General features: G+C 56.5%; 54 protein-coding genes, 4 tRNA genes, 1 rRNA gene and 2 pseudogenes (1 of these 61 running past the window's edge). 53 read left to right on the top strand and 8 right to left on the bottom strand.

Annotated features, from left to right (window positions below; genetic code table 11):
• From rpsA to rlmD, 10 genes are all read left to right on the top strand, one after another.
• On the top strand, nt 1–1,085 hold the 3' portion of the coding sequence (gene rpsA / locus VHE58_00305) for a 30S ribosomal protein S1 (protein HVS25750.1). Its footprint begins 631 nt before the window's first position; only the last 1,085 of its 1,716 coding nucleotides appear in the window; the start codon falls outside the window, past its left edge; it ends in the stop codon at nt 1,083–1,085.
• A gap of 9 nt (nt 1,086–1,094) precedes the next feature.
• On the top strand, nt 1,095–1,379 hold the full coding sequence (locus VHE58_00300; GenBank protein ID HVS25749.1) for an integration host factor subunit beta: 285 nt from the start codon (nt 1,095–1,097) through the stop codon (nt 1,377–1,379).
• 83 nt (nt 1,380–1,462) lie between these two features.
• Complete coding sequence (locus tag VHE58_00295; protein ID HVS25748.1) at nt 1,463–1,735, top strand: LapA family protein; 273 nt, start codon at nt 1,463–1,465, stop codon at nt 1,733–1,735.
• 12 nt (nt 1,736–1,747) lie between these two features.
• Nucleotides 1,748–2,923, top strand: coding sequence for a lipopolysaccharide assembly protein LapB (lapB, locus tag VHE58_00290; protein ID HVS25747.1), 1,176 nt, complete (start codon nt 1,748–1,750; stop codon nt 2,921–2,923).
• Nucleotides 2,920–3,630: an orotidine-5'-phosphate decarboxylase gene (gene pyrF / locus VHE58_00285; GenBank protein ID HVS25746.1), complete on the top strand. Its 711-nt coding sequence runs from the start codon at nt 2,920–2,922 to the stop codon at nt 3,628–3,630. The genes lapB and pyrF overlap by 4 nt, the downstream gene beginning before the upstream one ends.
• A complete protein-coding gene (rfaE1, locus tag VHE58_00280) occupies nt 3,627–4,580 on the top strand; it encodes a D-glycero-beta-D-manno-heptose-7-phosphate kinase (GenBank protein HVS25745.1) in 954 nt (317 codons plus the stop codon). The genes pyrF and rfaE1 overlap by 4 nt, the downstream gene beginning before the upstream one ends.
• Before the next feature lie 8 nt (nt 4,581–4,588).
• Nucleotides 4,589–5,578 (top strand): ADP-glyceromanno-heptose 6-epimerase, encoded by a 990-nt coding sequence (gene rfaD / locus VHE58_00275; GenBank protein HVS25744.1) that lies wholly within the window; start codon nt 4,589–4,591, stop codon nt 5,576–5,578.
• Nucleotides 5,579–5,655: 77 nt separating this feature from the next.
• Complete coding sequence (cysM, locus tag VHE58_00270; protein ID HVS25743.1) at nt 5,656–6,543, top strand: cysteine synthase CysM; 888 nt, start codon at nt 5,656–5,658, stop codon at nt 6,541–6,543.
• Entirely contained in the window at nt 6,540–7,319 is a 780-nt protein-coding gene (locus tag VHE58_00265) for a 3'-5' exonuclease (GenBank protein ID HVS25742.1), read from the top strand. Before cysM ends, VHE58_00265 begins: the two co-directional genes overlap by 4 nt.
• Before the next feature lie 14 nt (nt 7,320–7,333).
• The gene (rlmD, locus tag VHE58_00260) at nt 7,334–8,635 is read left to right on the top strand and encodes a 23S rRNA (uracil(1939)-C(5))-methyltransferase RlmD (protein ID HVS25741.1); all 1,302 of its coding nucleotides are present in this window, start codon (nt 7,334–7,336) and stop codon (nt 8,633–8,635) included.
• A 42-nt stretch (nt 8,636–8,677) separates the two neighbouring features.
• Here rlmD and VHE58_00255 read toward each other — a convergent pair whose 3' ends face one another.
• Complete coding sequence (locus VHE58_00255; GenBank protein ID HVS25740.1) at nt 8,678–9,367, bottom strand: Bax inhibitor-1/YccA family protein; 690 nt, start codon at nt 9,365–9,367, stop codon at nt 8,678–8,680.
• Between the two features lie 463 nt (nt 9,368–9,830).
• On the opposite strand from VHE58_00255, the gene VHE58_00250 reads away from it, so the two are divergent.
• From VHE58_00250 to VHE58_00235, 4 genes are all read left to right on the top strand, one after another.
• Nucleotides 9,831–9,918: transfer RNA gene (locus tag VHE58_00250), tRNA-Ser, on the top strand.
• Nucleotides 9,919–9,996: 78 nt separating this feature from the next.
• On the top strand, nt 9,997–10,410 hold the full coding sequence (locus VHE58_00245) for a hypothetical protein (GenBank protein HVS25739.1): 414 nt from the start codon (nt 9,997–9,999) through the stop codon (nt 10,408–10,410).
• The gene (locus tag VHE58_00240) at nt 10,383–10,775 is read left to right on the top strand and encodes a thermonuclease family protein (protein ID HVS25738.1); all 393 of its coding nucleotides are present in this window, start codon (nt 10,383–10,385) and stop codon (nt 10,773–10,775) included. Before VHE58_00245 ends, VHE58_00240 begins: the two co-directional genes overlap by 28 nt.
• Nucleotides 10,776–10,975: 200 nt before the next feature.
• The gene (locus VHE58_00235) at nt 10,976–12,937 is read left to right on the top strand and encodes an ATP-dependent helicase (GenBank protein ID HVS25737.1); all 1,962 of its coding nucleotides are present in this window, start codon (nt 10,976–10,978) and stop codon (nt 12,935–12,937) included.
• Here VHE58_00235 and panE read toward each other — a convergent pair whose 3' ends face one another.
• Both panE and queD read right to left on the bottom strand, forming a co-directional pair.
• Nucleotides 12,938–13,861: a 2-dehydropantoate 2-reductase gene (panE, locus tag VHE58_00230; GenBank protein ID HVS25736.1), complete on the bottom strand. Its 924-nt coding sequence runs from the start codon at nt 13,859–13,861 to the stop codon at nt 12,938–12,940.
• Nucleotides 13,858–14,388, bottom strand: a complete 531-nt coding sequence (queD, locus tag VHE58_00225; GenBank protein ID HVS25735.1) for a 6-carboxytetrahydropterin synthase QueD — start codon at nt 14,386–14,388, stop codon at nt 13,858–13,860. The genes panE and queD overlap by 4 nt, the downstream gene beginning before the upstream one ends.
• Nucleotides 14,389–14,783: 395 nt before the next feature.
• Here queD and VHE58_00220 point away from each other — a divergent pair, with 395 nt between their 5' ends.
• Nucleotides 14,784–15,641 (top strand): radical SAM protein, encoded by an 858-nt coding sequence (locus VHE58_00220; GenBank protein ID HVS25734.1) that lies wholly within the window; start codon nt 14,784–14,786, stop codon nt 15,639–15,641.
• Between the two features lie 6 nt (nt 15,642–15,647).
• Here VHE58_00220 and VHE58_00215 read toward each other — a convergent pair whose 3' ends face one another.
• A complete protein-coding gene (locus VHE58_00215; protein ID HVS25733.1) occupies nt 15,648–15,944 on the bottom strand; it encodes a helix-turn-helix transcriptional regulator in 297 nt (98 codons plus the stop codon).
• 180 nt (nt 15,945–16,124) lie between these two features.
• On the opposite strand from VHE58_00215, the gene VHE58_00210 reads away from it, so the two are divergent.
• The 12 genes from VHE58_00210 (at nt 16,125) to VHE58_00155 (ending at nt 27,228) form a co-directional block, all read left to right on the top strand.
• Nucleotides 16,125–17,354, top strand: coding sequence for an aspartate kinase (locus VHE58_00210; protein ID HVS25732.1), 1,230 nt, complete (start codon nt 16,125–16,127; stop codon nt 17,352–17,354).
• A 320-nt stretch (nt 17,355–17,674) separates the two neighbouring features.
• Nucleotides 17,675–17,768, top strand: a tRNA-Ser gene (locus VHE58_00205).
• Nucleotides 17,769–18,100: 332 nt separating this feature from the next.
• A complete protein-coding gene (locus VHE58_00200) occupies nt 18,101–19,750 on the top strand; it encodes a malonyl-CoA synthase (protein ID HVS25731.1) in 1,650 nt (549 codons plus the stop codon).
• Between the two features lie 521 nt (nt 19,751–20,271).
• Nucleotides 20,272–21,273 carry a TRAP transporter substrate-binding protein DctP gene (dctP, locus tag VHE58_00195; protein HVS25730.1) on the top strand — a complete coding sequence of 334 codons (1,002 nt, stop codon included), beginning with the start codon at nt 20,272–20,274 and terminating at the stop codon, nt 21,271–21,273.
• An 84-nt stretch (nt 21,274–21,357) separates the two neighbouring features.
• Nucleotides 21,358–21,876, top strand: a complete 519-nt coding sequence (locus VHE58_00190) for a TRAP transporter small permease (GenBank protein HVS25729.1) — start codon at nt 21,358–21,360, stop codon at nt 21,874–21,876.
• The gene (locus VHE58_00185) at nt 21,873–23,189 is read left to right on the top strand and encodes a TRAP transporter large permease (GenBank protein ID HVS25728.1); all 1,317 of its coding nucleotides are present in this window, start codon (nt 21,873–21,875) and stop codon (nt 23,187–23,189) included. The genes VHE58_00190 and VHE58_00185 overlap by 4 nt, the downstream gene beginning before the upstream one ends.
• A 186-nt stretch (nt 23,190–23,375) precedes the next feature.
• Complete coding sequence (locus VHE58_00180) at nt 23,376–23,816, top strand: hypothetical protein (GenBank protein ID HVS25727.1); 441 nt, start codon at nt 23,376–23,378, stop codon at nt 23,814–23,816.
• A gap of 266 nt (nt 23,817–24,082) precedes the next feature.
• Nucleotides 24,083–24,159: transfer RNA gene (locus VHE58_00175), tRNA-Arg, on the top strand.
• 66 nt (nt 24,160–24,225) lie between these two features.
• A complete protein-coding gene (locus tag VHE58_00170) occupies nt 24,226–24,651 on the top strand; it encodes an SUF system NifU family Fe-S cluster assembly protein (GenBank protein ID HVS25726.1) in 426 nt (141 codons plus the stop codon).
• Nucleotides 24,652–24,919: 268 nt separating this feature from the next.
• Nucleotides 24,920–25,363, top strand: coding sequence for a universal stress protein (locus VHE58_00165; GenBank protein HVS25725.1), 444 nt, complete (start codon nt 24,920–24,922; stop codon nt 25,361–25,363).
• Between the two features lie 57 nt (nt 25,364–25,420).
• Complete coding sequence (locus VHE58_00160; GenBank protein HVS25724.1) at nt 25,421–26,845, top strand: multicopper oxidase domain-containing protein; 1,425 nt, start codon at nt 25,421–25,423, stop codon at nt 26,843–26,845.
• The gene (locus VHE58_00155) at nt 26,842–27,228 is read left to right on the top strand and encodes a hypothetical protein (GenBank protein HVS25723.1); all 387 of its coding nucleotides are present in this window, start codon (nt 26,842–26,844) and stop codon (nt 27,226–27,228) included. Before VHE58_00160 ends, VHE58_00155 begins: the two co-directional genes overlap by 4 nt.
• 6 nt (nt 27,229–27,234) lie before the next feature.
• Here VHE58_00155 and fnr read toward each other — a convergent pair whose 3' ends face one another.
• A complete protein-coding gene (gene fnr, locus VHE58_00150) occupies nt 27,235–27,960 on the bottom strand; it encodes a fumarate/nitrate reduction transcriptional regulator Fnr (protein HVS25722.1) in 726 nt (241 codons plus the stop codon).
• A gap of 212 nt (nt 27,961–28,172) precedes the next feature.
• Between fnr and VHE58_00145 the strand changes: the two genes are divergently transcribed.
• Both VHE58_00145 and VHE58_00140 read left to right on the top strand, forming a co-directional pair.
• Complete coding sequence (locus VHE58_00145) at nt 28,173–29,240, top strand: 3-deoxy-7-phosphoheptulonate synthase (GenBank protein HVS25721.1); 1,068 nt, start codon at nt 28,173–28,175, stop codon at nt 29,238–29,240.
• A gap of 124 nt (nt 29,241–29,364) precedes the next feature.
• Nucleotides 29,365–29,517: a hypothetical protein gene (locus VHE58_00140; GenBank protein HVS25720.1), complete on the top strand. Its 153-nt coding sequence runs from the start codon at nt 29,365–29,367 to the stop codon at nt 29,515–29,517.
• 67 nt (nt 29,518–29,584) lie between these two features.
• Here VHE58_00140 and VHE58_00135 read toward each other — a convergent pair whose 3' ends face one another.
• Both VHE58_00135 and VHE58_00130 read right to left on the bottom strand, forming a co-directional pair.
• Entirely contained in the window at nt 29,585–29,746 is a 162-nt protein-coding gene (locus VHE58_00135) for a hypothetical protein (protein ID HVS25719.1), read from the bottom strand.
• Between the two features lie 18 nt (nt 29,747–29,764).
• Nucleotides 29,765–31,213, bottom strand: coding sequence for a putative sulfate exporter family transporter (locus tag VHE58_00130; GenBank protein ID HVS25718.1), 1,449 nt, complete (start codon nt 31,211–31,213; stop codon nt 29,765–29,767).
• Nucleotides 31,214–31,893: 680 nt separating this feature from the next.
• On the opposite strand from VHE58_00130, the gene VHE58_00125 reads away from it, so the two are divergent.
• The 16 genes and pseudogenes from VHE58_00125 to VHE58_00050 all read left to right on the top strand — a co-directional run bounded on the left by VHE58_00125 (nt 31,894) and on the right by VHE58_00050 (nt 49,599).
• The gene (locus tag VHE58_00125; GenBank protein ID HVS25717.1) at nt 31,894–32,502 is read left to right on the top strand and encodes a hypothetical protein; all 609 of its coding nucleotides are present in this window, start codon (nt 31,894–31,896) and stop codon (nt 32,500–32,502) included.
• Between the two features lie 8 nt (nt 32,503–32,510).
• Nucleotides 32,511–32,912 carry a PA2779 family protein gene (locus VHE58_00120; protein ID HVS25716.1) on the top strand — a complete coding sequence of 134 codons (402 nt, stop codon included), beginning with the start codon at nt 32,511–32,513 and terminating at the stop codon, nt 32,910–32,912.
• Nucleotides 32,909–33,859 (top strand): PA2778 family cysteine peptidase, encoded by a 951-nt coding sequence (locus VHE58_00115; GenBank protein HVS25715.1) that lies wholly within the window; start codon nt 32,909–32,911, stop codon nt 33,857–33,859. Before VHE58_00120 ends, VHE58_00115 begins: the two co-directional genes overlap by 4 nt.
• 159 nt (nt 33,860–34,018) lie before the next feature.
• Nucleotides 34,019–34,684: a TetR/AcrR family transcriptional regulator gene (locus VHE58_00110; protein ID HVS25714.1), complete on the top strand. Its 666-nt coding sequence runs from the start codon at nt 34,019–34,021 to the stop codon at nt 34,682–34,684.
• A gap of 24 nt (nt 34,685–34,708) precedes the next feature.
• On the top strand, nt 34,709–36,046 hold the full coding sequence (locus VHE58_00105) for a TolC family outer membrane protein (protein HVS25713.1): 1,338 nt from the start codon (nt 34,709–34,711) through the stop codon (nt 36,044–36,046).
• Between the two features lie 250 nt (nt 36,047–36,296).
• The gene (locus VHE58_00100) at nt 36,297–37,853 is read left to right on the top strand and encodes a mechanosensitive ion channel family protein (protein HVS25712.1); all 1,557 of its coding nucleotides are present in this window, start codon (nt 36,297–36,299) and stop codon (nt 37,851–37,853) included.
• Nucleotides 37,837–39,546, top strand: a complete 1,710-nt coding sequence (ggt, locus tag VHE58_00095; protein HVS25711.1) for a gamma-glutamyltransferase — start codon at nt 37,837–37,839, stop codon at nt 39,544–39,546. Before VHE58_00100 ends, ggt begins: the two co-directional genes overlap by 17 nt.
• 60 nt (nt 39,547–39,606) lie before the next feature.
• A complete protein-coding gene (locus VHE58_00090; GenBank protein HVS25710.1) occupies nt 39,607–40,575 on the top strand; it encodes an acetyl-CoA carboxylase carboxyltransferase subunit alpha in 969 nt (322 codons plus the stop codon).
• Nucleotides 40,544–41,944, top strand: coding sequence for a tRNA lysidine(34) synthetase TilS (gene tilS / locus VHE58_00085; GenBank protein HVS25709.1), 1,401 nt, complete (start codon nt 40,544–40,546; stop codon nt 41,942–41,944). Before VHE58_00090 ends, tilS begins: the two co-directional genes overlap by 32 nt.
• 145 nt (nt 41,945–42,089) lie before the next feature.
• Nucleotides 42,090–42,971 carry a tripartite tricarboxylate transporter substrate binding protein BugD gene (locus VHE58_00080; protein HVS25708.1) on the top strand — a complete coding sequence of 294 codons (882 nt, stop codon included), beginning with the start codon at nt 42,090–42,092 and terminating at the stop codon, nt 42,969–42,971.
• 107 nt (nt 42,972–43,078) lie between these two features.
• A complete protein-coding gene (locus tag VHE58_00075) occupies nt 43,079–43,531 on the top strand; it encodes a tripartite tricarboxylate transporter TctB family protein (protein HVS25707.1) in 453 nt (150 codons plus the stop codon).
• A 12-nt stretch (nt 43,532–43,543) separates the two neighbouring features.
• Nucleotides 43,544–45,049 (top strand): tripartite tricarboxylate transporter permease, encoded by a 1,506-nt coding sequence (locus VHE58_00070; GenBank protein ID HVS25706.1) that lies wholly within the window; start codon nt 43,544–43,546, stop codon nt 45,047–45,049.
• A 33-nt stretch (nt 45,050–45,082) separates the two neighbouring features.
• A pseudogene (gene dctP, locus VHE58_00065) lies at nt 45,083–45,576 on the top strand (TRAP transporter substrate-binding protein DctP).
• Between the two features lie 100 nt (nt 45,577–45,676).
• The gene (locus VHE58_00060) at nt 45,677–46,237 is read left to right on the top strand and encodes a TRAP transporter small permease (protein HVS25705.1); all 561 of its coding nucleotides are present in this window, start codon (nt 45,677–45,679) and stop codon (nt 46,235–46,237) included.
• A pseudogene (locus VHE58_00055) lies at nt 46,234–47,514 on the top strand (TRAP transporter large permease subunit). The gene VHE58_00060 and the pseudogene VHE58_00055 overlap by 4 nt, the downstream one beginning before the upstream one ends.
• A gap of 327 nt (nt 47,515–47,841) precedes the next feature.
• Nucleotides 47,842–49,599: an EAL domain-containing protein gene (locus tag VHE58_00050; GenBank protein ID HVS25704.1), complete on the top strand. Its 1,758-nt coding sequence runs from the start codon at nt 47,842–47,844 to the stop codon at nt 49,597–49,599.
• 10 nt (nt 49,600–49,609) lie between these two features.
• Here the strand turns inward: VHE58_00050 and VHE58_00045 are convergent, their stop codons facing one another.
• Entirely contained in the window at nt 49,610–50,413 is an 804-nt protein-coding gene (locus tag VHE58_00045) for a DUF1223 domain-containing protein (GenBank protein HVS25703.1), read from the bottom strand.
• Nucleotides 50,414–51,105: 692 nt separating this feature from the next.
• Between VHE58_00045 and VHE58_00040 the strand changes: the two genes are divergently transcribed.
• The 8 genes from VHE58_00040 to VHE58_00005 form a co-directional block, all read left to right on the top strand.
• Nucleotides 51,106–51,975 carry a 3',5'-nucleoside bisphosphate phosphatase gene (locus VHE58_00040; GenBank protein HVS25702.1) on the top strand — a complete coding sequence of 290 codons (870 nt, stop codon included), beginning with the start codon at nt 51,106–51,108 and terminating at the stop codon, nt 51,973–51,975.
• Between the two features lie 11 nt (nt 51,976–51,986).
• Nucleotides 51,987–52,613, top strand: coding sequence for an L-threonylcarbamoyladenylate synthase (locus VHE58_00035; GenBank protein HVS25701.1), 627 nt, complete (start codon nt 51,987–51,989; stop codon nt 52,611–52,613).
• Nucleotides 52,614–52,629: 16 nt separating this feature from the next.
• Nucleotides 52,630–53,289 carry a site-2 protease family protein gene (locus VHE58_00030; protein HVS25700.1) on the top strand — a complete coding sequence of 220 codons (660 nt, stop codon included), beginning with the start codon at nt 52,630–52,632 and terminating at the stop codon, nt 53,287–53,289.
• Nucleotides 53,290–53,307: 18 nt separating this feature from the next.
• Entirely contained in the window at nt 53,308–54,510 is a 1,203-nt protein-coding gene (locus VHE58_00025; protein ID HVS25699.1) for a tryptophan--tRNA ligase, read from the top strand.
• A 39-nt stretch (nt 54,511–54,549) separates the two neighbouring features.
• Complete coding sequence (locus VHE58_00020) at nt 54,550–55,347, top strand: segregation/condensation protein A (protein ID HVS25698.1); 798 nt, start codon at nt 54,550–54,552, stop codon at nt 55,345–55,347.
• Entirely contained in the window at nt 55,340–55,885 is a 546-nt protein-coding gene (scpB, locus tag VHE58_00015) for an SMC-Scp complex subunit ScpB (protein ID HVS25697.1), read from the top strand. The genes VHE58_00020 and scpB overlap by 8 nt, the downstream gene beginning before the upstream one ends.
• A 132-nt stretch (nt 55,886–56,017) precedes the next feature.
• Nucleotides 56,018–56,094, top strand: a tRNA-Met gene (locus VHE58_00010).
• A gap of 134 nt (nt 56,095–56,228) precedes the next feature.
• Nucleotides 56,229–57,671 (top strand): 16S ribosomal RNA (locus VHE58_00005); the annotation flags it as partial.

Here is a 57,671-nt window from a genome sequence, read left to right as displayed (position 1 = left end):
TCACTGATTACGGCGCGTTTGTGGACTTGGGCGGCATCGACGGTCTTCTGCATATCACCGATCTGGCCTGGCGCCGCGTGCGCCACCCTTCGGAAATGCTTGCCGTGGGCGATGAAGTGGAAGCCAAGGTGCTCAAATTCGACCAGGAGAAAAACCGCGTCTCATTGGGCCTCAAGCAACTGGGCGACGATCCGTGGGTGGGATTGTCCCGCCGTTATCCGCAAGGCACCCGCCTGTTCGGCAAGGTGAGCAACCTCACCGATTACGGCGCGTTTGTCGAAATCGAGCAGGGCATCGAAGGCCTGGTGCATGTCTCGGAGATGGATTGGACCAACAAGAACGTGCACCCCTCCAAAGTGGCACAGCTCGGCGACGAGGTCGAGGTGATGATTCTGGAAATTGATGAAGAGCGCCGCCGCATTTCGCTGGGCATGAAGCAATGCCAGCCCAATCCCTGGGAAGAATTCTCGCTCAACCACAAGAAGAACGACCGCGTCAAAGGCCAGATTAAATCCATTACCGATTTCGGCATTTTCATCGGCCTTCCCGGCGGTATTGACGGGCTGGTGCATCTTTCTGATCTGTCCTGGAGCCAGCCGGGCGAACAGGCGGTGCGCAATTACAAGAAGAGTGAGGAAGTGGAAGCGATGGTGCTTTCGATTGACGTCGAGCGCGAGCGCATTTCGCTCGGCATCAAGCAGCTCGATGGCGATCCGTTCACCAGCTACATCGCTACCCATGAGAAAAACAGCGTCGTCGCCGGCAAGGTGAAGTCAACTGACGCCAAGGGGGCGGTGATCCAGCTCGACACTGATGTTGAGGGCTACCTGCGCGCTTCCGAAATGTCGCGCGACCGGGTCGAGGACATCCGCACTCACCTTAAAGAGGGTGATGAGGTGAAAGCGATGATTATCAACATCGACCGCAAGAATCGCAGCATCAACCTTTCGATTAAAGCCAAGAATCTGGCTGACGAATCAGAAGCCATACAGAAAGTGGTGGCTGACAATACAGCCAGTACCGGCACCACCAATCTGGGAGCGCTTCTGAAAGCGAAGCTGGATGTGAAAAACACCGAGCAATAGAGGGACAACATGACCAAGTCTGAGCTGATTGCCAAATTGGCGACGCGCTATCCGCAACTCGTGGCAAAAGATGCGGAACTCGCCGTAAAAATGATTTTGGACGCGATGACCAAGAGTCTCGCCCAAGGTAACCGCATCGAAATCAGGGGTTTTGGCAGCTTTGGCTTGAACCACCGCCCGCCGCGCGTCGGCCGCAACCCGAAGTCCGGCGAGAAGGTCAAAGTTCCGGAAAAATACGTTCCGCATTTCAAGGCGGGAAAAGAACTGCGCGAGCGTGTTGACGACAAAAAATAACCAGTATTTTTGGTTGAGAGAAAAAGGCGGCACGCTGTTGCAAGATGCCGCCTTTTTTGCATGTAAGACCCGGGATTTGAGATATGCGCTACCTTTCTTGGCTTCTTAAATTCATCCTGTTCCTGCTGCTGCTGGGTTTCGCGTTGAAAAACACCGAAACCACGGTGTTACGCTACTATTTTGGCTTCGAATGGCAGGCGCCGCTGGTGGCGATCCTGCTGGTGTTTTTCTGTGCCGGCGCCGCGATCGGGGTGGTGGCCGTCTTAAGCTACATTTTCCGGCAAAGACGAGAAATATTGAGTCTGAAGCGCGAGTTGCGCCTGAAACACCAGGCCACGGATCGGCCTGTCATATGAGTACCGGACGCCATGGAAATTGAACTCTGGTGGCTGCTGGCGTTTCCGTTGTTTTTCAGCCTGGGCTGGATCGCTGCCCGCATTGACATCAAGCAATTGCTGTCCGAATCGCGGGCGCTGCCCCTGTCCTATTTCAAGGGGCTCAATTTCCTGCTCAACGAGCAGCCCGACAAGGCGATCGAAGCCTTCATCGAAGTGGTGAAGGTCGACCCGCAAACGGTGGAGCTGCACTTCGCCTTGGGCAACCTGTTCCGCCGGCGCGGCGAAGTGGAACGCGCCATCCGCATGCACCAGAACCTGGCGGAGCGCGCCGATCTGGCGCAGGAACAGAAACTCAACGCTATGTTTGAGCTCGCCAAGGATTATCTGAAAGCGGGGCTGCTGGACCGCGCCGAGGAGTTCTTCGGCAAGCTGCAGGGGACGACGCATGCGGAAGCGGCGCTGAAAAACCTTCTGGAAATTTATCAGCAGGAAAAGGACTGGCAGAAAGCGATAGACGCCGCCAGGCACCTCGAAAAAATCACCAACCAGTCGTACCAGAAAGAAATCGCCAATTTTTACTGCGAATTGGCGGCCAATGAATTGATGCATTCGCGGCTGGAAAATGCCGGACCGCATCTCGATGCGGCGCTCGCGGCCCACCGTAAATGCGCTCGCGCCAGCATCCTGCAGGGTGATCTGGAAGTGCTGCAAAACCGCCACGAGCAGGCGATTACGGCCTGGAAGCGGATTGAAACCCAGAACCCCGCCTATCTGTCGCTGGTCGCGGAGAAGATTTTCAACGCTTACCGGCATCTGGACCGCTTCGACGAAGGTGCGCGTTTGCTGAGCGGCTATCTTTTCAACTACTCTTCGCTGGATTTGTTGAACGTGGTGTTCCAGGCGACGCTCACCCGCCAGGGCGCGGAGCCGGCCTATCAGCTGGTGCGGGATGAGCTGAAGCGCAACCCGACCTTGCTCGGCCTCGACAAGCTGCTGGAAGCGCAAATGCTGGAAGCACCGCCGGAGCGCCGCCATGATCTGGAACTGATGAAGAATCTGGTACACAGCCATACGCGCAGCCTTGCGCTTTACCGTTGCGAAAAATGCGGCTTTCGCGCCAGGCAGTTTTACTGGCGCTGCCCGGCCTGCGGCGGCTGGGAAACTTATCCACCGCGGCGCACCGAAGAACACGAACTGGCGGCATGAGCGAACCGCGGGTCATCGTTGCATTGGATTACCCCGACGCCAAAGCGGCGCTGCATTTGGTCGATCGCCTTGAGCCGCGGTCTTGCCGGGTCAAGGTGGGCAAGGAATTGTTTACGGCGGCGGGCCCGCAACTGGTGGAAAAACTGACCGGACGCGGTTTCGGGGTGTTTCTTGACCTCAAGTTTCACGACATTCCGCACACCGTAGCGCAGGCCTGCAAGGTTGCGGCGAAACTTGGAGTATGGATGCTTAACGTGCATGCATTAGGCGGGAAGAAAATGCTGCTCGCCGCGCGCGAAGCGCTGCAGGAATTCAAGCAGCGGCCGAGACTGGTCGCGGTTACCGTGCTCACCAGCATAAAAAACGAGGAGCTTGGGGAAATCGGCGTAAGCGGTGAACTGAACGAAGCGGTGCTGCGGCTGGCCGGGCTTGCCCATGACAGCGGTCTGGACGGCGTGGTGTGCTCGGCGCAGGAAGCGCCGGATTTGCGCAAGCAATTCGGCCGCAAGTTTTGCTTGGTGACTGCCGGCATTCGCCCCGCAAAGGTGGCTCTGGGTGATCAGCAGCGGGTGACGACCCCGCGGCGGGCAATGGAGAACGGCGCCGATTATCTGGTCATCGGCCGCCCGATTACCCAGGCACAGGACCCGCTCAAGGCATTGCAGGAAATTAACCGGGAAATTGCCGAAACTGTAAAACAAAAATGAAAAAAACAAGCACCCGTAAAAAAATTGCCCCCGCCGCGCTGGCCAAAGCACGCTTGCTGGTGGTGGGCGATGTCATGCTGGACCGTTACTGGTTCGGCGAAGTTAGCCGCATCTCTCCCGAAGCGCCGGTGCCGGTGGTGAAGATTGAGAAAGTGGAGGAGCGCCCGGGCGGTGCCGCCAATGTAGCGCGCAACGTCGCCGCGCTCGGGGCGAAAGTGGAATTGCTTTCCGTGATCGGCAATGATGAGGCCAGCGTCTGTCTGCAACGGCTGCTGCGCGACGAAGGCATCCCGTCGCAACTGCACCGGGACAATGCGATTGCGACCACCATCAAGCTGCGCGTGATTGGCCGCCAGCAGCAGCTGCTGCGAATCGATTTCGAGACCCCGCCCAGTCACGAGGTGCTGCTGTCTAAGCTTGCCGATTTTGAAAAAAAACTGTCTGCATGTGATGTGGTGATCCTGTCCGATTACGCGAAAGGGGGGCTCACGCACATCGCGCGCATGATTGCGCTTGCCAACCGTGCCAGGAAGACCGTGCTGGTCGACCCCAAGGGCGACGATTACGAACAATATCGCAACGCCACCATGCTTACTCCCAACCGCGCCGAATTCCGGCAGGTGATGGGGAGTTGGAAAAACGAGAAAGAGTTCGCTGCCAAGGCCCGGCAATTAATGCGAAAACTCAATCTCAAGGCGCTGCTGGTGACCCGAAGCGAGGAGGGCATGACGCTGTTCAGTAACGGCGGCATGCTGCATGTGCCGGCGCAGGCGCGTGAAGTCTATGACGTGAGCGGCGCCGGGGATACGGTGATTGCCGCGCTGGGCGTGATGCTGGCGAGCGGAGCGGATTTGCCGGACGCGGTGCGCATCGCCAACCGGGCGGCGGGCATCGTGGTCGGCAAGTTCGGCACGGCGGTGGTGCATCGCGACGAGTTGTTTGCGGTTTAGGAAAAAACATGTACACCATCGTCACCGGAGCGGCTGGATTCATCGGTTCCAACCTGGTCAAGGCGTTAAATCAGCGTGGCGAGACCGATATTATCGCGGTGGACAACCTGCAACAATCGGCCAAATTCACCAATCTGGCGGACTGTGAAATTGCCGACTATCAAGACCAGCAGGCGTTTCTGGAAAAGCTTGGTGAAGGCGCTTTTGACGGCGCGATTAACGTGATTTTCCACCAGGGAGCCTGCACCGACACCGCCGAGAGCGACGGCCGTTACATGATGCAGAACAATTACCGCTATTCGCTGGAGCTGCTGGAGTATTGTCAGAACGAGGAAGTGCCTTTTATTTATGCTTCCTCGGCCGCAATCTATGGCGCAACCAAGGTGTTCAAGGAAGAGCGGGAGCATGAAGCGCCGCTCAATGTTTACGGCTACTCCAAGTTCCTGTTCGACCAGGCGGTGCGCAAACGGCTCGCTCAGCGCAGTGCGCAGATTGCGGGCTTGCGCTATTTCAACGTTTACGGCCCGCGCGAGCGCCACAAGGGCAGAATGGCCTCGGTGGCGCTGCATTTCTTCGATGAATACCGCAGGGACGGAAAAGTAAAACTGTTCGAAGGCAGCAGCGGCTACGCGGCCGGCGAACAGCGGCGCGATTTTATTTCGGTCGAAGACGTCATTCAGGTCAACCTGTTCTTCCTTGATCATCCGGCAAAATCCGGTGTCTTCAATGTGGGCACCGGCGCCTCGCAGACGTTCAACGAAGTCGCGGTTGCCGCAGTGAATGCCTGCCGCCAGAGGCATCCGTCTTTGACTCTTCCGCAACTGCAGCAACAGGGCTTGATTGAATACATTCCTTTTCCCGAGAAGCTCGTAGGGAAATACCAGAGCTATACCCAGGCGGATATCGGCGCCCTGCGCCATGCGGGCTATGACCAGCCTTTTCTTAACGTGCAGCAAGGCGTCCCCCGCTATATCGAGTGTCTGTTGCAACAGACTTAAGTTTTTTCTAGCCCCGCTTTGGCAACTTTAGCGAGGCATCGGGTATCATACATAGCCGGGCTCTTTGAAAGAATCGCATGTATAAAACGATTGAGCACTTTGTCGGCGACACGCCGCTCGTCCAGCTGAAACGCATCCCCGGAAAGACCACCAACACCATTCTGGTGAAGCTCGAGGGCGACAATCCGGCGGGCTCGGTGAAGGACCGTCCGGCGCTGTATATGATTACGCGCGCCGAGCAGCGCGGGCAAATCAAGCCCGGCGACACGCTGATCGAGGCGACCAGCGGCAATACCGGCATTGCGCTGGCGATGGCGGCGGCGATGATGGGTTACCGGATGGTGTTGGTGATGCCGGAGCATCTGAGCCTGGAGCGGCGGCAGACCATGCGCGCGTTCGGCGCGGAATTCGTGTTGACGCCGGAAAAGGGCGGCATGGAAGCGGCGCGCGATACCGCCGAGCGCATGCGCGACGAAGGCATGGGTATTATTCTCGACCAGTTTGCCAATCCCGATAACCCGTTGTCGCACTACGAAGGTACCGGACCGGAAATCTGGCGTGACACCGGAGGTCAAATTACCCACTTCGTGAGCAGCATGGGCACCACCGGTACCATCATGGGCTGCTCGCGCTTCTTCAAGGAAAAAAACCCGGCGATCCGGATCATCGGCTGCCAGCCGACGGAAGGTTCGCAGATCCCCGGCATCCGCAAGTGGCCCGAGGCCTATCTTCCAAAAATCTTTGACCGCAAGCGGGTGGATCGCGTTATTGAGGTGAGCCAGCAGGACGCCGAGGAACTGACCCGCCGCCTGGCGAGCGAGGAAGGTATTTTTGCCGGCATTTCCTCGGGCGGCGCGCTGTGGGCGGCGCTGCAGGTTTCCGCTGAAGTCGAAAACGCGGTCATTGTCTCCATCGTCTGCGACCGCGGCGACCGTTATCTATCCACCGGAGTTTTCCCGGCGTGACGCCTGTTCTTGCGTTCGACATCGAGACGGTTCCCGATATCGAAGGTCTGCGCCGGCTCTACGCGCTGGGGGCCGAGGTCAAAGCCGGCGATGTCGCGGAAATGGCGTTTCAGATGCGCCGTCAGACGACCGGCACGGATTTTCTTCCCTTGCATCTGCATCGCGTCGTTGCCATTGCCTGCGCGCTGCGCGACCGCGACGGTTTCACCGTCTGGTCGCTGGGTGACGTTCACACCGGCGAGGCGGAGCTTATCAAGCGCTTTTTTGACGGCGTCGAGAAATACACCCCCCAACTGGTTTCCTGGAACGGCGGTGGCTTTGATTTGCCGGTCATGCATTACCGCGGACTGATTCACGGCATCCGCGCCGCCCGCTACTGGGACATGGGCGAGGACGACAAGGATTTCAAGTGGAACAATTACATCGGCCGCTATCATCAGCGCCATCTGGACTTGATGGATTTGCTCGCGCTTTACCAGCCGCGCAACAACGCGCCGCTGGATGAAATGGCGAAGCTCATCGGTTTTCCCGGCAAGCTCGGCATGGAAGGCGCCGGGGTGTGGGAAGCCTACCAGGCCGGGAAAATCACGGAAATTCGCAATTACTGCGAAACCGATGCCGTTAACACCTATCTGCTTTATCTGCGCTTCCAATTAATGCGCGGCGCGTTCAACGAAGACCAATACCGCCGCGAATGCGATGTAGTGCGCGCGAATTTACGCAAATCCGCCGAGCCGCACTGGCGTGAATTTCTGAGCGAGTGGCGCACGGCCTGATAACGGATTTGTCCTTGTCCTCCCAAGCCGTAATTGAATCCCTGGACCAAGAAGGCCGCGGTATTGCCCATGTCGGGGGCAAAACGGTTTTCATCGAGGGCGGTCTTCCTGGCGAAACCGTCGCTTATTCTCCTTACCGTAAAAAACCCAACTACGAGCTGGGTAATGCAGAGCACGTTCTGCGCTCGAGCCCGATGCGGGTGACGCCGCGCTGCCCGTATTTTGGCGTGTGCGGCGGTTGCAGCCTGCAACATCTCGATGTGCGCGCCCAGGTTGCGGCGAAACAACGCACGCTGGAAGATAATCTCCGGCATATCGGCAAGGTCGAAGCGCAAACGCTGCTGCCGCCCATTTACGGCCCGACTTGGGAATACCGCCAACGCGCGCGGCTGTCGGTGCACTATGTGGCGAAAAAAGGCGGAGTACTGGTGGGGTTTCACGAAAGGAAAAGCAGCTTTGTCGCCGACATGCAAAGCTGCGAAATTTTGCCGCAGAGGATTTCGGCGCTGCTTAAGCCGTTGCGCGAATTAATCGGCAGCCTGACGCTGCGCGAGCGCATTCCCCAGCTTGAGCTGGCAATAGGGGAAACTGCCGATGTACTGGTGTTGCGGCATCTTGACGCCTTGAGCAACAGCGACAAGGAAGCGCTCGAAGCCTTCGCCGAACGTCACCGCGTGCAGTTTTATCTGCAACCTGCGGGAGCGGAATCCGCTCATCCCTTTTATCCGCTGGAGCCGCAGGAGCTTTATTACACGCTTCCCGAATACGCCATCCACATCGCGTTCCAGCCTACCGAGTACACTCAGGTCAACCATGCGATGAACCGCATGCTGGTGCGCCGCGCCATGCAACTGCTTGACCCCCGGCCTGGCGAGCGGATTGCCGATTTGTTTTGCGGCCTGGGAAATTTCACCTTGCCCATAGCACGGCTGGGCGCGGAGGTGTTGGGCGCGGAAGGGAACGCGGCGTTGTTGCAGCGCGCTCAACAGAACGCGGCACAAAACGGATTGGCTGGAAAAGTACGCTTCCAGATTGCCAATCTGTTTGAGCCAGCCGAGGCCTCATTAGGCGGCGGCCGGTTTGACAAGATATTGCTCGATCCGCCGCGCGACGGGGCAATTGAAGTAGTCAAAGCCTTAGCCGCCGATTCGCCTGGCCGCATCGTTTATGTTTCCTGCAGTCCGGCGACTTTGGCGCGCGATGCGGCGGTGCTGGTGTATGCCAAAGGCTATCAACTCAAGGCGGTGGGGGTCGTCAACATGTTCCCTCACACTTCGCACATCGAATCCATCGCGCTGTTCGAGCGGGCAAAATAAGAAGGCGGGCGCATGCCCGCCTTTTACATGAGTTGCTCGTGTTTAGTCCCGCCGACCGGAGAAAACCAACAGCAGGTTCAGCAGGTGAACGAAGATATTATAGATGTCGAGGTAGATTTTCAGCGTGGCCATGACGTAGTTGGTTTCGCCGCCGTGGACGATTTGGCTTATGTCATACAAGATGTAGCCGGAGAACAGCAATACCGCAATCGCCGAAATCGTCAGGCTTGCCGCCGGTACCTGGAAGAACAGGTTGGCGATGGAAGCAATAATCAGAAGAACCAGACCGACCAGCAGGAACTTGCCCATGAAACTGAAATCCTTGCGGGTCACGGTGGCGATTCCCGCCAGCGTGAAGAAAATCACGCCGGTTCCCCCCGCCGCCATGCTTACCAGTTGGCCGCCGTTTCTGAAGTTCAGCGCGTATTGCAGCATCGGCCCCAGCCACCAGCCCATCACGAAGGTGAAGGCGAGCAGCAGCGGCACGCCCCAGATGCTGTTACGCGCGGCGCCGACCGCGAACATCAAGCCGAACATCGCGGCCAGCATCAGCAGCGGCCCCATGATCGGATATTGCGCGAGAAATGAGAAATTGGTTGCGGTTCCAACCAGCGCGCCGATGACCGTCGGAATCATGGTCAGTCCCAGCATCATGTAGGTGTTGCGCAACACCTTATGCTGGGCCAGCGCCAGTTGCGTCGTTTGTGCGCTTATCTGAATGTCTTGTTGCATTGCAGCCGCTCCTTAACACTTGAGCACATGCTCAGTGACTAAGACTACTCGACCGAAGTGAAAGTTGCAAGCCGGACAAAAGTGGAATCTAGCCAAAACAACGCGTTAAGAGTTATGATGCAGCCCTCTGGAGAGTTGGCGGCTCTCACCCAATCCCTCTCCCGCATTTGCGGGAGAGGGAACATTTGCTTCTTCTCCCGCATGGCGGGAGAAGATTGAGATGAGGGGCCGGTCGAATGCGGCGGTCTTGACTACACGCCACGCTAGCGGCTTGTTGCGGCGGAGACTAACCTTCAGGTTATGTCAAAGCCAAAACCGGCAGTTCTCCAGAAATTTGATATCGGAAGGTTGGCCGAGCGGTTGAAGGCACCGGTCTTGGAGCATGCGTAGCCTGCTCCAGTGAAGGCTAACCTGCAGAGCAGGTTATGCCGGAACTAAAACCGTTGTCCCAGCATTAACACGTGGAGAGTTGGCAGAGCGGTCTATTGCGGCGGTCTTGAAAACCGTTGTGGGGCAACCCACCGGGGGTTCGAATCCCTCACTCTCCGCCAATTCAAGTCACAAATGCTTAGAAGGAATTTGTCTCTGACCCTATGCGTTTCGATGGAGCGGATTGAGGCTATGCATCTATGAAAACGACTATCACGCGATTGGTGGCGGTGTTTGCTTGCTTAGTAGCTTTGGAGGCTCATGCTGCGGAGCTAACTCTCTTGTGTACGGTGAAAATGGCCTTCGATCACGACGACGGCTCGGCAACACTCGTCGAGAATACTAAAACGGTAATCAAAATTGATTTGGATAAAAGGCAAGCCAATTCAGATTTTCCGCTCGGCCCCGCGACGACTCCATTAACAAAGCTCGACGACCAATGGATCGTTTTCGTTATTTCTAGAAACCATAAATTAAGGAATGCAGTCATCTCGTCAGAGTCGGTAACTATTAATCGGGTTACGGGAGAAATTTCCTCCTTTTACTTTGCAGATGTCACTAATAGAGGGTGGAGTTTTATTGGCACATGCGAAACGGCGGCAAAGAAGTTTTGACATTCAATCTTGCTTTGGCGACGGCCAGCCTCGCGCTGGCATTTTGTTTCCCTGCTTACGCCGACTTCACCGGCAATGTGGTGGCGGTGGCCGATGGCGACACCATCACGGTGCTGCGCGACCGTGAGCAGGTAAAGATTCGCCTGTTAGAGATCGGCGCGCCAGAGAAGCGGCAGGCATTCGGCAACAGATCAAAGCAATCGCTATCCGATCTCTGCTTCAACAAAACCGCCACGCTGGCCGACAAAGGAAAGGATCGCTACGGGCGAACGCTGGCGCAGATCGCATCGTATCTGGGGATGCATTACTCGATGGTGAGCAAAGTGATTAAAGCAGAGATGGGAGATTCAAGATTCAAGACTTGACCCTAATAGCTATGGTTGATGGCACCGGTCTTGAAAACCGGCAGGGGCGCAAGCCTCTCATGAGTTCGAATCTCACACCTTCCGCCAATTCAAGTCACAAATGCCTAAAAAGAATTTGTCTCTGACCATATGCGTTTAATGGGAGGCGGGCAAATGACAAACCTGATATTTCAAGACCTGACCCCATGTATGCTTCCTCAATGATGGCCATACGATATCTAATCAATGATGACGGCACTCCCTTTAAGCCATCTGAAATACAGACATTGCGCGAGGCATTGGATTCTCTCGGCGATAATGAGCGGACGGAGTACAGCAATCAAAACGTTGCTGCTATTGCACAGCATGGAGCTGTCAAATTTTTGATCGTCTCTGGTCCTGGAACAGGCAAGAGTCATATTTTCATAGACAGGATTGACCATTGGTATAAAAACGACCCGGGCGCAACCGTTGTTGTAACGAGCTTTGTGAGAAAATTAGTGGCAGATTTACAGAATGATATTAAGAGCGACGCAAAGCTAAAGGACGAGCAAAAAAGCAAAATCACGGTATACACCTTGCATAAGTTTGCTCGGAGTATTGTTGAAAAAAATAATGGAACGAGCGAATGGCGATTTAGGCCGCACTTTCGGATCATAGGACAGACCTGGAAGGAAATAGTGTGGGATGATTTGTTTGCTTTTTATCCCGACATAGACCGAGGCGTCTATACTTGGAAAAAATTTGAGGAACAGTTGCATAATGATAACTTTGAGGGATCCGATGAGTGGAAAGGGCTTAATGAAACCTATTTCAAGCTCTGCCGATTTTATAATGCGGCCGGCTTCGCTGACTTGATTCTGCGCGCCACAAAGGCGTTAGCGGAAAATCCGGGTTTAAATGAAAATCAATACTTCATCATTGATGAATATCAGGATTTCAACCTTGCCGAAGAAGCCCTCATAAACCATTTCGTAGCAAACCCCAAAGGTCTGCTTGTTGTCGGAGACGACGAGCAAGTTCTTTATGAGAAGCTAAAATCAGGCAATCCTACACTGATTCGCAATCTGTATAAAAACACGGATTATGCCAATGGAATGCTCCCGTTCTGCGGCAGGAGTAGTTACCACATCACGAAAACCGCCGATCATTTCATTCAACAGCACAGAGAAGCAGAATGCATAGAAAAAATCTACTTACCGTTAAAGACAAACAGCAATGAACCGAAAGTCCAAGTTATTGCGTGCGCTACCTCTTCAACCGCAGTCGATTACATTGAAAAATTTGTCTTGGATAACAAAGCGGAAATTAATGAGCGCAAGAGGCAATTGGAGGCCGGGAAAGTAAAGGATGCATACTTGCTGATTTTGACGCCAGCAAAAGAAGTCAATTTTTATGGACAGTCGAAGGAGAAGATTAAAAGAATCGCGGCAGAATATCAAACAGAGACACGGTCGTTTTCGGAGGATTATTACCAATTGCTAAGCTATTATTCGCTTGCAAACAATCCCCATAACAATTTCACTTTTCGGAAAGTGCTCCATTATGAAGGGGTCTCGGAAGATAAAGTGCATGAGTTGATTGCCAGGGCCGTGCAGGATGACAAATACCTTTGCGACTTGGATATTCAAGAAATTAAGGACGCATTGAGCAAAGGCAACAAGGTTAAAACTATTTTGGACGGAGAGAGCACTGCTGCAGAAAAGCTGGAGCAAATCTCCAGCCTTATCTCAGTAGCCGATAAAGAGAAACTTCAGAAGGACATTGAGCGGAAAGCTATCAGTCAGGAAGAGGTGGCTAGATTGGAACACGAAGAGGAGGAAGAAGCAGAGCTGGAAGAAATTGAAGTAAAACGAATGGGAGCTGTGGAGTTGATTACAGTTGTCGGCTCCAAAGGACTTTCGGCAGATCACGTGATCATCATCGGTTTTGATAACGTAAACATGAATTGGGTAACGAAAAATGCTTTTTACGTTGCGATGACAAGAGCGAGAAAGAGCTTGCACATCCTGACCGCCCTCAAATCGGGTGGCGCGAGACAGGCACACAGTTTCCTCGATCAATTACCAGATGATCATGCGGAATTTTACAGTTACAAGAAAAGCGACCAATCGAAAAATCAATTGCAGGGCAAACTGGGATTCAAGAGCTATCTTAATAACCTAAATTCTATTTATTTCTGACTAGGTTTTGCTTTGTCTTGCCTCGTAGGCTTGCAAATTGCAGTAAGCCAGGCGCAGCTGGGGAGTTTGCAGCTTGTGCTTACGCGCCCTGCGAAGCATGTCGCCAATGATGTGGGCGGCTTCCGTCTTGCCGTTGCGCTCAACATCGCGCAGCATCGAAGCCGCCATAACCGAGCCGCGCTCAGTAAGCACCTTTCGCGACCAGGCCAGATGTTCGTCCCGCGGCGTGTAGCCCGATGCCGTCGCAACGTTTTTGCATTCGTTCAGCATTTCCAGAACAATCGCCTCACCTTCGTCTGTTTGCATAATGGCGCCGATGGGTGCGCGCATCAGGCAGGTGGTTCCGGCAAGCGCAGCGAGAAACACGAATTTTTCCCACATGGCGAGATCAATGGTTTCGCTGAGCAAGTAACTGACGGAAGTCTTTGCGAACTCGGCCTCAAGCGCCTTGCAGCGGGCGCTTTTTTCACCGGAACGCTCGCCGAAAATGATTTTATGCACCGGGTAGAGGTGATGAATTTCGCCGTTCTCCGTGAGCGTTGCGGCAATCTGGCAGGACCCGCCCAGCACCCGCTCCGCGCCGAATTTTTTGCCCAGCATTTCCATGTGGGCTACGCCATTCAGCAACGGAAGAATCGCAGTGCCTTTTCCAACCGCGGGGGTGATAGCGCTTGTTGCACTCTCAAGGTCATAAGCCTTGCAGGCGAGGATAACGAAGTCATATCCTGAGTTCAGCTGTTCAGGCAGCACGCAGGCGACCCTCTGGTTGATATCGCCGTGAGGGCTGCGCACCACCAAGCCGTGTTCCCTGAGTTGATCGGCACGCCGCGGACGGACTAGGAAAACCACATCGGCGCCTTTTTCAGCGAGCCGGCCGCCAAAATATCCTCCGACCGCTCCCGCGCCCAGCACCAGAATCTTCATTTTTGTTTGAGGTCGCTTCGGGTCGCATCCGCCCAGCAATGGGGTGTTTCATATAGACGGATGCGTTCAAGGCGAAGATGATTGCCATAGATGTCCCGGTAAGCCCGGGCAAGAATTCGGAACGCTTCCAGCGCCATATTTTCCGCGGTGGGCGTGGCGTTGAGCACCACGGTTTTGTGTCCCGGCAGTGAGCGCAGGAACTCGAGGACTACCGTGTCACCTTTATAGACCAGAAAAGCATGGTCCCAAAGTTCCACCAGATGTTCACGTGCAATATTTCTGACCTTGGCGAAATCCATTACCATGCCGTTGTCGGGCGCGCCTTTTTTTTGGATCACGTCGCCGGAAAGCGTAATTTCGATTGCGTAGCGGTGGCCGTGCAAATGCCGGCACTGGCTGTCATGTTCGGGAATGCGGTGCCCGGCATCGAATTCCAGGCGGCGGGTGATAAGAACCTGTCTCGACGATACCCGCGTGCTGCGTTGCTGGCCAGAAAGCGATGACTGCAAGGCGCGAGGAGGCCGCATAGTTACTCCTATGCAACGACGAGCAACGCCGCAGACGCGGTTTCTGGCCGCAACCCGGTGGGACGGGGGCCGTCGCGACCCGGTGGCGAAGCGGGGTGCGGGAGCGACGAGCTGTGCGCCCAGGAAGTGCTGTCCATCGACGGCCTTTGCGCCCCTTCCTGCACCACGCTGCGCGAGACCGAGTACGGGGCGCACTTTGGGCCATTTCCTCGTTGCTCGCCGCTTATTTGGAATAACCAAACTGCGCGGCTTGCGCCTAGAACTGGCACCAAAGTCGCCGCCGTCGCACACGTGAGTATTGTCGAGACAGGTTCTATCATCTTGTATTAAATTCCCTCATAATGTCCGCGAATTATAACATTCCCGCAATGCACCCCATTTAGGGGCCGATACTCATGCCGGCAACGCAAAGACTCAACATTTCCAACCACAGCCGTGAAGCCGCAGGGCTGACTTATGTGTACCCGGTCATCTCACGGAGGGCGGGCGGCGTATCGGTGGGCATTAACCTTAACCCCAACAATGCCTGCAACTGGCGTTGCATCTATTGCCAGGTTCCAGATCTTAAACGCGGCGCGGCGCCGGCGATTGACCTGCACAAACTCGACAGTGAGCTGCGCGGTTTTTTGCGCGAATTGCTATCGGGCGATTTCATGGAAAGTAAAGTGCCGCTTGAAGTGCGCCGTATCAACGATATCGCGATATCAGGTAACGGCGAGCCGACCAGCTCGAAACAGTTTGCTGAGGTCGTAGCTCTGATAGGACGGGTGATTGAGGATTGCGGTCTCAAAGACAAGATTAAGCTGGTGCTGATTACCAACGGCAGCCTGATGCAGCGGCTGCCGGTGCGGAAAGGCCTAAAAAAAATGAAAGAACTCTACGGCGAGGTGTGGTTCAAGCTGGATTCGGCAACCAACGCCGGCATGCGCCGCATCAACAGCACGCAGAGAAGCATAGAGAAGGTGTTGCAGAATCTGCGCCTGGCGAGTGCGCTCTGTCCGACCTGGCTGCAGACCTGTGTCTTTGCGCTGGATGGAAAACCGTCGTTAGCGGCGGAGCGGGAAGCCTATCTCAAGTTTGTCGGCGGATTAAAAAAGAAGGGAATTGCGATTGAAGGCATATTGCTTTACGGCCTGGCGCGGCAGTCCATGCAGCCCGAGGCGGCGCGCTTGAGGGCTTTGCCCGGGGGATGGTTGCAAGAGTTCGCGTCTGAAATACGCTCGCTGGGGCTGGTGGTAAAAGTCAGCCCGTAGTCAATTTTACGTCCGCCTGGTTTTTGAGCGGGCGGCTTTTTTCAATTTTTTGTAGCGCTCGGGCTGGAAGGCTTTCAGGTACTGGATGACTTCGTAGTCTTCCTTTTTGATTTTCTTTACGTCAATCTGCTCGACGTGCACCAGCCGCAGCAATTCCTTCACCGGTCGCGGAATGTTGCGGCCGTTTTCGTAACGCGAGCCCCCGCTTTGCGTGACGCCGATTTTGGTCCAGAACTGCTGTTGGTTAAGCCCCATGCGGCGGCGGATTTCTCGCGGGTTTGCGATTTTTTCAAAGAATTTCATTTCGGTTTCGATCCGGATATTTTAGAGTGCGTTTAATTGCGCTTTCGCGCGTTCAGGTAATGTAATTATTTTTTCCTGTCTGTGCAACTCTACACAGTCGGGCGAAGCGGCGGTTTTTCTCGTTTTTTCACCTGAAATGGAGTAAAATGCCGCCCTTTGATTTTACCCTATGAAACTGTCATGGCGCTGATTGTACAGAAATACGGCGGAACCTCGGTCGGCAGTGTTGACCGCATCAAGAACGTGGCCAAGCGCGTCGCCAGGTTCAAGGCACAGGGCCATCAATTGGTCGTGGTTGTTTCCGCTATGAGCGGCGAAACCGACCGCCTGATCAACCTCGCCAAGCAGATCCAGGGACAGCCCGAGGCGCGCGAGCTCGACGTCATGGTTTCCACCGGCGAGCAGGTTACCATCGCGCTGCTGGCCATGGCGCTGATGGATTTGGGGCTGAAGGCGAAAAGCTACACCGGCGCGCAAGTAAAGATTCTCACCGACAACGCCCATACCAAGGCGCGCATACTTAACATCGACGAAGGCAATATGCGCCGCGACCTGGAGGCGGGGTATGTCGTCGTGGTCGCCGGTTTCCAGGGCGTGGATGAGAAAGGTAATATCACTACTCTTGGCCGTGGCGGATCGGACACCACCGGCGTAGCGCTGGCGGCGGCCCTGAAAGCAGACGAGTGCCAGATTTACACCGACGTGGACGGCGTCTATACCGCCGATCCGCGCATTGTGCCCGAAGCGCGGCGGCTCAAGACCATCACCTTCGAGGAAATGCTGGAAATGGCGAGCCTCGGTTCCAAGGTGCTGCAGATCCGCTCAGTGGAGTTTGCGGGTAAATATAAAGTCAGACTGCGCGTGCTTTCAAGCTTTCAGGACGAGGGCGACGGCACGCTGATTACTTTTGAGGGAGACGAGAAAATGGAACAAGCCATTATTTCAGGCATCGCGTTCAACCGCGACGAAGCCAAGGTCACGATACTCGATGTTCCCGACCGGCCGGGCATTGCCTACCAGATTCTGGGGCCGATAAGCGAGGCCAACATCGACGTGGACATGATTGTGCAGAACGTCGGCCATGACGGCATGACCGACTTTTCCTTCACTGTGCATCGCAATGATTTTGTCAGGGCGATGAAGATTCTCAAGGAGCAGGTGGCGCCGCACATCGGCGCGCGCGCGGTCACCGGCGACGACAAGATCACCAAGCTTTCGGTGGTGGGGGTCGGCATGCGCTCGCATGCCGGTATTGCCAGCCACATGTTCCGCACGCTGGCGGAGGAGGGCATCAACATCCAGATGATTTCCACCTCTGAAATCAAGATTTCAGTAGTAATTGACGAAAAATACCTGGAACTCGCAGTGCGGGTTCTGCATAAGGCGTTCGAGTTGGAACAGACCGCCTGACACCCCCGCGAAACTTCGGATTTTGCTTTGATACTTCGTTGTGGTGTTTTTTGCGATCCTCATGTATTGACTTATACACTCCGCTCGCAAAAGAACGCCACGCCTCGTCTGAAAACAAACTTCTCGTTTCGCAGGGGGTGCAGTGGTTTGACCGCTTAGACACAAAACAGCTATCCTAGCCCGCTTAATGGAGAGATGCCCGAGAGGCCCCGAGCGCCGCAGGTGCGGATTCAAACAACACGGGCGCTGGCGCCCCCAAGGCCTCGGGTGAAAGAGGCAACGAAGACGAATTAGCGTACCAAAGTTCTAGGCAGCAAATAGGAGAGATGCCCGAGAGGCTGAAGGGGGCGCCCTGCTAAGGCGTTATACGGGCTTAAACCCGTATCGAGGGTTCGAATCCCTCTCTCTCCGCCACCCAGTTTTTTGCATTGCTCCTCTTTACGCCACCCACCTTTTTGCTAGACATTGATTTGGCATAACTTACGGTGGTGAGGTCATGGTGGCACTCATTTCTTATGGCGTCGCGTTCATTGTGGGCTGAGCTGCACCTTTTAAATAATGCCGGCTCCGCACAACGCAGCACCGGCAGATGGTACGCAATGCTGTTTCGCGCGCCCGGTTGAGCACCGGTTTAGAGCGCTTACAGCTGCGTCACTCATCGAAGGTTTGACCTCTGAGCAGATTTTTGTCTTGCGCTACGAATACATCAATCTGCAGCAGCCCCGATACAATCGGCTCGGTAGTAGATGCTTTTCTTGAAAATTCCCCCTAAATTTTCTGTTACCTCGTTTGACAACACCCTTATCAAACCGGTACAAATGTTTAAGGCAAGACAAATATTAAACGAAATGCCGTCTTCTATTGACCCGGTCACTTGGCTTGACGCAGTCCTCGAAACCGACCCGGGGCGCATCTTCATTGAGACACCGGACGGAAAAACCTACACCTATCGGGACCTGGCCGACATATCGGGCCGAATCGCCAGCGCTCTTGCATGGCGTAGTGTTGTCGCGGGCGATCGTGTGGTAGCACAAGTTGATAAGTCGCCTGAAGCGTTTATGCTCAGCGTAGCGTGCTTGCGGCTCGGCGCGGTGTTCGTGCCGCTGAACCCCGCCCACATGATCCCGGAGCTCGAGTACTTTTTGGGTGATGCCGAACCGCGGATGGTCATTGTGCGCCCGCAAGACAGAGAAACGCTGGCGCCCATCGCGCATAAGCTGGGTGTGGCTTATGTTGAAACATTAGGCGGCGGGAGCGAGGGATCGCTCATGGAACTGGCTCAAGCGCGTTCCAACACGGACTTTCCCCGTTTCGCCGGCGGCCCCGACGAGCCGACAACACTGCTCTACACGTCCGGCACTACCGGCCGTTCCAAGGGTGCCATGATCACCCGCCGCAACCTCGCCTCCAACGCTGCAGCGCTGGTGAAAGCGTGGCGGTTTACCCAAGCCGACGTGCTACTGCACGCCCTGCCGATCTTCCATGTGCACGGCTTGTTTATAGCCTGCAACACGGTTCTGGCAGCCGGTGCGCGCATGCTCTTCCTGGCTCAATTCGACGCCGACGAAGTCATGCGTTTGATGCCTCGTGCCACTGTCATGATGGGTGTACCGACGTTTTACACGCGGCTGCTGCAACATCCCAATCTCACCAGGAAAGCTACGGCCCATATGCGCTTGTTCGTCTCCGGCTCCGCGCCGCTGCTGGCTGAGACGCACAGTCAATTCGAAGTTAAAACGGGCCATTGTATTCTCGAGCGCTACGCCATGACTGAAACGCTGGTCAACACCTCTAACCCGTATGAAGGAAAACGTCTGGCCGGTACCGTAGGCTTCGCAGTGCCGGGCGTAGAGATCCGGGTCGTCGACCCGGAAACCGGTAAGCGGTTGTCGGAGCCTGAGGCCGTCGGCGTGCTTGAGGTTCGCGGTCCAAATGTCTTCAAGGGCTACTGGCGCAATCCTGAGAAGACCGCGGCGGAGTTCCGGCCTGATGGCTTCTTCATCACCGGGGATGTGGGCAAAATCGACGAGAACGGCTATGTACATATCGTCGGCCGTGCCAAGGATATGATCATCACCGGCGGCTACAACGTATATCCGAAGGAAGTCGAGGCTGAAATCGACGCGTTGCCGGGTGTCGTGGAAAGTGCAGTGATCGGCGTGCCGCATCCCGACTTTGGGGAAGGGGTGACGGCCGTGGTGACAAAGGCAAAAGGAGCCGCGATCGATGAAAGACAAGTGCTCAAGGCTCTAGATGGACGACTGGCCAATTACAAACACCCCAAACGAGTGCTCTTTGTCGATGATCTGCCACGCAACGTGATGGGTAAGGTGCAGAAAAATGTGCTGCGCGAAACCTACTCGAAATTGTACGAGCAACGCAATTCCCTCAAGTGATTCTGAAGTGAGAACGGAGCTTGGACACACGTTGGAGGCGGATCCCGAGTGGACAGGCAGAGCGGCGCCAACATGATGTTTGGTAGACGGTGAGCAGATCGATAAACGGGTTATATAGCCAACAAATCCCCTTGGGGACGCTCCTGCACAAAACTTGGCACAAAATTTAAGTCATAATTAGAATAGTCCGTACCAAGGGACTTCTGAGCAAAGGGAAGTCTCTGGTTGCAACTTATCCCGGGACGAGATTTGCCGTAAGCCCCTATGCCTCGTAATGACGGGCAGAGCTAATAAACCAAAAGTGCGCAGATAATTGAGCGCGGATAACATCGGAGCGCCGGCCCACGACCCCCATTTCCCGCGGCTGCGCGAACCACACGAAGATCCTCGCCACTTGTTCCGCTGCCCGAGGCAGAATAGAATATTCGAGCGCTGCTTCTGTCGAGTGCGTCACGTCGGCGAACCGAGCGGGTAAGAATTGCTTTTGATCGACAAACCTGGAGGAGATAAAGGAGATAGAAATGATAAAGTTCAAGCGAATTGGCATATTGGCCATGCTGGCGGCCGCGGCGCTGGCCGGTTCCGCCCTTGCGGGACCGACCGTGTTGCGTGCTTCGCACCAGTTTCCAGGCGGCAAGGGCGACGCACGCGACGAGATGGTGCAGATGATCGCGCGCGAAGCCAAGGCGGCCGATGTCGGCCTCGACATTCAGGTCTATCCCGGCGCGTCGCTGTTCAAGCCCAACGAGCAGTGGAACGCGATGGTGAACGGCCAGCTCGACATCTCCTCGTTCCCGCTCGATTACGCGAGCGGCAAGGTGCGCGACTTCAGTGCTACGCTGATGCCCGGTCTCGTCCGCAGCCACGCTCGCGCTGCGCGGCTCAATGACTCGCCCTTCATGAAAGACATCAAGGCGAAGATCGAGAAGGCGGGCGTGATCGTGCTCGCCGATGCGTGGCTTGCCGGCGCGGTTGCCTCCAAGAAGGGCTGCATCCGCAAGCCGGAGGACATTAAGGGCCTGAAGATCCGTTCGGCTGGACCGACTTTCGCCGCCATGTGGCAGCAGGCCGGTGGCTCGGTCGTCAACATCCCTAGCAACGAAGTCTACAACGCGCTGCAGACCGGCGTCATCGAGGCGACCGACACCAGCACGGGCAGCTTCGTCTCGTTCCGCATCTACGAGCAGGTGAAGTGCATTACTGCGCCCGGCGACAACGCATTGTGGTTCATGTACGAGCCGGTGCTGATGTCGAAGAAGAGCTTCGACAAGCTCGACAAGAAGCAGCAGGAAGTGCTGCTCAAGGCCGGCAAGAAAGCGCAGGACTATTTCGCCAAGGCCGCTCCAGGCCTCGACGAGGAAATGGTCAATACGTTCAAGAAGAACAATGTCGAGGTCGTGACCATGAGCCCCGCCGAATACGACGCCTGGCTCAAGGTGGCGCGTGAAAGCTCCTACGTGGAGTTCGCCAAGGAAGTTCCAGACGGCAAGAAGCTGATCGACGAGGCGCTCGCCGTTAAGTGAGCCTCGATATCGCAATCGGCCGGCGAGCTGTCTCGCCGGCCGATTGTTATTGACCGAAACTCCCTTCACGCACCGGGGGGACGCATGGATCGTTTCATTCGGGCAGTCACCCTGGTCTCGCGACTTTGCGGAATCATCGCCGCCGCGCTGATCGGCGCGGGCGTGCTGGTCGTCTGTCACATGGTGTTCGTGCGCTATATCCTCAACCAGAACACGATCTGGCAGACTGATTTCGTCACTTACAGCCTGGTGGCGGCGACGTTCATCGGCAGCCCCTACGTGCTGATGACGCGCGGGCATGTGAACGTCGATGTCCTCCCCCACTATCTTGGCCCGCGCCCGCGCTATTGGCTGGCGCTCGCCTCCGTCGTGGTGTCGCTCGCGTTCTGCATCATCATGACGGTGCTCACCTTCATGTTCTGGCACGAGGCTTGGACCAACAGGTGGGTGTCCGACACCATGTGGCGGGCGCGGCTGTGGATTCCCTATGGCTCGATGCCGATCGGGCTCGGCATTCTGAGCTTCCAATTTGTCGCGGACCTGATCAATCTGGTCACCGGCCGCGAGCCGCCGTTCGGCATTCAACCGGGGCGCCGCTCATGAGCCCGACCACCCAGGGTGCGATTGTTCTCGTCATCACGCTGGTCGTGCTTTTGTCGGGCGCACCGGTCGCCTTCGGCCTCGGGGCGATCTCGATCGTCTTTCTCATCATCTTCCATGGGATCGACTCGCTGCACGTGGTGGCCGAAACGTTTTATGCGGGGCTGCACGACTTCACGCTGGTGTCGATCCCGATGTTCGTGATGATGGGGGCGGCGATCGGCTCCTCACCCGCGGGCAAGGATCTCTACGAGGCGCTCGACCGGTGGCTCTACCGCCTGCCGGGCGGACTGGTGATTTCCAACATCGGCGCCTGCGCGCTGTTCGCCGCGCTCACCGGCTCATCACCGGCGTGCTGCGCCGCGATCGGCAAGATGGGCATTCCCGAGATGCGCAAGCGCGGCTACCCCGACGACGTGGCGACCGGCTCGATCTGCGCCGGCGGCACGCTCGGTATCCTGATCCCGCCCTCGATCACTTTCATCCTCTACGGCATCGCGACCGAGACCTCGATCGGGCGCCTGTTCCTCGCGGGCGTGATGCCCGGCTTGATGCTCACAGGATTGTTCATACTGTGGACGCTGTTCATCATCTGGAAGCGGGGATTCCACGCGCATGCGGCGGATTTCCGCTACAGCTGGAAGGAAAAGTTCCAGTCCATCCCGAAGGTAGCGCCTTTTCTCGCCATCGTCATCGGCGTGATGTACGTGCTCTATGGCGGGATCGCGACGCCCTCGGAGGCGGCGGGCGTGGGGGCGGCGCTCTGCGTGGTGATGGCGGTCGTGATCTACCGGATGTGGAGGCCGAAGGAGTGGTGGCTGATCCTGCGCGACACGATGCGGGAGTCGGTGATGATCCTCATGATCATCGCGGCCGCCGTGCTGTTCGGCTACATGCTCACGTCCCTTTATCTCACTCAGACTCTGGCGCAGGGGATCGCCGACCTGCACGTCAACCGCTGGGTGTTGATGGGGCTGATCAACGTGTTCCTGCTCGTGTGCGGATTTTTCATCCCGCCGGCGGCGATCATCCTGATGACTGCCCCGATCCTTTATCCCATCATCAAGGCCGCCGGCTTCGACCCGGTGTGGTTCGGCGTGATCCTCACCATCAACATGGAGATCGGCCTGATCCATCCACCGGTCGGACTGAACATCTACATCGTCAGTTCGATCGCGCCCGACGTGCCGCTGACGAAAATCATGTGGGGCACCATTCCCTACGTGCTCTGCATGATGCTGCAGATCGTGATCCTGTGCGTGTTTCCCGGCATTGCCACCTGGCTGCCCGACCGGCTGATGGGCACCATGCACTGAACCGGCGGAAGTGGTAAGCCTTGGAATACCTTTGTCGCCCGCGCGCGGAAAGTTGCGCATCCCGCTGCTGCTTGCGCCGGAGCATCTGGACTTATTGCATTACGCGGCTTCAACCGCGAGCAGGCCGACGCCTTATGCCGGGAACACGGCGCGGAAATCGCGATTTTCAGCGGCCATGATCGCTACGTGATAGGCGGTTCGTTATCCGCTATCGAACACATTAAGACAGCCGCCGAGGCACGCGCTGTTTTAGTTAACCTTCTGCCGGTAGGTGTGGCGGCTCATACCTCGCTGCTGGCTGCGGCCAGCAAAGGATTCGAAGCAGAGTTGCGAAGGTCCGCGCTGGCCGCACCTACGGTGCCTGTGCTGGCAGGAATTGATAGCTTGCCGGTTCGCGGCCGCGCCAGAGCTATTGAAAAGCTTTCGTGCCAGATTTCGACGCCGATCGATTGGATCGCCTGTATGGAAGCCGCCGTTGAGATGGGTTGCAAGGTGTTTCTGGAGCTTGGACCAGGTTATCGGCTCGCACGGATGGCGCGGGATTTTTATCCGGGGTTAACTGTCCGCTCGGTAGAAGAGTTTCGCAGTCTGTCAGGCGTGATCGAATGGGTACATAAGCATAGCTAATTGATCTGCCAGGTTCTGATTAATTCCATGCTTTTTAACGAGGGACTCGGTATATATAACGGCCTGAAAGGGGCTTTCCACCGGGGAAAGCATGCTGGTGCAACCTTGGTGATGCAGTTTTTCTCGGCTTTTCCCGATTTGCAGAAAATATTGCGCCAGAGAAGGGTTTGTTCTAGACTGAGCCCCCCCGCTGGATTGATATAATTCCCGCTATTCAGAAAAACAGGCCGCCAGGTGAAGTGGCCGGCCTAGTAGCAACGAGACAAGCGCCCGTAGCTCAGTTGGATAGAGTACTTGGCTACGAACCAAGGGGTCGCGGGTTCAATTCCTGCCGGGCGCGCCAGAATACAAAGGGGGTTACGTTTAGTAACCCTTTTTGTTTTTACGGCAAGCGGGAAAAACGTTCAACATGACAGATATCAACAAACTCTACGACGATGTGATCATGGATCACATCAAGAATGCCCGCAATTACCACAAGCTGGAGGAAGCGGACCGCGAAGCGCAAGGTTCCAATCCGCTGTGTGGTGACGTCCTCAGCATTTATCTCAAAATGCACGGGGACATCATCGAAGATATTGGTTTTCAGTGTTCGTGCTGCGGCATTTCCATGGCTTCGGCTTCGATCATGACCGAAAGCGTGAAAGGCAAGAATAAAAACGAGGCAAAATCCATCTTTCAGCGTTTCTCGCGATTACTTGCGCAAACCCAACCTGACAGTTCTTCTCTGACTGACGATCTTTCCGTTCTGGCGGCAGTGCGCGAATTTCCTTCGCGCATTAACTGCGCGACTCTTGCCTGGCAGACTCTCGAGCAAGCGCTTGATAAGGCATAGCTTGCAATTTCCCTGTCTGGAACGGTAGTTCCAGGATAGCCGTTTTAGAGACTCCTTCGTATTCGTCCTTGAGCCTGCTAATAGCATGGCGTCTTGTAATTTAGTGTTTTTCATCGCTTGTACACAACTTTTGATCTAGATCAATGTTTCTTTTATTGGCCGGCATAACATCAAGCTTAGGCTTGTGTAATTAGCACTCATTATTTCACGAGCACCACAAGCCGGTTTTAGCCATGTTTGGTAGGTAAACAGCGAGAGGAAAAAGGCCATGTTCAAGCACATTCTTATTCCTACTGACGGATCGAATTTATCGAAAAAGGCAGTGAAAGCGGGTGTTCGGTTCGCGAAATCCATGAGCGCAAGGGTGACGGGTTTTCATTCGTACCCGTCGTTTCAGCAATACGCTTTCTCGGGTTACGACGCGCCGGAAGCCGAGACCGTGAAGCATTTCGATGAAAAGATGCGCGAGGCAGGTGAAAAATACTTGACGGAAATCGAGAAGGAAGCCAAAGCGGCAGGAGTGGACTACACGGGGGTCGTGCAAAAGGCGGACGCGCCTTATCTCGGCATCACTGAAGCGGCAAAAAAGCGCGGCTGTGATGCCATTTTTATGGCATCCCACGGACGCAAAGGAATTGCGGCGTTGCTTGTTGGCAGCGAGACGCAGAAGGTGCTTACCCATTCGAAGATTCCCGTGGTAGTGTTCCGTTAGCGTTCGCATAGTGTAATGGCAGCAGTACGGGCGGAAAACATGAAGGAGGCCACCGTAATGATCAAACTTATCCGATTGTGCGTAACTTCACTTCTGTTGGGGGTATTCGGTTGCGGTTCGCCGCATGATGACTACGATGCCTCCAGAATGGATCTCAAACCGGCAGCGGCATCGATTTCCAGCCAGCGACATAACGGCGCGTTTGCCTCGGGCAGTGCGCTGAGCATGGATGCGGCAATCAAGCCTCTTGATCCGTCGCCGGTCAAGACCATACAAATCGACACCACGCACAAGGTTATTGAAATTGCGCCGGGCGTGAAATTCAGCGCGTGGACGTTTGGCAATCAAGTGCCGGGGCCGACCCTGCGCGCACGCGTTGGCGACAAAATTCGCTTCAGTATGACCAATCGAAGCGACGAGGCGATCCCAGGCGTGCCGGTTTTCGCTGCGCCAATGATGCATTCCATGGATTTTCATGCGGCAATGGTCTCACCTCAGGATAAATACCGGTCAATCGCGCCGGGTCAGACCATCAGCTTTGAATTCACGCCCAATTATCCTGGCGTGTTCATGTATCACTGCGGCACGCCAATGATACTGGAGCATATCGCCTCGGGCATGTACGGCGCGGTGATTGTCGAACCGCGTAATGGCTATCCCACCAAGGTGGATCGTGAATACATCATTATTCAAAGCGAGTTTTACATCAAGCCCGACCCGGAAGGTAAAAAGCTGGAGGGGCAGGTCCTGCACGTACTGGATGGCGACAGGCTGCGTAACAAGGCTTCAACCTATACCGTGTTTAACGGCGTGTACAACGGCATGGTGAAAAACCCGCTGCCGGCGAAGCCGGGCGAGCGCGTCAGGCTGTTCGTTTTGAATGTGGGGCCAAGCAACACCTCCAGCTTCCATGTGGTGGGAACAATATTTGACCGGGTGTGGCTGGAAGGAAATCCTGACAACCAGATGCGCGGCATGCAGACCGTTCTGCTCGGCTCAAGCAACAGTGCCATTGTCGAGTTTGTTGTGCCTGAGGCCGGGTCTTACATTATGGTTGACCATCATTTCGCCAATGCATCTCAAGGGGCTATAGGCCTGATTGACGCAAGCGTTAGGAGTGCGGTGAAAGATATCGAACACCACAATATTTCGGCCACAAATACACCTACTGAATCCGAGGCGGTAAAAGGCAAGCTTGATTTTGAAAGCAAATGCTTGGCCTGCCACTCCCTGGGACAGGGACGAAAGCTGGGGCCGGATCTATTTGGCGTCACTCGCCGCCGCTCAGACGCCTGGCTGGCGCAGTGGCTCAAGTCGCCTGAAGTAGTGCTGGCAAGCGATGAATACGCAAAAGCGATGCTCAAGGAATACAAAGTGCCGATGCCGAACCAGAACTTAAGTGATGCGGAAATCAAACAATACATCAAGTATTTTCACTGGGCGGACGAGCACGTGAGTACGGAACAGAGGAAACAGCCATGAGAATTCGGCATGCTTGCCTTGGCATTTTATTTTCGGTTTGTCTTCCTGCTGCTTTTGCCTGCGGCTATTGCATAGAAGATAAGATCGCTGCTACCTATGATCATCAAGTGATCGCCAAGGCAGTCAGTATGGGTCATGCCGTTGCGTATGCGGAAATTGTCGGCATGCCGGGTTTAAGTACGGCAGCCGAGAAGGAAATTACTGGAGTAGTTAAAAAAGTGCTAGGGGTTGACTTGGGAACAGTGCGCATCTCACTAGAGACACCAGCGCTATCGTTTGCCTACGATCCCCGGCACTTCACGCCCGACGGTTTACTACTGCAAATAAACAGAAATTTGGCTCCCAAGCGGTTCAAGGTTTCACTGATCCGTATTATTCAGTAGTAGAAGTCAGGCGGCGCGGCCTTGCGCGTGGCCGGAAAGCTGCTGTAAACCATGTGGATTGGTGATGCGGATTTGCTTGTTGCGCACACTGAGCAACCTGTCCTCATGGAATTTTGAGAACAACCGGCTCACCGATTCCAATGTAAGTCCAAGGTAGCTGCCGATTTCCTCCCGTGTCATGCGCAGGTTGAATTCATTGGCCGAGTAACCGCGAGCGGCAAAGCGCTGCGAGAGATTGAGTAAAAATGCCGCCAGGCGTTCTTCCGCACGCATTGATCCGAGCAACAACATCGCGCGATGATCTTGCTCGATTTCGCGGCTCAAGATCTTGCTGAAATGATGTTGCAGTGCCTGGACTTGATGGCTGATTTCCTCGAATCGGGGGTAGGGGATGACGCAAACCTCGCTGTCTTCGAGAGCGACAGCATCACAGGTGTACCGGTCGGTGTTGATTCCATCCAACCCGATGATTTCCCCGGCCATGTGGAATCCCATCACTTGCATTTGACCATCTTCGTGACCAAGGCATGTTTTGAAAAAGCCGGTACGTACGGCATAGATGGCATCAAAGCGGTCGCCGACGCAATAAAGGCAGGTGTTACGTTTGCAGCGACGGTGCACATAAACCAGCTCGTCCAGCTGCTCCAGCTCGCTCTGTGACAGCCCGACCGGCAGGCACAACTCACGCAGGTTGCAGCTCGAACAGGCGGTCTTGATCGTAGCGAAGTTCAAGGAGGTTTACCAAGGATGGGAGTAACATAATCCTACTCCGGACAAGAGATAAAGGCGATACCCACACTATGGCCGTTACCGGCACAGAGATTCGAAGTTGGCTTACTTGAGGCTAGCGGCGTTACAATAATAATATAATTTTGCCCTTGATCAATTAAACACATTTCCATTCTGCGATGACGCGACATACCGTCAAACAAAATAAGTCAGTTGTGAGGGAACCCATCAGGGTCGATAACGTTAATGTCCTGTCCCAGCAACTGCTGCTTACGCCTGATGAAATCAGAAAGCGGCTGCCGCTGACCAAACGCGCGCGGCAAACGGTCCTGGAAGGGCGGCGCGCTGTACAACGTATTCTGGATCGTGAAGATCGGCGATCGCTGGTGGTGGTGGGACCGTGCTCGATCCACGATCTCGAGGCGGCTCACGATTATGCGCAACGCCTCAAGAAACTCGCTGACGAGATTGCCGCCACGCTGTTTATCGTGATGCGGGTGTATTTTGAGAAGCCGCGCACCACCGTGGGCTGGAAAGGGTTCATCAACGATCCGGAGATGGACGATTCATTCAAGATCGAGGAGGGTTTGCAAAAGGCGCGCAAGCTCCTGCTCGATTTGGCGGAAATGGGTCTGCCCGCCGGGACCGAAGCGCTTGATCCCATCGTGCCGCAGTATCTGTCCGACTTGATTACCTGGACAGCGATAGGCGCGCGCACCACGGAATCGCAAACTCACCGCGAAATGGCGAGCGGACTTTCATCGCCGGTCGGTTTCAAAAACAGCACCGACGGCAGCTTCAAGGTGGCAATTAACGCTCTTCTTTCGGTGTCCCATCCGCACAGTTTTCTGGGCATCGACAAGAGCGGATGCTGCGCCGTGATTCGCACGCGGGGGAACCGTTACGCGCATATGGTGTTGCGCGGCGGCGCCAAGCCGAATTACGACATTGAGAGCATCAGGCAGTGCGAAAAGGAACTGGCTGCGAATCAGCTGCCCGGCAACATCATGGTGGATTGCAGCCATGCCAATTCCAACAAGGACTATCGCTTGCAGCCGGTTGTGCTGCGCGATTGCGTGGAGCAAATACGTGCGGGCAACCGTTCCATCATCGGCTTCATGATTGAAAGCAACATCGAGGCGGGGAACCAGCCGATCCCCGCCGACCGCTCTCAACTCAAGTACGGCGTTTCGGTGACCGATCCGTGCATAGACTGGCCAACGACTGAAACGATTCTACGCGAAGCTCAGAAAATACTAGAAGATGTAATTGTTATGCATTGATTACTAATAATAGTATATAATTTATTGCTTTGACGCGATGCTGTATCGATGGTCAATTACTTCTACCTTGTCGGTGCGCTGGTAGGTGACCCGGATTTTGGGGGCGTGGACGCTGGCCGCGGCCATGAAAGATGCGCTGACCGGAAAATTTAGTGGCGGCAGCCGGACTCATTGCAGCGAGTTTGAAGCGGACAGCGGGATCCGAAAGCGCGGTACTCAGATCAGCATGCAGGCGCGTAGTTTCAGGCCGGGCAGCAGCGGGGTCGAGATTGCGTAAACAGAGACACTCCCTGACTTGGCGGAGCTTGGGACCATAAGGAAGCCGAACTATGTCGTTGCCTGCCCTATCCTCCAGCCGGGAAGAAGGTGTAGCTGATAAAGACCAGAATCGCCAACAGCACGACACCCGTTCCCAAGCTCCATCCAATCAGTTTCTTTTCGATGGGTAAAAGAGGCTCGTAGGGCATCTTTTGCATTTCCTCGCCGATCTTCGGTTGCTGTTCCATGGTTTTCGTACCTCGCGATTAGCCCGTTACCAATGGTGGTTTCACGCCAGCGAAAAAGAGAAAGGAAATCACCAAGCCCACCCAGATGACGAAACCGAACAAGCAGAGCAGATACACCGTCGCTAGCTTGCCGATGCCTTCCTCCCAAAGCTTTCTGAAGTTGGACATCACGCCAATCGTGAAAAACGTCATAACGAAAAAGATGCTGCGGAAGGTATTGGCTTCGCCCATCGCCGACTTGATCTTCGTCGTAATCTCAGGCGCAGACCCCAGCGCCATGACCAGAATCAGCACGAAAGTCACGAGGTAGCCGATGATGAATTTCGGAAAGCGCTCCCAGATCTCCCTGACCTTCGCCTTGTCGCCTTCCCGCACGTTGATGTGGGTGGTCCAGATGTAGGCAAGTATGAATGCCCAGATGCCGATGAAGATGTCGATGAAAACCTTGACCGTCGCAGTGGTGCCGAGTATCCAGCCCTTCTGGTAGTTGATCCCCTGTGCCGCTGCGCTCGCGAGGATCAGCGATTCCGTAATCGCACCGCTGGCCACCGCTGCGCCATCGGTCTTAACCGCGAGCCCCATCCACGCGCCGGCCACCATGGGTTCGTGGGATAGAAAGGCTTGCGCCAGAAACGGCAGGATGAGCAGCTCGACCACGGAGAAGATCACGACCAGCGAGGCCACCATGATCGGGACCACCGGACGGGCGCGGATCGCGCTGCCGGTAGCGATTGCCGCAGATACGCCGCAGATGGAAATGCCGGAAGCGAGAGGAGCCGCCCATTCGCGGCTGAGCTTGAACCACTTGCGCGCCACAAAGTAGACCACCGCCCAATAAATCAGGTAAGCCTCGATGATGGCGGCGAGGCCGCGGAACATCAGAGATGTCGCCAGGCTCAGCTTTTCAGCCGCGATAATTCCAAGGAAACCGCCGAGAATGACGATCGCGGTCTTGATGTACCACTCGGGCCGGACCGCTTCTTTCATCCAATTTGCCAATCCGGGAAGGAAGTTCCCGACCACCAGGCCGGCGATCAGCGCCACGATGAATCCGCCTTCGTTGGTGAGCTTCAGCGACCAGCTGATACCGAATTTCTGCATCTCGGCCGGGGTGGTCACTGCAAAATTGGCATAGCTCCCGGCGATCCAGCACAGATAACTGATCCAGAACACCGCGGTGAAACCAAGTGCGAATCGCTTGATGTCGGCTTTGAGCGCCGCTGCGCCCAGCGTGAGCACCACCAGCAGAGACAGGTAAGTGGCAACAAGGGCGCCTAACCCTCCAACGCTTGTGTAGGTTTTGGAAACAGGCGCCAGGGCTTTGGAGATGTCGGTCCAGACGCCGGTGGTGACAACCCACCCCAAAGTGTCGGCTCCAACCAGCACTCCCAGCGCAAGCACGAAGACGAGCAGGCCGATCCAGACCGACAGCCAGTCTTCACTGATACCTTGTATGGTTTGGTTCATATTGAAGGGATCCTCCAGCGTGGTGGTTTCGTCATTGCGGTTTTATCCCCGCGGCCACCAAGTTTTTTGAACTTATTTTTAATCATACTTGAGGCTTCCCGAAATTTACAAAGTAATTTTTGATCTTTGGTTATAACTAAATTCTTTCATGAGGATCCGAACCCCTGTGTGGCAAGGGAGAAAACGCTGTGTACCGCGGTAGCGGACGAGCCGGCGTTTCAGCTCAACCGCACGTACTCGTAATCCACCGGGAGGTTGTTGATGCCGCGGTCGGGGCGCGAGTCGAGGTGCTCATGTTTACCAAGTGCCGACATTCCCCACATCGCAATCAGCATGCCACCACACTCGAGGCGATGACCCGCTTCATTGCAGCCTGTGCTTAACGTCTTTCCTGTCGTCCTCGCACGACAATAAAAAGTTGTTAATAATCAAAATATTATGATATGTCTGATGAGCCGGCGTCGTGACCACCCGACATCTTTCATGGCTTAAGCCGCCTGTGCCTTCTTTTGATTGGATTTATCTCTATGTTTTATCAGGGCAAGTTCCCAGTGGCATGGCTGTTGCTCAATGAGCGTGCTGAGTGTGAAAGGAGAGTAAAAATGGAATCGAAAAGCAAAACGGAGCTCTTCTCTAATTTTTTGCTACTTTTCGGAGGCAACAAAAAAGCATTAGCGGCTATGGCTCTGCCTGGCCCCGCTACGGTGGAGAGGCACGAACGGCTGTCGGCATCGCAAGCCTGGATGAGAAGCCATGCGGAGTCGAGCACTTATTCACGGCTTTCCGCCGAGTACAGGATGCTTGCCGGTTCCGATTGCAATGCGCGCAGCCTGGTTGAAGGTTTGCGCGACGGTGTTCCCATCACCCTGACCTGCGCGGCTGGAAACGGCGGGGCTGCGAGCTTCCTGCCGCCTACCGGCCGCATGATGGGCTACAGCAATGTCGCAATTGCACTGGCCCTGGTGCGGCAGCAATTGGCGGGGCAGGGCATAGCCGAGCCGTCGCCGCATCAGCTGCAGGCCGCGCTGGTGGGCGGAAAAATCGTAAGCCCCTTGTCCGGCGGCGCGGTGAGGTTGCCCGGGATTTTGCAATTGAAAAAGGACGGCAAGGGCTGGGGCAAAATCGCCGGTCTGCTCGGGGTGAGGCTGGGCGATGTGCTGGGTGGCGCGAGAATTCCAGTGCTGATACCGGTGGCAACGGGACTGGCCAGCCTGCAGGCAAGGAAGAAAATGCATAAAATAGTGGCAAGCGCCGCCATCACAGCAAAAACTGTCGAGCAAATGAGCTAAGAAGAAAAATGCAGAAACGTGTTTATCAATGGGTTGCCGCTTTATTGATTGTGAGCCTTTTGCCCTTGCCACTGCCGACGGCCCATGCCGCGCTGGTGACTACCGACCAAGTGTTCTCCGGCGAACAGACAAGCGAAGCGAGAGAACGCATAAGCGCTTTCTTGGATCGTCAGGAGGTGCAGGCACAATTGCAGCAATACGGCGTTGGCGTCGACGAGGCCAAAGCACGGGTCAATGCGCTGACCAATGACGAAGCGAAAAGCTTGGCCGGGAAGCTCGATTCGTTGCCAGCCGGCGGGGTGGTGGGTGAGATACTCGGCGCCGCATTAATTGTTTTCATCGTTCTGTTGATTACCGACATCCTCGGTTTCACCAAGGTATTCCCGTTTACCCGGCCGGTTAAACGTTGAAATTGCCACTGGTTTTTTCCGCCCGCTATCCTCCTCGAGCGGGCATTTTTTTTATTCTGCTCGGACTTGCGGCCTGCGCGGCACCGCAAGCACGGATTGATAACGAGTATCTGCCGCGGCAGGTGGAACTCACCGCAGTGCCGTTTTTCCCGCAGCGTGATTACCAATGTGGACCGGCGGCGCTGGCGATGGCTCTGAACGCCGCGGGCGCGAAAGCAACGCCGGAACAGCTCAAGCCCGAAGTGTATTTGCCGTGGCGCAAAGGCAGCCTGCAAGTGGAAATGCTCGCAGGCGCGCGCCGCCAAGGTTTTGTCGCGTATCCTTTGTCTTCCGGCTTTCCTGATTTACTCGCCGACGTGGCGGGTGGCGCGCCGGTCATTGTGCTGCAGAATCTGGGTTTAAGCTGGTATCCGGTTTGGCATTACGCCGTGGTGGTGGGATATGATCTCGACCGGCAAGAAATCGTTCTGCGCTCGGGCGAAGAACTGCGGCAGATCCTGTCCTTGAATACTTTTCTGCGCACTTGGCAGCGCAGCGGTTTCTGGGCGATGCTTGCGCTTCCTCCAGACAAGCTTCCCGCCAGCGTGTCAGAGCAGGCTTATCTTTCCGCTGTATTAGCCTTGGAGAAGAGCGGGCAATTAAACGCTGCACGCAGCGCCTATCAAACCCCAGCCGCCCGCTGGCCGGATAACCCGGTGGCCTTGATCGGCTTGGGCAATATCCACCATGCGCTGGGAAATCTGACCGAAGCGGAAGCGGCGTTTCGCAGCGCCGTCCTCAAGCATCCTGAATCCGCCGCCGCTTTTAATAATCTGGCGCAAACGCTGGCGGATCAGGGCAGGCGCGAGGAAGCATTGCTGGCCGCAAGACGTGCTGTCGAGCTTGGCGGGACGCATCTCGCGGCATCGCTGGCGACCTTGCGCAGCATCGAGACGCAAGGCCGCTAGCCCGCCACCCCCAAAGCACCCGCCACTGCACCGATCAGCCACCGGCGTGGTGCCCACCATCACAATCGCCGTGTATTCCGCCGCTTCCTTTTAGGGCGGGATTGACAGATTTTTTGCCGGGCCATATATTACCGACTGGTCAGTTATTTTTATTCCCCCATGTCCGCCCTGCTCAAAAAAACGCGGCCGCAACCCCGCTGGCTGCGGCGCAAGGAGGCGCGCCCGAGCGAACTGTTGCACGCGGCACTGGACCTCTTCATCGAACGCGGCTTCAGCGCCACCCGCTTGGAAGACGTGGCGAGCCGCGCCGGAGTGAGCAAGGGCACGCTATACCTCTATTTCGTCAATAAGGAAGAGCTGTTCAAGGCGGTGATCCGCCAAGGCATGGTGCCTTTTCTCGAGCGCGCCGAGCACTTGATTGACGAATACCGCGGTAGTTCCCGCGACCTGATCAAAGATATCACCAGGGGCTGGTGGGAAACCATCGGTGCCACGCCCTTGGGCGGTATTCCGAAGCTGGTCGTTTCCGAGTCGGGCAATTTTCCCGAACTCGCTCGGTTTTATCTTAAGGAAGTCATCCACCGCGGGCAGCGCATTTGCGCGCGCGCCCTGCAGCGAGGGATGGACAGCGGCGAATTTCGCAAAATGGATGTCAATTATGTCTTACGCATCGCGATTGCGCCCATCGTGCTGCTGCTGATCTGGCAGCATTCGCTGCAACCTTATGAACGCAAGGCACTCAACGTTACGCGCTACCTGGACATGCATTTGGATATTTTGCTGGAGGGAATCCGCAGCCGCGGGAAAAAACGGATGTCAAGATGAACATTTAACAATTAGGACGCTACCATGAATCGCTACCCAATACTGTTATTCATAAGCATGATGTCGAGCTTTCCGGCGCGCGCCGCCGATTTGCTCGAAATTTACCGGCAGGCGCTGGCCCAGGATGCGGTTTACGCTTCGGCGCGCGCAACCTGGCAGGCCGGGCAGGAGAAATTGCCGCAAGGACGCGCGCTGCTGTTGCCGAGCGTCAATCTTTCCGGCAATACCATATACAACGACGTCAATACGCAACTGCGCGGACCGTCGGTGCTGCAAGGTGGTCCGCGTGCCTTCAACACCAACGGAATCACCATTTCGCTGACCCAGCCGCTGTTTCGCAAGCAAAACATCGACCAGTACCTGGAAGCGAAATCGCAGCTAGCGCAAAACGACGCGCAGTTGGATGTGGCCGCGCAGGATCTGATTTTGCGGGTGTCGCAGGCGTATTTTGACGTGCTGGCGGCGCAGGACAATGTGGCATTCGCTGCCGCGCAAAAAGCGGCAATTGCCGAGCAGCTGGCTTCCGCCAAGCGCAATTTCGAAGTGGGTACGGCAACCATCACCGACACCAATGACGCACAGGCTCGCTACGATCTGGTCGTATCACAGGAAATCGCCGCGCAAAACGATTTGGAAGTAAAGAAGCAGGCGCTGGCGCAAATCATCGGCAGTGCGCCTGCGGCGCTCAAGTTGCTCGCCACCGATTTGCCTCTGAGCCTGCCGGAGCCCAATGACATGGAGCGTTGGGTGGGGGCGGCGCAAGCCAACAGCCCGCAAATCAAGGCGCAGGAAGCGGCGCTGGAATTCACCAAAAAGGAAGTTGACCGCAACCGCGGCGGACATTACCCCACGGTTGATTTGGTCGGCACTTACAGCAATACCGCCGCGTCCGGCAGCGCAACTTTCGGCAGTGGCAACGGCACCGGCAACGACACCACACTCAAGACCATAGGCATTCAGCTTAATCTGCCTTTGTATCAAGGCGGCGGCCAGCAATCGCGGGTGCGTGAAGCGATTGCCAACGAAGAAAAGACGCGGCATGACCTGGAAAACACCCGTCGCAGCGTGATTTATTCCACTCGTCAGGCATTTTTGGGGGTGACCAGTGGTGTGGCGCAGGTGAAGGCGCTGGAACAGGCGCTGGTATCGAACCAAAGTTCGCTGGATTCCACCAAACTCGGCCAGGAAGTGGGCGTGCGTACCGGAGTCGATGTGCTGAACGCCCAGCAACAACTGTTCAGCGCCAAGCGCGACCTGGCGCAGGCGCGCTACAACTTTATTCTCAGCCAGTTGCGGCTCAAGTCCGCGGCGGGGCAGCTCAGTGAAGACGATCTAGCTGAGGTCAATCGATGGTTAAGGTAGCCGCAATAAATCCAGACCGCCGGTGCCTGTTTAGGAGCGTGCCGGTGCTTCTGCTTGCCGCCTGTTCGCTGCAAAACAACCCGGATTATTAGGGTTACGCCGAGGGCGAATATGTGAAAGTCGCCGCGCTTTACGCCGCCTGGTTCAGGGTGAAAAATCCCGCCTGGGCTTTTTGGCAATCAGCACGCCATGCCCCCGCCGCTGCAATCATGGTAAATTAAGCACTGGCCTTGAATTCAGACGAGCTGCCGTGAATTTCGACTGGACCGCGATTACCGAAGAAGTGCGCTCCACGCTGTCGCATCAGGAAGCACCTTATCTGCTGGTGCTGATGGTGGTGATGACCGTTTTGCTGCTGCGCTTCCGTCCGGCGGAGCGGCGCAATGTGCTCAGCGCCCTGCGCTTTTTCCTGGTGAGCCTCTTGGGCATGCTGATCGCGGGCGTCCTGCAAGTCATTTTCTCCGGTATCATCACTTCGGTTTTACACGAAGCTTTTCTCATCGCCACCGGTGTCGCGGCGATTAAGCTGACGGCGCTGTTCGTGTTTCGCATCGTGCTGCCGCTGGTGCGGCTGCATACGGCGCGCATCATCGAGGACATCCTCACTATCATCGCCTACGCGGCATGGGGTCTGGTGCAACTGCGCTACGCGGGCCTGGATCTCGGCGGCATCATCGCCACTTCGGCGGTGATAACTGGCGTAGTTGCCTTTTCCATGCAGGACACGCTCGGCAATGTGCTGGGCGGACTGGCCTTGCAGCTCGACAATTCCATCCGGCCCGGCGACTGGATCAAGGTGGATGATCTGGTTGGAAGGGTCATGGAAATCCGCTGGCGCTCGACTACCATCGAGACACGCAACTGGGAAACGGTAGTCTTTCCCAACAGCCAGCTCATGAAAAACAAATTCACCGTGCTCGGGCGCAAGAGCGGCCAGCCGGAGCAATGGCGGCGCTGGATTTTGTTCAGCATCGACATCGGCGTCGCGCCTTCCCGCGTGATTAGTGTAGTGGAGCCGGCCATCAACCAGGCGGACATTGCGCACGTGGCGAAACAGCCGCCGGCGAGCTGCATTCTGATGGAATTTGAAAGCGGCTCGGGACGCTACGCGCTGCGTTATTGGCTTACCGATTTGCTCTATGACGACGTCACTGACTCGGCGGTGCGTGCGCATATTTACGCCGCCTTGCAGCGCGTCGGCTTGCGTTTTGCGCTTTCTGAGCAAAGTGTGCGTGTGATCAAACAGGACGAGCAGCGCGAGCAGATGGCGCGGTCGCGCGAACTCAATCGCCGCTTTGCTGCGTTGAAGAATGTCGACCTGTTTGAAGATTTTAGTGATGAAGAGCTGCGCACCCTGGCGCAGCGGCTGAAGTATGCGCCGTTCGCCCGGGGCGACGTGATGACCAGGCAGGGCGCGATTGCGCATTGGTTGTACATCATGACTTTGGGTGAAGCGGAAGTGGTGCTGGATACGCCGGAAGGCGAAAAGCTGGTTTTGGATACGCTGCCCGCCGGCAGTTTCTTCGGCGAGATGGGGTTGATGACCGGCGACCCGCGGCGCGCCAGCGTGATCGCGAAAACTGATGTCGAATGCTACCGCCTCGACAAGAGCGCGTTTGAAGACATCCTGCGCGCGCGTCCCGACATTGCCGGGGAAATTTCGCAAATCCTCGCTACGCGCCGCGTTGCCCTGGAACGCATGCGGCAAAACATGAGCGTAGAGAAAAGCGCCGCCGAAATCGCGCAGCAGCGCGGCGAGATCCTCGAAAAAATCAAACGGTTCTTCGGTATTGGCGCGGTTCATTGAAAGTCCGGGCTTGATGCGCCTGTGCCGGTTCATCGTTCTGTGGTCGGCGCTTTTGCCGCTTGCGGTTTTTCCGGCGGCGCCTCCCGAACATTTTCCCAACGCGGCGATAGCCTGCACTCATCCTCTCGCCACTCAAGCCGGTTACCAGATTCTCAAAAAAGGCGGCAATGCCTTTGACGCCGCGGTGGCGGTAGCAGCGTCGCTAGCGGTGGTTGAACCTTATTCTTCCGGACTGGGCGGAGGGGGGTTCTGGCTTTTGCATCGAGCAAACGATAGCAAAGAGGTGATGCTCGATGCGCGTGAAACCGCGCCGGGGAAAGCCGCCCCTTCGCTTTATCTGGATGAGCGGGGCGAGGTCATTTCCAAGGCCTCGCTGCGCGGGCCGATTGCGGCGGCCATTCCCGGCACGCCCGCCGCGCTGGACTATCTTGCCAGGCATTACGGCAGGCTGCCGCTGAAAGTGAGCCTCGCTGGCGCCATTCGCTACGCCCGTTCGGGTTTTGCGGTCGATGCGCGCTATGCGGCGCTAGCGCGGCGTTTTCAAAGCCAGCTTACCGGGGAAGGGCGGCGTTTGTTTCTGGATTACGGCACCGTGCCCCAGGCGGGTTTCGTGTTAAAGCAAAAAGAGCTGGCCGCAACCCTGCAAGCGATTGCAAGCAAAGGTGCCGACGGTTTTTACCAAGGCAGGATCGCGCAACAGATGGTTGCGGCGGTGCAAGCCGGTGACGGAATTTGGGAGCCGGATGATCTCAAGAATTACCGGGTGATAGAACGCCCGCCCGTTCAATTCACTTACCGTTCGCTGAAGATTACCACAGCATCTTTGCCTTCCGCGGGCGGGCTCACCCTGGCGCAGAGCCTGAATATCCTGAGCGTGCTTCCTTTCGAGACGGCGAACGCGGAAACCCAGGCCCACTTTGTGGCGGAAGCGCTGCGCCGCGCCTATCAGGATCGGGCGCGCTATCTGGGCGATGCGGATTTTGTGAGCGTCCCGGTCGAGCGGCTGCTGAGCAAGGATTATGCGGCTGCACGCGCTGTAACCATCGATCCTGAGCATGCCACGCCGAGCGTCAAGTTGGGCGAAATACCGGATGCAATCGGCGAAGGGGCCAATACCACGCACTTTTCCATCGTGGACCAGGAAGGCAACCGGGTGGCCGCGACCTTGAGCATCAATACGCCGTTCGGCAGCGGTTTCGTGGCGGGGAATACCGGCGTTTTGCTCAATAATGAAATGGACGATTTTTCGGTTGCTCCGGGCGTTCCCAATGCCTACCGCCTGCAGGGTTTTCACGGGAATGAGATCGCTCCAGGGAAACGACCGCTATCCAGCATGTCGCCGACTTTTGTCGAGGACGAGCGCGGCATTCTGATTTTGGGCACGCCGGGCGGCTCGCGCATCATCAGCATGCTGCTGCTGGCGCTGCTCGATTATGCGGGCGCACCACGGTTTGATCTGGACGCGATGCTGGGTCTGCCGCGCTATCATAATCAATTCCTGCCTGACCGGATTGAAATCGAACCGCGAGGGTTTTCCGAAGAGTGGATTCGAAAGCTGCAAGCCAAAGGCCATGTTATTTTCAAAAGCGGAAGGCGCTGGGGCAATATGCAGGCGGTTTATATCAACAAACTTACAGGGCGCGCCGAGGCCGGAAATGATCTGCGCGGGCAGGGCGGTGGGCTGGGCTGGTAGCCTGCTTCGGTCGCGGCTGAAATCCTGTATCATTAGCCCAACCAAAATCACCCGTTATTTATGAAAACGACGTTTCTGGATTTCGAGCAGCCGATCGCGGAACTCGAGGCGAAAATCGAAGAGCTGCGCTATGTTCAGGACGACTCGGCGCTGGATATTTCCGAAGAAATAAACCGCCTGCAGAAAAAAAGCCAGGCGCTCACCAAGGAAATTTATTCCAAGCTCACCGCCTGGCAGATTTCGCAGGTGGCGCGTCATCCGCAGCGCCCGTACACGCTGGATTACGTTCAGAACCTGTTCACCGACTTCGAGGAGCTGCACGGCGACCGCCGCTTCGCCGATGATGCGGCGATTGTCGGCGGGCTCGCGCGCTTCAACGGCCAGACAGTGATGGCGATCGGCCATCAGAAGGGCCGCGATACGAAGGAAAAAATCCGCCGCAATTTCGGCATGCCGCGTCCCGAAGGTTACCGCAAGGCGCTGCGGCTCATTAAGACCGCTGAAAAATACGGCGTTCCGGTGCTGACCTTTATCGATACACCCGGCGCTTACCCCGGCGTGGGCGCGGAAGAAAGAGGGCAGTCGGAAGCCATCGGCCGTAATCTTTACGTGATGTCGGAACTGCGGGTGCCGATTGTCTGCGCCGTGATTGGCGAAGGCGGTTCCGGCGGTGCGCTGGCGATTGCGGTGGGCGATACGATCCTGATGCTGCAATACGCGACGTATTCGGTGATTTCCCCCGAAGGCTGCGCCTCCATACTGTGGAAAAGCGCTGACAAGGCGCCGGACGCCGCGGAAACGCTGGGGATTACCGCGACGCGTCTGAAAACCCTGGGCCTCGTCGACAAAATCATTAACGAGCCGCTGGGCGGAGCGCACCGCAATCACGAGGAAATGATGCAGCTTATGAAAAAAGCGCTGCAGGACGCGCTCAAGCAATTGCAGGACAAATCCCTCGATGAATTGCTGCGCGCGCGCTTCGAGCGGTTGATGGGCTATGGCAAGTTCAAAGAAATCGCCCCGTTGTGACCTGCGCGCCCATGTTGCAGGGGTTCTCGCTAAAACCATAAAACCCGCGCACCATCTGGTCCTCGGTTTGAGCGGCGGCATCGATTCGATGGTGCTGCTGGATATTCTCAAGTCGCTCTCAAGGAAACTCCGTTTCAAACTGTCCGCCGTTCACGTCAATCACCAATTAAGCCCCAACGCTTCGAGCTGGGCGAGATTTTGCGAGCGCCAGTGCGGGGCTTGCGGTGTTACTCTGCGGGTGGCCAAAGTGAAAATTTCCGGCGCTCGTGAAATCGGTTTGGAAGCTGCGGCGCGTCAAGCGCGCTATCTAGTTTACCGCAAGCAGCCTGCGGATTATATCGTGCTCGCGCATCATCTGGATGACCAGGCGGAGACCTTGCTGCTGCAATTGCTGCGCGGCAGCGGCGTTAAGGGCTCAAGCGCGATGCGGGACATCAGGATTGTGGATTCGGGATTCGGGACTCGCAAAGCCGGGCTTTGCATCCTCCGACCTCTACTGGACGTGCCGCGCTCCGAAATCGAGCGCTATGCCAAATCGCGAAAACTGAAATGGATTGAAGACGAAAGCAACGACAATACCCGCCTTGACCGCAATTTCCTGCGGCACAAGGTGTTTTCCGTAGTTGAAAAACATTTTCCCGCTTATCGTGAAACGCTGGGAAGAGCCGGCCGGCATTTTGCCGAAGCCGCCGACTTGCTTGATGAATTGGCGGAACTGGATTCACGCGCTGCATTGCAAGGCGGCAAGTTGAAGGCGGCGGCGCTGCGCGAGCTGGCTCCGGCGCGGGCCAGGAACTTGCTGCGCTATTACTTTGCGCAAATCGGGCTGCTCATGCCCAGCGCAAAAAGACTGGACGAGATTTTGCGGCAAATTGCTCACGCGCGGGAGGATGCCAAAGTACGCGTTGCGTTAGGCGAACTGGAAGTGCGGCGCTTCAAAGGCAATGTTTATGTTTGCCGTGCCCACCCCGCCCTTGACCCAAAGTTTTGCCTGAGATGGCAAGGCGAGGAGAAATTGGAGATCAGCGAACTGGGTGGCGTGATGGCGTTGCACTGCACCCAAGGTAAAGGCATGGATTACGCCAAGCTCATGCAAGAGCCGGTCACTATCCGCGTGCGACGTGGTGGGGAAAAACTGCGCCCGGATTGCAAGCGGCCTAGACGCACCCTGAAAGACCTGCTGCAGGAGTCCAAAATTGCGCCTTGGGAAAGATCTCGGCTGCCGTTGCTTTTCAGCGGGGAGCACTTGGTGTGCGTCCCGGGAATCGGTATTGATTGTGACTACCAGGCAACGGCAGGGCAGAAGGGTTTGTCAGTTAATTGGCAGGTCAACTATACTGGTAGCTGTACAGCAACGCGTCATGCTTAGTCTGCCCCTATCAATAATTCATAACCCTTTTAGGAGAATAGCAATGAACAGACGATTGTTGCAGTTACTGATAGTAGGTCTGGTCACGGCATTTGGGTGGCCGGTTGCGCAGGCGGCGGACGAGTATCCGTCCAAGGTCATTACCATGGTCGTGCCGTTTTCGGCCGGCGGTCCCACCGACACGGTAGCCCGGCTCATCTCCCAGGTAATGAGCAAGGAACTGAAGCAACAGGTGATCGTGGAAAACGTGGGCGGCGCCGGTGGCACCATTGCCGCCGCTCGGGTCGCGCGCTCGGCGCCCGATGGGTATACGATCTTCATCCACCATATCGGTCACTCGACTGCACCGGCGCTGTACCGAAAGCTGCCATACAACGCCGTTGATGACTTCGAACCGATCGGCCTGGTGACCGACGTGGCGATGACACTCGTCGCCAGGAAAGATTTCCCGCCGAATAATCTCAAGGAGCTGATCGCGTACGTAAAGGCGAACAAGGACAAGGTGACCTACGCCAACGCCGGTCTGGGCGCCGCGTCGCACCTATGCGGCATGTTGTTCATGACCGCGATCCAGACCGACCTGACGACGGTGCCGTACAAGGGCACGGCCCCGGCGATGAACGATCTGCTCGGCGGTCAGGTGGACTTCATGTGCGACCAGACCACCAACACCACCGGCCAGATCAGGGGCGGCAAGATCAAGGTCTACGGCGTCACCACCAAGACTCGCGTTCCGTCGCTGCCGGACGTTCCGACCTTGCATGAAGCCGGGCTGCCCAACTTCGAAGTGGTGGTTTGGCATGGGCTGTATGCGCCAAAGGGCACACCCAAGCCGATCATCGAAAAGCTCAACAAGGCACTGAAGGCAGCGCTGAAGGACGCGACCGTGGCGCAGCGGTTTGCCGAACTCGGTACCGAGCCAGTCGCCGAAAACCGCGCAACGCCCGAAGCCCTGCGTGCCCAGCTCAAGGCCGAGATCGAGAAGTGGGGGCCGATCATCAAGCAGGCCGGTGTGTACGCGGACTAGTCGTTTCGCTACTGCTTGCCCGTCATGGCGGTGGTCATGTGTCACCGATCGCCGCCGTGTTCGAAAAAAACACGTTTCGTTCGGGATGAAATCCAGCCATAACACCCGTGATTCGCAATCCTAAAGATTTCTGGGCTGGCGTTATTTACACCGCCATCGGACTGGCGGCCGTCGTCATCGGCAAAGATTACGGCATGGGCAGCGCCACCAAAATGGGGCCGGCGTATTTCCCCACTTTGCTCGGGGCACTGCTCGCGCTGATCGGCCTGGCCGCGATCGTGCGTTCGTTTCTACGAGCGGGGGAATCGATCGGTGTCTTCGCCTATAAAGGGATCGCGCTGGTTACGGTGGCGACGGTGCTGTTCGGTCTTCTCGTGCGGGGAGCAGGCATCGTCATCGCCATCTTTGTGCTGGTGCTGATGAGCGCCTATGCCAGCGTCAAGTTTCGTTGGGGACACTCTATTGCGCTCGCCGTCGGACTCACGGTGTTCTGCGTGCTGGTGTTCATAAAAGGTCTGGGGATTCCGCTGCCGATGCTGGGTTCCTGGTTTGGCGGATAAGCGCGGGTTGTCATGGAACTAATCGACAATCTTGGACTGGGCTTTGCCACGGCCTTGACCCTGACCAATCTTCTTTATTGCTTCGTGGGCGTTTTCCTCGGCACCTTGATTGGCGTGCTGCCAGGACTCGGGCCGACCGCCACCATCGCGATACTGCTTCCGGTCACATATACGCTGCCACCGGTAACGGCGTTGATTATGTTGGCCGGCATCTACTATGGATCCCAGTACGGCGGCTCGACCACGTCCATTCTTATCAATGTACCGGGAGAAGCGGCGTCGGTGGTCACGACGCTGGACGGATACCAGATGGCGCGCCAGGGCCGCGCTGGCGTGGCCCTGGCGACCGCGGCCATCGGTTCGTTTTTCGCCGGTACGGTGGCGACCTTCCTGCTCGCATTGTTTGCACCGCCGCTGGCGGAAGTCGCGCTCAAGTTCGGTCCGGCCGATTACTTCTCGCTCATGGTGCTGGGGTTGGTCGCGTCAGTGATCCTGGCCCGCGGCTCGCTGCTGCACGCCGTCGGCATGGTCGTACTCGGACTGCTGCTCGGTCTGGTCGGCACCGACGTGAACTCGGGCATGCCGCGTTACACCTTCGACGTGCCGGATCTTTTCGACGGCATCGGCTTTGTGGTCGTCGCCATGGGCATGTTCGGTCTCGGAGAAATCGTGCGTAACCTGGAGAACGAGAATACCCCGTCGCTAATGGTGAAAAATATTTCCAGCTTGATGCCAACCAAGGAGGATTGGAAGCGCATGATCGCACCGATTCTGCGCGGCACCGCACTCGGCTCGGCTGTCGGAATTTTGCCCGGCAGCGGCTCCATCATGGGTTCGTTCGCCGCCTACGCGCTGGAGAAGAAAGTCTCAAAGCACTCGGCGGAGTTCGGCAAGGGCGCCATCGAAGGTGTCGCCGCGCCCGAGTCGGCCAACAATGCCGGCGCCCAGACCTCCTTCATCCCGATGCTGACCCTGGGCATTCCATCCAATCCGGTCATGGCGCTAATGATCGGCGCCATGATCATCCACGGCATTCAACCCGGGCCGTTGGTGATGACCGAACAACCGGCGCTGTTCTGGGGCGTGATCGTATCCATGTGGATCGGCAACCTGTTCCTGATCGTGTTGAATCTGCCGTTGATTGGAATTTGGGTGCGGATAATCATGGTGCCGTACCACTTCCTGTTTCCGGCGATCCTGGTGTTCTGCGCCATCGGCGTGTTCAGCCTGAACAACACCGTGTTCGACGTCTACCTCATGGCGCTGTTCGGACTCCTCGGCTACATCTTCACCAAACTGGATTGCGAGCCGGCGCCATTGCTGCTCGGTTTCATCCTCGGTCCGATGATGGAAGAATACCTCCGCCGCGCGTTGCTCATCTCCCACGGCAATCCGGTGGTCTTCGTGGCGCGCCCCATCAGCGCGACAATGCTGGCGATCGCGGCCGTCGCCATGGTGCTGGTGTTGGCCCCGACCATCAGCAAGAAGCGCGCGGAAGTATTCCAGGAGGAATCCTAAAAGTTGGCCGCGTAAAAGGCTGTTGTAAAGCAGAAAGTACTGGAAGCGCAAATGCGCGCTTTGGGCGCGAATCCGCAGGTGGTGGCCTTCAGCGAAGTCTACACTGCGCTGCAGCAAGGCGTGGTGGATGGTACCGAGAACCCGATGTCCAACCTTTACACACAGAAAATGCACGAGGTGCAGAAACATCTGACGATTTCCGACCACGGCTACCTCGGCTACGCCGTCATCACCAACAAGAAATTCTGGGAAGGCTTGCCCGCCGACCTTCGCGCCATACTTGAGCAGGCGATGCAGGAGGTCACCAAATACGAGCGTGAAATCGCGCAAAAGGAAAAGATGACGCGCTGGCCGCGGTGCGTGCGGAGAAAACCACCGAAGTTTACATCCTGCCGGATAAAGACCGGCTGGCCTGGCAAAAAGCGTTGCTTCCGGTGCATACCCAGTTTGAAAGCGTGGTCGGCAAAGACCTGATTTACGCCATTTACAATATCGCCGCCCAAGTCGAAAAAGAACGCAAAAAATAAAAAGCAGGATTCAGGAGCCGGGATTCGGGAGTGGGGAACCGGCTGCCGGGCGTCCCGCCAAGGAATCTCTTGAATCCTGAACCCTGAATCCCGAATCCTGATGTTCAACCGCGTCCTCGATCACCTTGAAGAGTGGCTGATTGCCGTCTTAATGGCGTTGGCGACGCTCGTCATTTTTGTTGCCATTGTTCATCGCTACATTTCCGGCATCCCTTGGGTTTGGGATTACACTCGGCACATTAATCTAAGCTGGGCGCAGGAGCTTTGCATTTATCTTTTTATCTGGATGGCGAAGTTCGGCGCCGCCTATGGCGTGCGCACCGGCATCCACGTCGGCGTAGATGTCGTGATCAACCATGTTTCGGAGAAGAAGCGGCGATTCTTTGTTGTGTTCGGGTTGCTGGCGGGCGCATTTTTCACGGCGACGGTCGCATTGCTCGGCGGCAAGTTCGTCTATGAGATCTATCTCACCGGGCAGGTTTCTCCGGACCTTGAGATGCCGATGTGGATTATTTATCTCGCCGTCCCTCTCGGCTCTTCGCTGATGTGCTACCGCTTTCTGCAGGTTGCGTGGAAATTTCACTGCACGGGCGAGCTGCCAAAGCACGAGGTGGCGCATGTCGAAGGTATCGGACCGCTTGAGCAGAAAGGAGCAGCGTGAACGGTTGGATTATCTTCTTCTTGCTCTTGGCGCTCATGCTTACCGGCATGCCAATCTCGATCGCGCTCGGTCTGACCGTGCTTACGTTTCTGTTCACCATGACCAAGATACCGATCGAAATCGTGTCGCAGCGGCTTTTTCAGGGCTCGATTCGTTTGCCATCATGGTCATACCTTTTTCATCCTTGCCGGCAACTTTCTGATAACCGGCGGGGTGGCGCGGCGCATGATCCGTTTCGCCATGGCGCTCGTAGGCCACCTGCACGGCGGGCTTGCCATGGCGGGCGTGTTCGCCGGCGCGCTGTTCGCCGCGGTGTCCGGCTCCAGCCCGGCGACCGTCGTCGCGATTGGCTCAATTCTGATTCCCGCGGCCGTGCGGGCCGGCTATCCGAAGCGCTTCGGCGTCGGTGCCATCGGTACCGCGGGGCGCTCGGGATTCTGATTCCGCCTTCAATCGTAATGGTGATCTATTCAGTAAGCACTAATACGAGCGTCGGCAAACTTTTCATTGCGGGCATCATTCCGGGCATTCTCCTCGCCGCGTTGTTGATGGGCATCACCTGGATCATCGCCAAGCGCAATAACTACCCGCGCATGCAACGCGCGGGCTTCAAGGAGATTTTAGTTTCTTTCCGGGAAGCCATCTGGGGTTTGCTGTTGATTTTCATCGTCATCGGCGGGATCTACGGTGGTCTGTTCACGCCGACCGAAGCCGTCGCGATGAGCGCCGTCTACGCCTTCATCGTTGCCGTATTCGTCTACAAAGACCTGAAGCTCAGAGATGTGGGCCGAGTGCTGCTCGAATCGGCGAACATGAGCGCCATGCTGCTTTACATCATCACCAACGCGATCTTGTTCTCATTCTTGCTGACCAGCGAGAACATTCCTCAGGCGATGGCGCAATGGATCATTGATCAACACCTTGCTACGTGGACGTTTCTCCTAGCCTGCAACCTCATCCTGCTGATCGCCGGCAACTTCATGGAGCCGTCCTCCATCGTGTTACTGCTCGCGCCCACCCTCTTTCCGGTGGCGACGAGGCTCGGCATCGACCCGATCCACTTCGGTATCGTCATGACCATCAACATGGAAGTCGGGTTGCTGCACCCTCTTGTCGGGCTCAACCTGTACGTGGCGAGCAGCATCGCCAAAATGGGACTCACAGAGACTACCATGGCGTTCGCGCCGTGGTTAATCGTAATGGTGGCCTATCTGTTGCTCATTACTTATGTGCCCTCTATTGCCATGTGGCTGCCGAATTTGCTTTACGCGAGATAGCCAGAAAAAGTTGTTTCCTGCCGGTTACCCTCTCCGTTGAGGCTGTGCAAAAAAACTCTTTGAATTTACCTTTAGGGTTTGAATGACAAGTCGACCTCGTAGAACGGCCTACAAGCATCGATCGGACACCAGGGAATGGCAGAGACTATCGATTTTTGATATGTGCGACCCCACAGTGGGTTTTTGCACAGCCTCGTTAGTTCTCGTACAGTTGCGAATCTTGAGCAAAAGTCATAAAATGGCTTACCAATCAGATAATCACCCCGTAAACTTTAAGAAGAACTCTAAATTTATAAGGTTGACGCTTTATTTTAAGGTCCCTTGTCCATGGCGAGTGGAATCATTCGACATAAGCGACGTCATCTCCTGCATGGGAGCGAGGAGCTATTTCGCGCGCTGATTCAGAATTCCACCGACATCATTACCATCCACGATGCCGAGGGCATCACTATTTACGAAACGCCATCGGCTTCGCGCATTCTGGGTTATCTGCCGGGAGCGTTGATCGGCAAATCGCCGTTTGATGCCATTCATCCCAAGGATGTGGAGGGAACGCGCGTGGCGTTTCACTCGGTATTGGAAGGTTCCCGTGAGGTGTTGCCGGTCGAGTTCCGCTTCCACCACGCCGACGGCTCGTGGATCTGGCTGGAGGGGGTGGGCGCCAATCTCATGCATCATTACGGCATCGAAGGCATCGTGCTGACCTCGCGCGATATCACCCCGCGCAAAAATGCCGAAAAACAACTCAACTATCTGGCCAATCACGATGCATTAACCGGTCTGCCCAACCGCCTGCTGATGGAAGACCGTTTGCGCCAGGCGATCGCGCAAGCGCACCGCAACGGTTATCTCGCGGCAGTGATGCTAATTGATCTGGACCAGTTCAAAATGGTCAATGAATCGCTCGGCCACCATGCGGGCGACCTGCTGCTAATGGAGGTGGCGAGGCGCATCAAGCAGTGCGCGCGCGAAGGGGACACCATCGCGCGGCTGGGCGGCGACGAATTCACCGTGATTCTCCACAATGCCGGAACCGTCGAGCACGTAAGCAGTATCGCGCAGATGATTCTCGAGGAGTTTTCCCGTCCGCTGACCATCGACAGGCAAGAGTTGTTTACTTCCGCCAGCATCGGCATCAGCATTTATCCGGCGGATGGCGACGAGCCGGATGCGTTAATCAAACACGCCGACACGGCGATGTACAGCGCCAAAAAGCTTGGCCGCAGCAACCATCGTTTTTTCACCGACGATCTCAACGCCAAGGTGCGCGAGCGCATCGTGCTTGAAAATGGTTTGCGCACGGCAGTTCAGCGCAATGAGCTCAGGCTTTATTACCAGCCGAAAGTCAATGTCGCCAGCGGGCGCATCATCGGCGCCGAAGCGCTGTTGCGCTGGCAGCATCCGCAACTGGGCCTGGTTTCGCCGGAAATCTTCATTCCTATCGCCGAGGAAACGGGACTGATCGTGCCCATTGGGGAATGGGTGTTGCGTACGGCTTGCAATCAAATCTGTGTCTGGCACAACGCGGGGCACGAGCTGCATGTGGCGGTGAACTTGTCGCCTTACCAGTTGCGCGAGCAGGATCTTTGCGACAGGATAACCGAAATCATGCTGCAAACGGGTGTTCCGGCAAACCAGCTGGAAGTGGAAATCACCGAAAGCGTTTTGGTTGAAAACGCGGAAAATGCGATCGCCGTCCTGAACACACTCAAATCGCAAGGCATCGCCATTGCCATAGACGATTTCGGCACCGGCTATTCAAGCTTAAGTTACCTGGGGCGCTTTCCTCTTGACATTCTGAAAATCGATCAGTCGTTTGTGCGCAACATCACGACCGACGAAGGCAATACCGCGATCGTCCGCGCCATTCTGGCGCTGGCGAAGAGCCTCGGGATGAAAGTCGTAGCGGAAGGCGTGGAAAGCAACACCCAGCTCAGTTTCCTGAGCGCGCATGGCTGCGATTTTGCCCAAGGGTATTTCTTCAGTCCGCCGGTGGAAGCCGAGAGGTTCGTTCAGTTGGTGAAAGCGGGCGCCATGGCAAAAACAGCACCCGAATCAATCAGGCTTTTCAAAAGAAATACGTGAAATAACCGCGCTATTTGCACCCGACGAGCGCTAATGCCTGCAGTACCTCGCCGCTGCGGCCGTTCTGCACGAAGGCCACCACGCCCGCATCCTGCCATTTCCAGCCACGCTGCAAATTGAAGACCTGCTGAAGCTGCGCATGGCCCTCGGAGTCGAGCGGAATCGGGCCCACCAGTTCGCGCACCACGAAATCATGATGCAGCGTGCGCCCGCTGTTTTCCCCGGCTTTGATGGCATTGCTCAAATTGTTTTCGTAAAGCGCGAGGTATGCCTGTGCATTTTGGCGCTCGAAGGTCCCGGGCACGCTAATTTTTCCGGAAACATGCAGCCGCCCCGTGTCGGGCATGTCGATGGTGAGGCTGATGTCGGCGAGCGGCTTTTGATTATTGATTTCCTTGACTTTCTCGCTTGTATCGTCCCACACGAATCCGCGGTGGTAATCTCTCCCGTTCAACACCAGTTGCGGGGTGTAGACGAAGCTCGTGCGGTTGATTTGCGCCATCTGGCGCTGGCGCTCGGCGAATTTCGCCTGTGAAAACACATCGCGCCATCCCAGGTAATTCCAGTAATCCACGTGGAAGGCCAGGGGAATCAGCCGGTCGCTGGCGAGTCCCTTGGCGGGCAGCTTGCTCACCCATTCCTCGGTGGGAGGGCAACTGTTGCAGCCCTCGGACGTGTAGAGCTCGAGCAGCGTAACCCGGCGCTCGCCGCTCTTGGCTGAGCAGGTGTTTGCGAGTGCGGGGGTCACAGTGCTCATGTAAGCCAAACCCAATAAAAGAGCGGGAACAATGCTGCTGCGGGAAAACTGCGCCATGGTGTTGTTCCTCCGTCAATTAGGTCTGCGAAAATGACCATAAAGCACGCGTGAAGTTCATGGGAGTATTTTTCATTAGTCGGGCATTTTGTTATTATCTGACATTGGGAACCTCTGATTAAGCCCTACACGTGCGCGACGGTGTGTTTTCCGGTTGTCGGGCGCGAAGCGAGGTGCGCCGTTGGGTGGTTGCCCAATAAGCGACGAGCGACAAAGCCTGGCGGCCGGGCGCCCCGGACTCGGATTCGCGCAGGGCGCGCGGACACGTTACTGGCAAAGCTAGCTGTTTGCGGGAAGCGCGCCATTGGCCCGCCTTCCGCTCCGGATGGCTCCGCCAACGCCGTGTCGGCGGGCCTGGAGCGGGAAGGGGCGCGAGCTGCCGCAAAAGACAGCGTTAAACGGGGCGCTCATGCTGCCGCTCCCGCACCCAAGCTTCGCTCACCGTATCGCGGCAGCCCCGTCCCATTCAGGTTGCGGCGAATGAACGGCCGCCTGCGGCGAACCCTCACCCCATCCCTCTCCCGCAAGCGGGAGAGGGGGCGTTCGTTCCTTCTCCCTTGGGGAGAAGGTTAGGATGAGGGCGGCTCGGGCTTGCGTTACTACTCAGTAGCGCTTCGCCCTCGCGCCTTGCATCCAGCCGTTCCTCGTCCGCAACGCGTCACGCGCAGGACTTAATCAGAGGTTCCTTAATCATGCTCAACATCGACCTTCACAGCCACTCCACCGTTTCCGACGGGTTGTTAACCCCAGAAGATCTGGTAAAACGGGCGGCCATGCGGGACGTCAAGGTCCTGGCGCTCACCGACCACGATGATATCGGCGGACTTGCGGCGGCGCGCGAGGCCGCTCTGCGCTTTGGCGTGCATCTGATTAACGGAGTGGAAATTTCAGCCACCTGGAACGGCCAGACTTTGCATGTGGTGGGCCTGGATGTTGATCCTCGGCATCCTCTTTTATTGCAGGGGCTGCAGACTGTGCGTTCGAGCCGCGCCCTGCGCGCGGAAAAAATTGCGGCAGAGCTGGAAAAAACTGGAATTCACGGCGCACTCGAAGGCGCCTACGCCCATGCGGAAAATCCCCATTTAATTGGCCGCACCCATTTTGCGCGTTATCTGGTGAAGCAGGGACACGCCGCCGATGTGAAGAGCGTGTTCAAGAAGTTTCTGGCGCAGGGCAGGCCGGGTTATGTCGAACACCGCTGGGCGGCGCTGGCCGACGCCGTAACCTGGATAAAACAAAGCGGTGGTTTGGCGGTCATGGCGCACCCGGGGCGCTATCCATTAAACAGCAAACAAATGCGGCAGCTCCTCGCCGAGTTCAAGCAACTGGGCGGCATGGCGGTGGAAGTGGTGACCGGCAGTCATACGCCCGAGCAATACGCGGTATTTGCCCGCTACTCGAAAGAGTTTGAACTGTATGCCTCAGCCGGCTCGGATTACCACGGGCCGGGCGAGAGCCGTCGCGACATTGGTCAATTGCCCGAATTGCCGCTGGATTGCTTGCCGGTGTGGCGGCGGCTCGCCGGGTTAAAGTCCGTCGCCGGCGTCGGCGCCTTTCCGTAAAGGGTTTCTGCGTGGCGCAATTTTTTTCGGTTCACGTCAATAACCCGCAGCCGCGGCTGATTCGTCAGGCGGCGGCGATAGTGCGGAACGGCGGCGTGATTGTATATCCGACCGATTCCTGTTATGCGCTCGGCTGCCATCTGGGCGACAAGGCTGCGCTGGAGCGAATATGCTCAATCCGCGGCGTGGATGAGAAACACCATTTCACGCTGGTGTGCCGCGATTTATCGGAAATCTCTCACTATGCGGCAGTGGACAACCGTCAGTATCGTTTGCTGAAAGCCTGCACGCCGGGCAGCTATACCTTTATACTGCGCGCAAGCCGCGAAGTGCCCAAGCGCTTGCAGCACCCTAAACGCAAAACCATAGGCCTGCGCGTGCCGCAGCATCCCGTGGTGCTGGATTTGCTCACTGAGATGAACGAGCCGCTGTTAAGCTGCACCTTGATTTTGCCTAACGATGAGCTACCGCTTAATGACCCGCACGAAATTCGCACTCGCCTGGAGCATCAGGTTGATCTGGTGCTCGATGGCGGCTCATGCGGGGTGGAGATGACCACGGTGGTGGATCTCATTAAAGATGTTCCCGTACTGCTGCGCTCGGGTAAGGGTGATCCGGCGGTGTTCGGCTGGCATTGAACGATAATAAAAATCCATGAGCGATTTAATCCAGACGATTGCGATTTGGGCGCTGCCGGTGATTTTCGCCATCACCATGCATGAGGCGGCGCATGGGTATGTCGCAAGGTATTTCGGTGATTTCACTGCCCATGCGCAGGGACGCATCAGCCTGAATCCGTTGCGCCATATCGACATGACCGGCACCATCATCGTGCCGTTAGTGTTGCTGCTGTTGAGTAAAATTTTTGGTGGTAGCGGCATTTTGTTTGGCTGGGCGAAGCCGGTGCCGGTGAATTTTTCCGCACTCAGACATCCCAAAAAGGATATGCTGTGGGTCGCTGCGGCGGGGCCGGGGGCGAACTTTATCATGGCGTTGTTTTGGGCGCTGGTGCTGAAACTCGCATTGATTCTGCCAGAGAGCAGCTACACGCAGCCAATGGGACTGATGGGCAAGGCCGGAATTCAAATCAACGTCGTGCTCATGGTGTTGAACCTGTTGCCGCTGCCGCCCTTGGATGGCGGGAGAATCGCAGTAAGCCTGCTGCCGCATCGCCTGTCCTACAGCTACGCACGCATCGAACCCTACGGCATGTTAATTCTGCTGCTGCTTTTGTTCAGCGGCATTCTCGGCCTGATTCTTTGGCCTCCAGTGAGCGGGCTCATGCGGCTCATCGGTTCAGTTTTTAACTTATAAAAGGTAACCTGGCGGATTATGTTTGCTGAGAGGGTTTTGTCGGGCATGCGGCCGACCGGGAGTCTTCACCTCGGGCACTATCACGGCGTGCTGAAAAACTGGATCAGGCTGCAAAACGAATATCCCTGTCTGTTTTTTATCGCCGACTGGCATGCGCTGACCACTCATTACGACACGCCCGAAATCATCGAGCAAAACGTGTGGGACATGCTGGTGGACTGGCTTGCCGCCGGCGTGGACCCGGCGCAGGCGACCTTGTTCATTCAATCGCGCGTGCCCGAACATGCCGAACTGCATTTGCTGCTTTCCATGATCACCCCCTTGGGCTGGCTGGAGCGCGTGCCCAGTTACAAGGAGCAGCAGGAAAAACTGGCTGACCGCGATTTGAGCACCTACGGCTTTCTCGGTTACCCATTGCTGCAAAGCGCGGACATTTTGATATACCGCGCCAGCCGCGTGCCGGTGGGCGAGGACCAGGTGCCGCATGTCGAATTCACACGCGAGTTGGCGCGGCGCTTCAATCACGTTTACGGCCGCGAGAAGGATTTCGAAGCCAAAGCCAAAAGCGCGATTAGAAAACTGGGGGTGAAAAAAGGCAGGCTCTACCAGGAACTGCGCGCGCGCTATCAGGAGCAGGGCGATGATGAAGCGCTGGCCGCCGCGCACGCGTTACTGAACGGGCAGCAGAATCTCACCTTGGGTGATCGCGAGCGGCTGTTTGGCTTCCTCGAGGGCGGGGGCCGGATGATTCTGATCGAGCCGCAGGCGATGCTCACCGAAGCATCGAAAATGCCCGGCCTCGACGGGCAGAAAATGTCGAAGTCGTACAACAACACGATTACTTTGCGCGAAGAGGCGGCCAGCGTCACCAAGAAAATCCGCACCATGCCGACCGACCCGGCGCGCATCAAGCGCAGCGACCCCGGCACTCCGGAAAAATGCCCGGTATGGCAGTTCCACTTGGTTTATTCGGACCCACAGCGGCAGGAGTGGGTGCAAAAGGGCTGCCGCAGCGCCGGCATCGGCTGCCTTGAATGCAAGCAGCCGGTGATTGATGCGGTGCTGGCCGAGCAGAAGCCGATCCGCGAGCGCGCGCAAGTTTATCTCGACGATCCCACGCTGGTGCGCAACATCATCGCCGACGGCTGCGAGAAAGCGCAGAAGCTCGCGCAGGAGACACTGCGAGACGTGAAGCAGGCGATGGGGCTCAATTATGCTTGAGCGACCGAGGCGGAATGTTTACCTCAGAAGGGGTATCAAATGAGCGAGACCGAAGCGGTGGTGGCAAAGCTGCACGGCGAACCGGTGCTGGAATTGCCGCAGGATTTATATATCCCGCCAGATGCGCTCGAGGTGTTTCTCGACACCTTCGAGGGGCCGCTTGACCTTTTGCTTTATCTCATCCGCAAGAATAATCTCAATGTGCTCGATATTCCGATGGCGGAGCTTACGCGCCAGTACATGGAATACGTGGACATGATGCGGTCGCACCAGCTGGAGCTCGTAGCGGAATACCTGCTGATGGCGGCGGTGCTGATTGAAATCAAGTCGCGCATGCTGCTGCCGCGGCCAGCGCAAGCGGAGGCAGAGGAAGTCGATCCGCGCGCCGAACTGGTGCGGCATCTGCTCGAATACGAGCAAATCAAGCTCTCAGCGCTGCGCCTCGATCAGTTGCCGCAAGCTGTGCGTGATTTTGCGTTGATCGAAGTCTGGATCGAGCAGGCGATGGTGAAGCGCCTGCCGGAGGTCGCTGCCGAGGATTTGCGCAACGCCTGGCAGGAACTCTTAAACCGGGTGGAGTTAAACCGCCATCACCGTGTGACTCGCGAGCAGCTCTCGGTGCGCGAGCACATGACACGCATTTTGCGCTGCTTGCAGGACCGGAAATTTGTCGAGTTTGGCGAGCTTTTCGATGTGGCGGGCGGCGTGCCCGAACTGGTCGTTACTTTCCTTGCGCTCCTGGAATTGGCGCGCGAAAACCTGTTGAGCGTTACCCAGCAGGAAGCCTATGGCCCGATTTACGTGAAACAGTCCGAGACCGCCGCGCCCTATGTATGAGCTGAAGGAGATCAAGCTGATCCTGGAAACGGCGTTGCTTTCCAGCAGGGAGCCGCTTTCGCTCAATGAGCTTAAAAAACTGTTCGAAGACGAGCTGGATACCGAAACGCTGCGCAAGCTGCTCGAGGAATTGCGTCAGGAGTGGATTGGGCGCGGCGTGGAACTCGTCACTGTGGCAAGCGGCTGGCGTTTCCGCGTCAAACCCGAGTATCAGAAGTACCTGGACCGCCTGAGCCCGGAAAAACCGCCCCGCTACTCGCGCGCGGCAATGGAAACGCTCGCCATCATCGCCTACCGCCAGCCGGTCACCCGCGGCGACATCGAGCAGATTCGCGGCGTATCTGTTTCCACTCATATCATGCAGGCGCTCGAAGAGCGCGGCTGGATTGATATCGTCGGGCATCGCGAATCGCCCGGGCACCCCGCGCTTTACGGCACGACCAAAACCTTTCTCGATGATCTCAATCTGCGCTCGCTCGAGGAATTGCCCCCGCTGGAAGATATCGGCAACCTCGAACAGGAGCTGAATCCGCTCTGACTGCGCTTTCCCGGCGTCGGTCTTGACACGCCGGAAATTTATGGCGTGAAAGACGCCACCTGTTGCTTCAAAAAGCCGAATTTGCCTTGACGGGTTTCTCGCTGGTCTGTTATAGTTTCAAGGTTAAACGGACGCGGGGTGGAGCAGTCTGGCAGCTCGTCGGGCTCATAACCCGAAGGTCGTAGGTTCAAATCCTGCCCCCGCAACCACGCTCTTTAACAAATTACAGCCGATAAGTGTGGGCGCTTGGTTTTGAGTGCCATGCTTTCAAGCATGGAAACTTTAAAGTTAAGTGCTCGCACGATGTCATAACGTCAAGACGTCAAGCGAGAGTTTTAAGATCAAATTGAAGAGTTTGATCCTGGCTCAGATTGAACGCTGGCGGCATGCCTTACACATGCAAGTCGAACGTGAAAGCGGGGCAACCCGCAAGTAGAGTGGCGAACGGGTGAGTAATACATCGGAACGTGCCCTGGAGTGGGGGATAACCCAGCGAAAGTTGGGCTAATACCGCATACGATCTTCGGATGAAAGTGGGGGACCGCAAGGCCTCGCGCTCAAGGAGCGGCCGATGTCGGATTAGCTAGTTGGTGAGGTAAAGGCTTACCAAGGCGACGATCCGTAGCTGGTTTGAGAGAACGACCAGCCACACTGGAACTGAGACACGGTCCAGACTCCTACGGGAGGCAGCAGTGGGGAATCTTGCACAATGGGCGAAAGCCTGATGCAGCGACGCCGCGTGGGGGATGAAGCATTTCGGTGTGTAAACCCCTTTCGACTGGGACGAATGCCTCGCAAGAGGAGTGACGGTACCAGTAGAAGAAGCCCCGGCTAACTACGTGCCAGCAGCCGCGGTAAGACGTGGGGGGCCAGCGTTGTTCGGAATTACTGGGTGTAAAGGGTTCGTAGGCGGTGTGGCAAGTTGGGAGTGAAATCTCTGGGCTCAACCCAGAGGCTGCTTCCAAAACTGCTGTGCTGGAGTGTGGGAGAGGCGCGTGGAATTGCAGGTGTAGCGGTGAAATGCGTAGATATCTGGAGGAACACCGGTGGCGAAGGCGACATCCTGGACCGACACTGACGCTGAGGAGCGAAAGCCAGGGGAGCAAACGGGATTAGATACCCCGGTAGTCCTGGCCCTAAACGATGAATGCTTGGTGTGGCGGGTATCGATCCCTGCCGTGCCGAAGCTAACGCATTAAGCATTCCGCCTGGGGAGTACGGTCGCAAGGCTGAAACTCAAAGGAATTGACGGGGGCCCGCACAAGCGGTGGAGCATGTGGTTCAATTCGACGCAACGCGAAGAACCTTACCCAGGCTTGAACAGCGAGTGACAAACTACGAAAGTGGTCTTCCGCAAGGACACTCGTAGAGGTGCTGCATGGCTGTCGTCAGCTCGTGTCGTGAGATGTTGGGTTAAGTCCCGCAACGAGCGCAACCCTTGTTTGCTGTTGCCATCAGGTTATGCTGGGCACTCTGCAAAGACTGCCGGTGATAAACCGGAGGAAGGTGGGGATGACGTCAAGTCAGCATGGCCTTTATGTCTGGGGCTACACACGTGCTACAATGGCCGGTACAAACCGTCGCGAGCCCGCGAGGGGGAGCTAATCGGAGAAAGCCGGTCTCAGTTCGGATCGTAGGCTGCAACTCGCCTGCGTGAAGTTGGAATCGCTAGTAATCGCGGATCAGCACGCCGCGGTGAATACGTTCCCGGGCCTTGTACACACCGCCCGTCACATCACGAAAGCTGGCTGTACTAGAAGTCGCCGCGCTAACCCGCAAGGGAGGT

This window comes from Burkholderiales bacterium (genome assembly GCA_035543335.1).
Classification (GTDB): domain Bacteria; phylum Pseudomonadota; class Gammaproteobacteria; order Burkholderiales; family JAHFRG01; genus JAHFRG01.
This window is presented reverse-complemented; position numbering and strand designations above follow the sequence as displayed.

Excerpts from the sequence above, each read along its gene's own strand:
- VHE58_00300 (HVS25749.1), top strand. The coding sequence starts at position 1,095 with ATGACCAAGTCTGAGCTGATTGCCAAATTGGCGACGCGCTATCCGCAA.
- VHE58_00295 (HVS25748.1), top strand. The coding sequence starts at position 1,463 with ATGCGCTACCTTTCTTGGCTTCTTAAATTCATCCTGTTCCTGCTGCTG.
- lapB (HVS25747.1), top strand. The coding sequence starts at position 1,748 with ATGGAAATTGAACTCTGGTGGCTGCTGGCGTTTCCGTTGTTTTTCAGC.
- pyrF (HVS25746.1), top strand. The coding sequence starts at position 2,920 with ATGAGCGAACCGCGGGTCATCGTTGCATTGGATTACCCCGACGCCAAA.
- rfaE1 (HVS25745.1), top strand. The coding sequence starts at position 3,627 with ATGAAAAAAACAAGCACCCGTAAAAAAATTGCCCCCGCCGCGCTGGCC.
- rfaD (HVS25744.1), top strand. The coding sequence starts at position 4,589 with ATGTACACCATCGTCACCGGAGCGGCTGGATTCATCGGTTCCAACCTG.
- cysM (HVS25743.1), top strand. The coding sequence starts at position 5,656 with ATGTATAAAACGATTGAGCACTTTGTCGGCGACACGCCGCTCGTCCAG.
- VHE58_00255 (HVS25740.1), bottom strand. The coding sequence starts at position 9,367 with ATGCAACAAGACATTCAGATAAGCGCACAAACGACGCAACTGGCGCTG.
- VHE58_00245 (HVS25739.1), top strand. The coding sequence starts at position 9,997 with ATGAAAACGACTATCACGCGATTGGTGGCGGTGTTTGCTTGCTTAGTA.
- VHE58_00240 (HVS25738.1), top strand. The coding sequence starts at position 10,383 with ATGCGAAACGGCGGCAAAGAAGTTTTGACATTCAATCTTGCTTTGGCG.
- VHE58_00235 (HVS25737.1), top strand. The coding sequence starts at position 10,976 with ATGATGGCCATACGATATCTAATCAATGATGACGGCACTCCCTTTAAG.
- panE (HVS25736.1), bottom strand. The coding sequence starts at position 13,861 with ATGAAGATTCTGGTGCTGGGCGCGGGAGCGGTCGGAGGATATTTTGGC.
- queD (HVS25735.1), bottom strand. The coding sequence starts at position 14,388 with ATGCGGCCTCCTCGCGCCTTGCAGTCATCGCTTTCTGGCCAGCAACGC.
- VHE58_00220 (HVS25734.1), top strand. The coding sequence starts at position 14,784 with ATGCCGGCAACGCAAAGACTCAACATTTCCAACCACAGCCGTGAAGCC.
- VHE58_00215 (HVS25733.1), bottom strand. The coding sequence starts at position 15,944 with ATGAAATTCTTTGAAAAAATCGCAAACCCGCGAGAAATCCGCCGCCGC.
- VHE58_00210 (HVS25732.1), top strand. The coding sequence starts at position 16,125 with ATGGCGCTGATTGTACAGAAATACGGCGGAACCTCGGTCGGCAGTGTT.
- VHE58_00200 (HVS25731.1), top strand. The coding sequence starts at position 18,101 with ATGCTTTTCTTGAAAATTCCCCCTAAATTTTCTGTTACCTCGTTTGAC.
- dctP (HVS25730.1), top strand. The coding sequence starts at position 20,272 with ATGATAAAGTTCAAGCGAATTGGCATATTGGCCATGCTGGCGGCCGCG.
- VHE58_00190 (HVS25729.1), top strand. The coding sequence starts at position 21,358 with ATGGATCGTTTCATTCGGGCAGTCACCCTGGTCTCGCGACTTTGCGGA.
- VHE58_00185 (HVS25728.1), top strand. The coding sequence starts at position 21,873 with ATGAGCCCGACCACCCAGGGTGCGATTGTTCTCGTCATCACGCTGGTC.
- VHE58_00170 (HVS25726.1), top strand. The coding sequence starts at position 24,226 with ATGACAGATATCAACAAACTCTACGACGATGTGATCATGGATCACATC.
- VHE58_00165 (HVS25725.1), top strand. The coding sequence starts at position 24,920 with ATGTTCAAGCACATTCTTATTCCTACTGACGGATCGAATTTATCGAAA.
- VHE58_00160 (HVS25724.1), top strand. The coding sequence starts at position 25,421 with ATGATCAAACTTATCCGATTGTGCGTAACTTCACTTCTGTTGGGGGTA.
- VHE58_00155 (HVS25723.1), top strand. The coding sequence starts at position 26,842 with ATGAGAATTCGGCATGCTTGCCTTGGCATTTTATTTTCGGTTTGTCTT.
- VHE58_00140 (HVS25720.1), top strand. The coding sequence starts at position 29,365 with ATGAAAGATGCGCTGACCGGAAAATTTAGTGGCGGCAGCCGGACTCAT.
- VHE58_00135 (HVS25719.1), bottom strand. The coding sequence starts at position 29,746 with ATGGAACAGCAACCGAAGATCGGCGAGGAAATGCAAAAGATGCCCTAC.
- VHE58_00130 (HVS25718.1), bottom strand. The coding sequence starts at position 31,213 with ATGAACCAAACCATACAAGGTATCAGTGAAGACTGGCTGTCGGTCTGG.
- VHE58_00125 (HVS25717.1), top strand. The coding sequence starts at position 31,894 with ATGGCTCTGCCTGGCCCCGCTACGGTGGAGAGGCACGAACGGCTGTCG.
- VHE58_00120 (HVS25716.1), top strand. The coding sequence starts at position 32,511 with ATGCAGAAACGTGTTTATCAATGGGTTGCCGCTTTATTGATTGTGAGC.
- VHE58_00110 (HVS25714.1), top strand. The coding sequence starts at position 34,019 with ATGTCCGCCCTGCTCAAAAAAACGCGGCCGCAACCCCGCTGGCTGCGG.
- VHE58_00105 (HVS25713.1), top strand. The coding sequence starts at position 34,709 with ATGAATCGCTACCCAATACTGTTATTCATAAGCATGATGTCGAGCTTT.
- VHE58_00090 (HVS25710.1), top strand. The coding sequence starts at position 39,607 with ATGAAAACGACGTTTCTGGATTTCGAGCAGCCGATCGCGGAACTCGAG.
- tilS (HVS25709.1), top strand. The coding sequence starts at position 40,544 with ATGGCAAGTTCAAAGAAATCGCCCCGTTGTGACCTGCGCGCCCATGTT.
- VHE58_00080 (HVS25708.1), top strand. The coding sequence starts at position 42,090 with ATGGTCGTGCCGTTTTCGGCCGGCGGTCCCACCGACACGGTAGCCCGG.
- VHE58_00070 (HVS25706.1), top strand. The coding sequence starts at position 43,544 with ATGGAACTAATCGACAATCTTGGACTGGGCTTTGCCACGGCCTTGACC.
- VHE58_00060 (HVS25705.1), top strand. The coding sequence starts at position 45,677 with ATGTTCAACCGCGTCCTCGATCACCTTGAAGAGTGGCTGATTGCCGTC.
- VHE58_00050 (HVS25704.1), top strand. The coding sequence starts at position 47,842 with ATGGCGAGTGGAATCATTCGACATAAGCGACGTCATCTCCTGCATGGG.
- VHE58_00045 (HVS25703.1), bottom strand. The coding sequence starts at position 50,413 with ATGGCGCAGTTTTCCCGCAGCAGCATTGTTCCCGCTCTTTTATTGGGT.
- VHE58_00040 (HVS25702.1), top strand. The coding sequence starts at position 51,106 with ATGCTCAACATCGACCTTCACAGCCACTCCACCGTTTCCGACGGGTTG.
- VHE58_00030 (HVS25700.1), top strand. The coding sequence starts at position 52,630 with ATGAGCGATTTAATCCAGACGATTGCGATTTGGGCGCTGCCGGTGATT.
- VHE58_00025 (HVS25699.1), top strand. The coding sequence starts at position 53,308 with ATGTTTGCTGAGAGGGTTTTGTCGGGCATGCGGCCGACCGGGAGTCTT.
- VHE58_00020 (HVS25698.1), top strand. The coding sequence starts at position 54,550 with ATGAGCGAGACCGAAGCGGTGGTGGCAAAGCTGCACGGCGAACCGGTG.
- scpB (HVS25697.1), top strand. The coding sequence starts at position 55,340 with ATGTATGAGCTGAAGGAGATCAAGCTGATCCTGGAAACGGCGTTGCTT.